The following is a 57671-nucleotide window of genomic DNA, read 5'->3' as shown; positions in this document are numbered from 1 at the left end:
GCGCTACCATTTTTTGGACAAATGAAATTCTCTAATCCGTTCAACAAAGATTTGGGCATTAAAGAAAAATTTCAATATGGGACGTATTTAATTTTTTATGTTTGTGTTGCTATTTCACTAATTACAGGTTTAATAATTGTTTTAGGTCCAAAAGATCTAAAGGAACCTATGGAAGAAATACATGTACTTTCGATTTACTATTTATTAGCGTTTATCGTGATTCACTTGTCAGGCGTTTTCTACTCAGAATTAACAACACAACAAGGATTAATTTCTAGAATAGTAAGCGGACCAAAAAAGACTTCAGAAAATTAGAAGCAAAAACTAAACTTTTTTTGATTTATAATTATTCGATTTTTTATGTAAAACAATTTCGAATAAACGATTGAGCCCTAAAATAATTAATGTGAAAAATTGATTTATGAAAATATATGTCAAAAACATGGCTTGTGAAAGTTGTAAAATCTTTGTAAAAGAGGCTTTAGAAGAACTCGAAATCACACCAATAAAAATAGATTTGGGCGAAATTGAAGTCAAAGAAGAACTCACCACCGCCGAAAAAAAGAAATTAAACAGTAAAATTAAAAAAGCAGGATTAGAATTATTAGAAAAAAAACAAGGCATCTTGATTGAAAAAATCAGAAGTGTGATAATTGATTATGTCTATAATTCTGATGAAAAGCCAGTTACCAAATTCTCTGTTTTACTGAGCGAAAAATTGAATCACAGTTACACCTACTTGGCCAACTTTTTCTCTGAAGTAGAAGCCAGTACAATCGAGCAATATGTGATTTCACTGAAAGTAGAACGCATAAAAGAACTCATCATTCTGGAAGAACACACCCTTTCAGCAATAGCTTTCAAGCTGCATTACAGTAGTGTTTCCCATTTGTCTAATCAGTTCAAAAAGGCAACTGGATTGACACCTTCCCATTTTAAAGCATTAAAAGAAAAAAGAAGAATAACCATACAAAATATCTAACAAAGAATTTCCGTTTTGTAAAACTCGAAACTATTCATTAGTTGTATTGCCCTTAACAAAAAGATTCAGAAAGATGAATCCAAATTCCGAAATAAAAGAGCTTGCTAAGCTATTTCTTAAGTTGGGACTAACTGCTTTTGGTGGTCCGGCTGCACATATTGCAATGATGTAGCAATAGGCATTTTTCAAACAATAATAGCTATCAGAACAATTCTAAATTCATATCAAAGCCTTAATATTACTTTTGGTTTCAAAAAAACAAACAGCGCATTAATAGTTTTGGGTGGTTCAATAATTGGATTTCTTTTGACTCTTATTTAAACATAAAAAAGTAATTCGTTCCTTTAGTAATTGACATCCTAAAAGTTACAATTTTTTTATACATTTATAGACATGTTCTAATATACCTTCTAACCCAAAAAACAAGAATGAAAATAACTAAACTATTGTTCGTATTACTGATTCTTTTTTCAATTACCAGTTTTAAAACAATCCACAATAATATTCTCGAAGAAAAACCTGTAGCGCAAGCAAGAGAATTTTACCAAATCAAAACCTACATTTTTAAAACCGAACAGCAAGTCCAAACCACTGAAAAATATTTGAAAGAAGCATTTCTTCCGGGTTTAAAAAAACTTGGGATTAAAAATATTGGTGTTTTCAAGCCAAAACCAAATGCTACTGACACTGTAAAAAGAGTGATTGTAGTAATTCCTTTTTCATCCATGAAGCAATTTCTGGGATTAGAGGATAAACTGGCAAAAGACAAAACCTATTTAACTGCCGGCTCCGATTATTTGACTGCTAACTACAAACAACCACCATATTTGCGTATCGAGTCTATTGTATTAAAAGCTTTTTCAGATCATCCTATCTTGTCAAGTCCTGTTTTGAATACCCCCAGAGCAAATAGAGTGTACGAATTAAGAAGTTACGAATCAGCTACCGAAGCGATTTACAAAAACAAAGTTGATATGTTTAATGCCGGTGGTGAAATAAAACTTTTTGACCGTCTTGCTTTTAATGCCGTTTTTTATGGCGAAGTAATTTCAGGAGCCAAAATGCCAAACTTGATGTACATGACCACTTTTGCAGATCAGCAAAGTAGAGATACGCATTGGAAATCCTTTGTAGAATCTCCAGAATGGAAAGGATTAATAGCCATGGAAAAGTATAAAAATAATATTTCGCATATAGATATTACTTTTTTATACCCTACAGATTACTCTGATTATTAGTTTTACAACTCCTAATTTCTATACTAAACTACAACCCTCAAAAAGTTGTAGTTTTTTTTACCCATTCAATTTTTACTTTTTTGGAATAAAAACAATCATAAATACCTCATTAGAAAAAAAAATTAAATCATTATTTTTTTCTGCATCATAAAAAAGAAACCGAAGAACTGTACCTGAAATTAAATATATTATTGAATACCGAAAAAAAATCGGATTTTGAAGAACTGAAAACTCTATTTGATACTACACAAAAAAATTACACTAAAGCGCTAAATACGTTTTACTCTGAAGCGCAACTTGCACATATTGAATATATTGACATCACGACGATAATTAACTTTAATAGAGAACTTTTTACATCTAATAAGGCAATGTTAATGGCTGTAAAAGATATTTTATTGGATGAGAAACAAGCTCAAGATTTTAATGAAATCCTTATATATAAAACTTAAAAAAAACACTTTGTATATTTGTGATACATTACAATAATTTTGCAACATTATTTTTAAATTATATAATGTATTTAGTTTTGAATTTTTAACCTTTGTACGAAATTCCGTTTGCAAGCAAGATTGCAAGTCTTATTAAAATTGGTTAATTTTAACCAAAAAATACACCTCATTTGAAAACATACGTAAAGAAAAGTTTAAAGATTTTCCTTTGGATAATAGGAATTATTGTCTTGTTGTTCTTGTTTCTTTTTGTTGCTATTCAAGTTCCATCTGTTCAGAATTTTGCCAAAGATAAAGCAGTAACGTATTTGGAAGAAAAGATTAAAACCAAAGTGAGCGTAGATAGTCTTGCTATTAAATTTCCAAAAAAAGTAATCCTACAAGGCGTATATTTTGAAGACCAAAAAAAAGACACTCTTTTTGCAGGTGAAAAATTAGCTGCTGACATCAGCCTATTTCAATTGATAAACAATAAGATTGAAATTAATTCATTGGAATTAGAAGGGATTACGGCACATTTAAATAGAGATTCTAAAGCTGTTTTTAATTTTGATTACATCATAAAAGCGTTTTCTGCTCCAGAGAAACAAAATAGCGATTCAGCACCCATGCAGTTTTCTGTAGAGGAAATTAAACTCGACCGCATAAAGTTTAACTATACCGATGCCGTTACAAAAAATGATATTTATACTAATCTAAAGCGTTTTGAAACGAAAATTAAAACTTTCGATTTAAATAAAATGAACTTTGAAATTCCAAAAGCTAAAATCAATGGATTGAAGTTCAAACTAAAACAAGGTTTGGTGCAAATATCCAATGCTACTAAAGTGGCAGCGATTAAGAACGAACCAGAATCTATCTTAAAATTAAAATTAGGAGAAATTGATTTAGGAAAGATTGATTTTGATTATGAAAGTGAAGAAACTAAGACATCACTAAATTTTTATTTAAAAAAATTACTCGCAAAAGTGGATAAAATTGACCTTAACAATCAATTTGCTATTATTGAAAGTCTTGATGTAACAGGAGTAGAAGGTGCTTTGGCTTTTGATAAAATAGCTGGAATAAAACCTAAAAAAGAAGCTACAAATGTCGAATCAAATAATTGGGATGTCAAAATAAATAAAACAGAATTCAAAAGGGTAAACTTCCGCTACGACAATAATACTAAAGTTGCAGTTCAAAAAGGAATGGACTACAACCATTTAGACATTACCAATTTAAATTTGCAAGTAGATTTTTTGAATTACAATCCGGAAAACATTTCAGGAATTGCCAATTCATTGACTGTTAAAGACAAAAGCGGTTTGAACATTCAATCCTTTAATGCAGAATTTTTCTACGGTAAAAAGAATGCATTTTTCAAAAAATTATATTTAAAAACTCCTCAAACGGAACTGAAAGATGAAATTAGAATTGGATATCCTTCCATTGCGTCTTTAGCCAATAATCCAGGAGAATTAGGGCTTATTGCTAATTTGAAAAAAAGTAAATTGGGAATTAAAGATATAATACTTTTTGCACCAACACTTGTCAATGTAAATCCGTTTATGAGCAATCCAAATGCAATATTGCTAGTTAATGGAACTATAAAAGGAAAATTAAAAAATATTGAATTTCCATCTATGGAGATTAGTGGTATAGGAACAACAAAGGTATTAGCAAACGGCAGAATTATTGGTTTGCCAGATGTCAACAAAGCCTATTTTGATTTGAATATTCAAGATTTACAATCCGGTTCAAAAGATATTGTTGGCTTTTTGCCAAAACAAACGATTCCTAATTCCATTCAGTTGCCATCAAAATTCAGTGCCAAAGGAACTTTTAGAGGGACAATAGCTAATTTTAATACTGATATGAATATTGCGAGTAGTTTTGGAAATGCAAAAATCAAAGCAACTTTTGACCAAAGCAGAAAAAACTACGAGAAATACGACGCTCAAACAGAACTTACTAATTTTGATTTAGGAAGATTTATCAAAAACGATTCCATTGGAAAAGTAACTTTAACAGCCAACATCAAGGGAACTGGATTTGACCCAAAAACAGCAACTACTTCATTAAACGGAAGTATCCTCAAGGCTTATTATAATAAATACACCTATCGAAATTTGAATGTAAAAGGTGCTATTCGCAATGGAAATTTCAATGTCAATGCTACTGCAAAAGATCCTAATCTGACTTTTGATTTAGTGAGCAGCGGAAGTTTCAGAGACAAATATCCTTCCGGGAAACTAAAACTGAATGTAGATATTGCCGATTTAGAAAAACTAAATCTACATGCTGGACCTCTGAAAATAAGAGGTGTTGTTGATGCTGATATTCAATCGGCTAATTTAGATTACCTCAACGGAACCGTAAATGCGCACAGCATAAATGTAACCAATGCCAAAGAACAATTTGTAATTGATTCGATAAATGTAGTGGCAACATCATCCACTGAAAAAAATACATTATTCATAAATTCTTCATTTTTAGACGCCGAAGTTAATGGGAAATATAAGCTGTCTAAAATAGCAAAAGCAATATCTAATTCTGTTGCTACATATTATGACAGCAATCCAAATTCAAGAAAAATAGCGGTTGAAAATCAACAATTCACATTTAAAATTGGTATCAAAGACAATCCAATTATATTGAAACTAATTCCTGAATTGAAAAGTCTCGAACCTATAAATGTAACAGGACGATACAATTCAATCAATGATACGATTGTTATAAATGGGGCTATTCCGAAATTAATTTATGGAGGAAATACGATTACAAATGCGACTTTAAAAATAGACACCCAAGACAAAGCGCTGCTGTACAGCTTTATTGTAGACGATATCCAAAACAGACAAATTCAGTTACCACATACTAGCATTACTGGAAAAGTGGATAATAATCTTGTGGATTACACGGTACAATTAAAAGATGCAAAGGATGTTGAACGCTTTTTAATAAACGGAACATTAAAAGCAATTAATGGAAATAATGAAGTGAGCCTTGGTCCGGATAATTTATTGCTGAACTACGAATCTTGGAAAATAGCTCAAAACAATCTGATTCGTTTTGGCAAAAAAGGAATTTATGCTGATAATTTCGAATTGAGTAAAGACGGAAGTAACATTCAAATTCAATCACAATCGAATAACCCAAATGCTCCTATTGCCATAAATTTCAAGGATTTTGACATTAATACTATTACAAGTTTTGTCGAGAAAAAAGATTTACAGCTTAGTGGTAAAATTAATGGAAACGCTTTGGTAAAGAATGTGAATACTACACCTCTATTTACTTCGGATTTAAATATTGAAAATTTCACTTTCAAGAAAGACACTGTTGGTACTATTAGTATCAAAGTAAACAATGCGATTGCCAATCAATTTGATGCTAAAGTAGGAATCACCGGTCAGGGAAATCAAGTAGATTTAGTAGGATATTACAAAACAAGCGAAAGCAGTTTTGATATGAACCTAGATATTGCAAAACTGAATTTAAAAAGTATTCAGGGTTTCACATTGGATAATATCGCTGAAAGTACCGGGTTTTTGACAGGGAATTTCAAGATTACTGGAAACACAACTCAACCAAAAGTCCTAGGAGAATTAAAATTTAATGAAATTGGATTTAAAGCGGTACCGTTAAACGCGACATTCAAGTCTTTGAATGATAAAATTACATTTACAAACAATGCCGTAGTCTTCGATAATTTCATAATAAAAGATGAAAAAGACAATGATTTAGCGATAAACGGAACCATCAACAGTGAAAATTTCAGCAATTTTGGATTTGATTTAGCCATTGATGCCGATAATTTTAAAGCCGTAAATTCTGAAGCCAAAGACAATGATTTGTATTATGGCGAATTGTATTTAGACAACCACTTAACGGTGAGAGGATCTATTGACAACCCAATCGTGGAGGGAAATATAAGAATCAATAAAGACACTAAATTTACTGTTGTATTGCCACAATCTGATCCATCAATTGCGGACAGAGAGGGAATCGTTGAGTTTATTGATCAAGATAATCCGCAAATACTGAAGACTGTTTCTGTTGATGAAATTACCAGTGAAATGGAATTAAAAGGAATAAATGCCTCCGTGAATATTGAAATTGATAAAGAAGCTGAATTATCGTTGAACATAGATAAAGCCAACGGTGATTTCTTGAAATTAAAAGGAGAAGCACAATTGAATGGTGGAATAGATCCTTCAGGAAAAACTACGCTTACGGGAAGATACGAACTGTCTGAGGGAAGTTATGAAATGAATTTTAATAGCATCAAAAGAAAATTCGACATCAAACCAGGAAGTTATATTTTGTGGACTGGAGAACCTACAAGTGCTGACATTAGTATCACAGCGATTTACAAAACAGAAGCGGCACCAATCGATTTAATAAACGACCAATTAGGAACCGTTACAGACGAAGTTAGAAATACATACAAACAAAAAATTCCTTTTGAAACCCGTCTGAAAATGACTGGGGAATTAATGAAACCAACTATTTCCTTTGACATCGTTTTACCTGAAGGAAATAATAGCGTAGCAACTGAAATCATTAATTCTACACAAGCTAAACTGACTCAATTGCGTCAGCAACCGGATGAAATGAACAAGCAGGTTTTTGCCTTGCTCCTACTAAATCGCTTCATTGGAGAAAATCCATTTGCCAGCGAAACAGGAGGAACAAATGTTTCGTCATTAGCAAGAGAAAGTGCCAGCAAAATTTTGTCACAACAACTTAATAATTTAGCAGGCGATTTAATCGAAGGTGTAGAGCTTAATTTTGATTTGAATACATCCGATGATTACACCACCGGTCAACGCGAAAATAAAACTGATTTGAATGTTGGAATTTCTAAGACATTGCTAAACGACAGATTGAAAGTTACTGTTGGAAGCAGCTTTGGAATTGAAGGACCACAACAAGTAAACCAAAACGCTAATAATATCGCAGGAGATGTCTCTCTGGATTACCAACTTTCTAAAGATGGAAGATACAAAATCAGAGTGTATCGTGTAAACAAATACCAAGTGGCTCTTCAAGGAGAGGTTGTTGAAACAGGAATTGCCTTCGTTATTACAATAAATTACAATAAGTTCAAAGAATTATATGCTAAAAGCGAAGCAAAAAAAGCAAAGCAAAAAGCAAAAAAAGAATTAAAAAATAAATCAGATGAATAAGAGTCCTTTATTATATTTTCTTTTTTTAGGATTGTTCGTCACTTCGTGCAGTAATACTAAGTATTTACCAGAAGGGGAACTGCTGTACACAGGCGCAAAAATCAAAGTGGAAGGAAAACATACTACTAAGAAGGAAAACAAAGCGCTAAAAAACCAGTTGGAAGATATTGTAAGACCTAAACCTAATTCTTCTTTTCTGGGTTTAAAACCAAAATTGCTCATTTATAATTTGGCTGGAACGCCAAAAAAAGAAAAAGGATGGCGTTACTGGTTGAGAACTAAAGTAGGCGAACCTCCCGTTTTGTATAGTCAAGTAGATTTAGAATACAACAAAAGCGTTCTGCAAAATTTTACTGAAAACAGTGGCTATTTCAACGCAAAAACTGCAGCAGATTCAACCAGAAAAGGAAAAAAAGCAAGTGCAGAATATCTTGTAAATACAGCACAACAATACAAAATCAGAGAAGTTAAATTCCCTACCGATTCCTCAGTTATTTCATCTACAGTACGCAATACCAGACGCCGAAGTTTATTAAAAAAAGATGACGGTTACAGCCTAGAGACTATCAAAGAAGAAAGGATTCGTATTGATGCCAGACTAAAGGAAAAAGGATACTTTTACTTTAACCCTGATTATCTAAAAGTCCAAGTAGACAGTACCGTTGCAGACCATCAGGTAGATTTAATTGTAAAAGTTAAGGAAGAAACACCAAGTCTGGCAGAGACACCGTATAAAATCAATAAAATCATTGTATATCCTAATTATTCGATTGGGATGGACAGTATAAAAACCAATATGGATTCTATCCAAAAATACAATGATTTGACTATTATTGACCCAGAGAATTTATTCAAACCACGTATTTTTGACCGCGCGCTGTATTTCAAAAAAGAAGATTTATACAACCGTAGTAATCACAATTTATCGCTGAATAGATTAGTGAATTTAGGAACTTTCAAATTTGTAAAAAATCAATTTACGATTTCGGATACAACAGGAAATTATTTAGATGCGTATTATTATTTAACGCCATTACCTAAAAAATCTATCCGATTGGAATTATTAGCTAAAACGAATTCAGCTAATTATACTGGAACCGAGCTTAATTTAAACTGGAGCAACAGAAACACTTTTAGAGGTGCTGAACTACTGACTATATCAGCATTTGGAGGTGTTGAAGTACAAGTTTCCGGACAAAATAATGGATTTAATGTTTATCGCTTCGGAACCGAGGCTAATTTAATTTGGCCAAGATTAGTGGCACCTTTCAAACTAAATTCTCCAAGTGGTTTTGTACCAAAAACAAAAGCAACATTAGGATATGAGTTTCAAAATAGAACCAAGTTATACTCGTTGCAAACATTCAAAGGCTCTTTTGGATATTTATGGAAACAGACTGAACAGAAAGAACATTTATTAAATATCACTGAAATTACATATGCAAGTCCGCAAAATGTAACGCCGTTGTATCAAGAACAAATCAATGTAAACCCATCGTTAGATAAAGTAATTGAGAAACAATTAATTTTTGGTCCAACCTACTCCTACACGTACACTAATACATTGCAAAAGCGAAAGAAAAATACTTTTTACTACAAAGGAACCGTCGACTTGGCAGGAAATATTGCCGGATTAGCTACGGGAGCAAACATTAAAAAAAAGGATCCTATTAAATTTTTTACTGTTCCTTTTAGCCAATTCATCAAAATAGAAAATGATTTTAGACATTATTATAAGTTAGGTCCAGATTCTCAACTAGCAACCCGCATTATTGCAGGAGCTGGTTTTGCCTATGGAAATTCTCGTGAAATGCCATTTATTAAGCAATTTTTTATTGGTGGGACAAATAGTTTAAGAGCTTTTAGAGCACGTTCTATTGGTCCTGGAAGTTTTGATGGGGCATCAACAAATACGAATACTTTTTTACCCGATCAATCCGGAGATTTAAAGTTAGAATTTAATACCGAATACCGTGCTAAAATATATGGGCTGGTAAAAGGTGCCTTGTTTTTAGATGCTGGAAATATCTGGTTGTTAAATGAGAATACAGAAAAACCTGGTGCTAAATTCTCCAAAAAGTTCATGAATGAAATCGCCGTTGGAGCTGGAGCTGGATTGCGTTTCGATTTCTCTTTTCTTATCTTGAGAACAGATCTTGCCTTTCCTTTACGAAAACCGTATTTAGCTGATGGCGACCGTTGGGTTTTAGATAAAATTGATTTTGGAAGCGCTCCTTGGCGCAGAGAAAATTTAATTTTTAATTTAGCAATTGGATATCCTTTTTAAGCACAAACCATTCAAATAAAACAAAAAAGAGCACGATAATTTCGAGCTCTTTTTGTTTCGATTTATCATGAGAAATTAGTCTACTAAGAACAAGGCATTGCTAAACAATAAATTTCCATTTTCCCAGAAACCTCTAAATAACGGATTGTCAATCATGTAAATTATTTCTCCATTTTCTTTTTTGTCAACTGCAAAACTAACGGTATTATTCAATTTCTTTTTGATTTCGTTACCCACAAATCCATAGCTTTTATAATCTTTAGGAACATAGACAACATTAGTTGCTTTCTTCAATAATGAATAATGCCTGTCATCTGTTTTTAAACTGAAATATTTATCCCCTAAACCAAAAGACATTGGATGTGTTTTATTTAGAAGATTTTCAATGATGGCTCCAGGAATTGATTTAGAAATATATCGTCTTTCTGAATCCTGAAAATCAAGAAAACGTTCTTTTAGTTCTTCTTCTTCGGCTTCTTTCTCAGAACTTAATTTGTCTTCTTCGGTTGCAAAAGGACTCAAAGCGTATCCTTCTTTTCCTTCAAATAAACTAAGGGCACTATTCATTGCAATTACTTTTCCACCATTTTTAATCCATTCACTTATTTTCTTTTGTTGGTCATCTGAAAAATCATAATATCCATCAGCCATAATAAGCGTGTTATAATTGAATAGATTTAATCTGTTAAAATTACTCACTTCAACCACACTCACAGGATATCCAATCGTTTCCTCCATATAATACCAAGTGGCTCCAAACTCAGTTGATCCAACTCCTTTTCCAGATAACAATACAACTTTTGGTGCTTTCAGTAAATTAAAATTTTCACCTCCAACATCTTTAGAATTTGATGAAAACCCTGTAGCTATATAATTGTAATCGGTTTTTACTTTTACCAGCTCACTTATCGTTTTTTCAAAATCTACTACTTTTGGATTATCAGCTTTAGTGACAATCAAACCACCCGGCTCCACTATTACATCTCCAAAAATGGCTTTCTTCATAGCAGATCGTACTTTGATATTATTTTGGTGTAACAAAGACAAAACCTGAGCGGAAATTCTGTTATTCCAAGGAATATGAAATGCATATACATTTTGTGGAATTCCTTTTTCTTGCACTTCAATGGATGCTTTTGTTTTGATAGCTAAACTGTTTTTCAACGCATAGCCTTCAACTCCATACGCCAATGGCAAAGCCCAAGACGTAATATCATAGGACAAACTATCGTTCAATTTTTGATTTGGTTCAAAAAGTACCTGAGCAAAAACAGCTTTTTGTTGGTCTACTTTAACGATTAAATCATTCGGTTCAATCGCAAAAGCTTTCTCTGACTTGCTGCTATAATTAAATCCAGATGCTTTTTGACTCGCATCTGCATAACTAAATTCTACATTATTCTTTTTCAACAAATCCGCCATTTGTATTAACTTCGGATTGTTTTTCATCACGTACATTTTATAATTTCCCTTTACTGTTTTTCGGGAATTATTCATAAAACCTCTGAATCCTTTCAGCAAAACATCCGCTTGTGCCGCCGCAGATTCAACCACGGTTAATACTGCTGTTGCGTGATGTGTCAATCGGTCTTGTATTGTCAAGGTGATTCCGTTACTCATTGTAACTGCCCTCCCCGCACCTATTCCTCCTTGTTCCATCGTCATTCCTACCGCACCATTGTAAGTAGGATACGTGTCGCCATAACTTGGATAAAACAAATCAAAACGCTCACCAGTATTGTACATCCAGTTTTGAGCATCAAATTTTTTAGAAATATTTTTTCCTAAAGTGTAATGAAAATCTTTCTGGTATTTCTCAATATATTCGTGCAAAGGTTCCGCTGATGGAGGAAAAAAATACGGAGAATCATATCCCATTTCGTGTACATCAGTATGAACTTGAGGCATCCACTGGTTGTATAGTGCGATTCTCTGTTGCGTTTCCTGTTGTGTTTGCCAAGCCCAATCTCTATTTAAATCAAAAATATAATGGTTGTATCTGCCGCCTGGCCATACTTCCATATGCTCTCTGTCTGATAATTCCGGATGTGTTTTTTTACCTGAAATTTCACGCAACCAATTCCCATATCTGGAATAACCATCAGGATTGATGCACGGATCAAGGATAACAATTGTATTCTCTAACCACTTTTTAGTTTCAGCATTCGAAGGATTTACTAACTCGTAAGCCACAGTCATCGCACTTTCGGTTCCGGCAAATTCATTTCCATGAACATTAAAACTCAACCAAACTATTAACTTATCCCCAATCATTTGCGATTTATTTTGGGATAAACCAATGGCTGCTAAATTGTTATTCCGAATTTGTTCTAAATTAGCTAGATTTTCAGGACTGGAAATAAAATACACATTTAAGTCTCTTTGTTCCGGAGTCACTCCATATTTTTGGTGTTTAATTAAATTTGACTTTTCCGTAAGATGCTTAAAATAATTTTCAGCTTGATGATAATAGGTTATTTGTTTTCCATAATTTGGCAAAAATTGGGACGGACTTTGCACTTGCGAATTAGCGTTTAGCACCAAAGTCAGCATTAGATAAAAAGAAAAAACAGTCTTATTCATATTGTTTTGGGTTAGTTATGCCTCAAAAATACCCATTTACGAACTATTGCACAAGCTAAATTCAGGATTAGTTAAATATTGATTTCCCTAAACCTCAAGTTTTTATTAATTCATTTTTATTGAAGAATACTAACAATACAGTACCTTTCATTATTAAAACAACAATAAAATACTGTTTTCAATTCGTATCATTGCAACATTCTATTATATTTGCATACAACAAAATTAACACTACAGATGGAAGAATGTATCTCTGTTTTTGATATGCTAAAAATTGGTGTTGGACCTTCGAGTTCACACACACTTGGACCTTGGAGAGCAGCCGAACGCTTTCTTAGTGAATTGAGAAATGAAAATTTACTTCCTGTTGTAAATCGGGTAAAAATAGATTTATACGGTTCCCTTTCCTTGACTGGAAAAGGTCATGCCACTGATTTAGCCGTAATGCTTGGTTTGAGTGGGCAAGATCCCGAATACATTCCTGTGGAAAATATTGACGCAATTATCAAATCCATTGAATCTAAAAGCGAAATCAATTTAGGAAACGAAAAAACAATTCCTTTTTATTTCCTTCAAGACATCGTTTTCAATAAAAACTTTCTTCCTTTTCATGCCAATGGAATGGCTTTTACAGCCTACATGACTGATGATAGCGAATACGTTTCGACCTTTTATTCAATTGGTGGTGGATTTGTGGTCAAAGAAGAACGCATTAACGCCAAGAAGAAAACAAAAATAAAATGTGCTTTTCCGTATCCAATTGACAAAGCAGCTGAGTTATTGGATTTTTGCAAAAAAGAGAATAAATCCATTTCAGAAATCGTTTATGAAAACGAAAAATCGATGCGTACCGAAGAGGTTATCAATCATGAATTGATGCGTATTTGGAAAACAATGCTCGAATGCATGTACATTGGTTGCCATTCCGAAGGGATTCTTCCCGGAGGATTAAACGTACGCCGCCGTGCTTTTGATATGCACCAAAACCTCATCGGTTTAGCTAATTATGATTCGCCACAAACTTGGCTCGAAGAAATTAGAAAAACGGAAGTGAAATTTCGTCAAATCTTGAAATGGGTTTCTTGTTTTGCCCTTGCGGTAAATGAGGTAAACGCCGCCTTAGGACGTGTGGTTACGGCACCTACAAACGGAAGTGCGGGTGTCATTCCAGCCGTTTTAATGTATTATTTAGTGATTGAAAACCACAATGCCGGAGAAAAAGAAATCAAACAATTCCTTATGGTTGCCGGAGAAATAGGCAGTGTTTTCAAGAAAGGTTCTACCATTTCCGCAGCAATGGGTGGTTGTCAAGCAGAAATAGGCGTTTCATCTTCGATGGCTGCAGCAGCTTTATGCGAATTGATGGGCGGAACTCCAGAGCAGGTTTTAATGGCTGCTGAAATTGCGATGGAACATCATTTAGGATTAACCTGTGATCCTATCGCTGGATTAGTTCAAATTCCATGCATCGAAAGAAATACGATGGGTGCCATAAAAGCCATTAATGCTGCAGAATTAGCAATGGAAACCGACCCTAAAAATGCAAAAGTACCTTTAGATAAAGTTGTAGATACGATGTGGCAAACAGCCAAAGACATGAATAATAAATACAAAGAAACTTCTGAAGGAGGATTAGCTATTGCTGTAAATATGGCTGATTGTTAAACTTGGTAACACAAATTTAAAATACAGACAACCTCAAATTCAATTATTTAAGGTAAATTTATTCATAAATAAAAATTTATGGAAATTAACTGGATAATAGTTGGAGTTGTAGTCATTTTTGTGCTCATTTTGATTGTATTTCTAATAAGAAAAAATCAAAAAGATAAAAAAGCATATACTCATTTTATGAATAATGATTTTAAAAAAGCAATAGAAGAGGAATCAGATTTGAATGACGATACTTATTAAATTATTGCATAATTTTATAAATTGATTTTATCTTTTCTTAAATTTTTATTTTTATTTTCACTAAAAATGAAATTATGTGATTTATTTCACTATTTTTGAAATAAAATACATAATTTCATTTTTTATGAAACACTTTATCCTAATGGCGGATATTATTAATAGTGGAAAAAAGGAGCAAAAACCACTAATGGAAGATTTTAAAAATCTAATAGAAGAAGTAAATAAAATCTATAAAACAGATATATTATCACCATTAACTATTACTTTAGGTGATGAATTTCAAGGCATAATAAAAAACTTAGCCGCATCGATACAAATTATTCTTACATTAGAAGAAAATTGTATTCACAAAAAATTAAATTTTAAATTACGGTATGTTTTGAATCAAGGCGAAATAGAAACGCCCATCAATGAAAAGATTGCCTATGAAATGTTGGGAAGCGGTTTAACGGATGCACGATTGAAACTGAATGATTCAAAATATAAAAAATTTAGATTTAACATTTCAATAGACAATCTCTTACAACAAAGTGTTTTGAATGATGCTTTCATAATTTTTGAAAAAATTACAGACAAATGGTCGTTTAAAAATGACTATGATTTGGCATCAAATTTCATACAATTCAAAGACTATAAAATCATTTCTGAAAAAATGAATAAAACCCGCTCTTTAATATGGAAAAGAGAAAAAACATTACAAATAGAATCTTATAATGCTACAAAAAATATAATGCATACAATTACCTCAATAAAATAAAAGCATGGATATACTTCGATTTATGGTTTTCATTCTTTCTACAGAAATACTTCTAAGTATATTTTACTATGTTATCACTCCAAAAACAATTCGAAAAAATAAAATTATAGACTATAAATCTATACTTAAAGGAATCGTTGAAAGAATTTTTCTATTCGTTTCATTGATTAATAATTATCCACATGCGCTTACTTTATTTGGCGCATTAAAATTGGCCACACGATTGAAGAGAGACGATGAGCAAGATAAAGTAAAGCAATCTTTGTACAATGATTTTTATTTAGTAGGCAATTTTATTTCGGTTATGATTGCCATTTTTTATGTTTTTCTCTATGAAAAATACATTAGATAAAACCATAAATGGTCTTTAGTATATATATAAACCAAGACCTATGAAAAACTACTTCCTTCGCGTATCAATAAGATGCACGATTTTCCAAGTATTATCTTTATTAAAAAGTGTAAAAGCATTCACCCCTTTGTGACTTAATTTTCCGTTTACATAAAACTCGTAAGGTGTCCAGGCGTGGGCCATACTTCCATCTACTTGGATGGAATAACTCAAAATCTTTTCCTGAAACTTTACTTCGGCAGGAATAGAAGCGATCGATTTAAAAAACACCTGTGGCTTTTCATTCGATAATTTGTTGCCTTCAACATTCTCTGCAATAGATTGTAGAATCATCGTGTCGTCACAAAGCACCTTTAATTTCGTAGTATCTTTGGCGTGAAAAGCCTCGAAAAAATTCTCAATTACTACCTGAATATCTTGATTTTGAGCATGAGAATTAGCGGATAGTAATAAAACAAGAATTAATAAAAATTTTTTCATCGTTTGTTGGTTTAATAAATTGGTGTTACAAATAACATTACTGTTACATTTTTGAGTTAAAAATATACATTTTATTACCTTTACAATCTTAAACCAAGAAATATGTCTGTCGCAAAAAAAGATTATAAAAGGATTACTACAAAATCATTGATTGAGATGAAAGCTAATGGAGAGAAAATCTCCATGCTTACAGCATACGATTTCACGATGGCAAAAATTGTTGATACCGCCGGAATTGATGTCATTTTAGTAGGTGACTCCGCCTCAAATGTGATGGCCGGTCATGAAACAACATTGCCAATTACATTAGACCAAATGATTTATCACGCTTCATCTGTAGTGAGAGCCATAGAAAGAGCATTGGTTGTTGTGGATTTACCTTTTGGAAGTTATCAATCAGACCCTAAAGAGGCGTTGCGTTCCGCTATCAGAATCATGAAAGAAAGCGGTGGCCATGCCGTAAAACTAGAGGGCGGAAAAGAAATAAAGGATTCTATCAAGAAAATATTAAACGCAGGAATTCCAGTAATGGGACATTTGGGTTTAACCCCACAATCTATATATAAATTTGGAACGTATACCGTTCGTGCAAAAGAAGAAGAAGAAGCAGATAAACTTATTGAAGATGCTAAATTGCTAGAAAGATTGGGTTGTTTTGCATTAGTGTTAGAAAAAATACCTGCACATTTAGCTGAAAAAGTAGCCCAAAGCATTTCGATTCCAGTAATTGGGATTGGTGCTGGTGGTGGTGTTGACGGACAAGTTCTGGTCATTCACGACATGTTAGGAATGAACAATGAGTTTAGTCCGCGTTTCTTGAGAAGATATATGAATTTATATGAGGAAATGACAACAGCCATCGGTCAATATGTAGCCGATGTGAAATCTAGTGATTTTCCTAATTCCAGCGAACAATATTAAGCCCCCTAACCCCCGAAAGGGGGAATTGAAAAATGAAAATAGTTTCGAATAAAAATAACCTTCAAATTCTTCACGAAGACAATCATCTTATTGTGGTCAACAAGCGCGTAGGTGATATTGTGCAAGGTGATAAAACCGGTGATAAACCATTGTCTGATGTGGTGAAAGAATACATTAAAGATAAGTATAACAAACCTGGAGAAGTTTTTCTAGGCGTTGTACACCGTTTAGACCGACCAACAACCGGAATAGTCGTTTTTGCCCGTACAAGTAAAGCATTGACAAGAATGAATGAATTGTTCAGCAACCGTGAAACTCAAAAAACATATTGGTGTATTGTCAAAAATAAACCTGCAAATTCAGCGGATAAATTGGTTCATTATATTAAAAGAAACGAAAAAAACAACACTTCAAAAGCGCATTTAAAAGAAGTCCCTGAAAGTAAACTTGCCAGTTTAGATTATAAAATCATTCAGGAACTCAATAATTATTTTGCACTGGAAATTAATCTTCATACAGGCAGACATCATCAAATCAGGGCACAGCTATCGGCTATTGGATCACCTATAAAAGGTGATTTGAAATATGGTTTTGACCGAAGCAATCCGGATGGAGGAATTCATTTGCACGCCCGAAAATTAGTTTTTGTACATCCTGTTACCAAAGAAAATATAGAAATCATCGCACCAACACCCGATGATGTGATTTGGAATGCAGTGTAATACGTTCCTGATTTTTAATTAAATAATAACAAAAACAATACTTACAGACTTATATCATACAAAACAGGAATAAAATCCTGTTTTTTTTATCCATTAACTTAAATACAAACTTGGATTAAATATTAATTATGTAATTTTAATTCAAAATAATCTTATGAATTACAAAACCGATATAAAATCACGAAAAGAATCCCTTAAAAAATTATTACATGTCATCACAAAATATGAAGATGAAATAATCAAGGCTTTGTACGATGATTTCAAAAAACCTGCTTTTGAAGCCGTTTTAACAGAAACTAATTATGTGATTAGTGACTTGAAAGAAACCATAAAAAATATCGATTCTTGGGCTAAGCCAAAGAAAGTTATGGCCTCCTTTCTAAATTTTCCTTCCTCAGATTATATATACAGTGAACCTTACGGAAATGTTTTGATTCTGTCTCCGTGGAATTATCCGTTTCAACTGGCTTTATGCCCGCTAGTAGCTGCCATTGCTGCCGGAAATAAAGTAACTTTAAAACCATCTGAACTGACTCCAAATACTTCGAATATTATAGTAAAAATTATAAGCGAAACATTTGCTGTCAAAGATGTGGTGGTCGTCACGGGAGACGCCACCGTAGCTGCCAATTTATTGAGCAAACGTTGGGATTATATTTTCTTTACAGGAAGTGTTGCTGTTGGTAAAATTGTGGCAAAAGCTGCTGCTGAAAACCTCACGCCCGTAACACTAGAATTAGGCGGGAAAAGTCCCTGTATCGTTGATGAAACAGCTAATTTAGAATTAAGTGCCAGACGCATAGTTTGGGGAAAAATAATCAATGCAGGTCAAACGTGTGTGGCTCCTGATTATATTTTGGTACATCATAAAATGAAAGCTGTATTCGTGAAATTCCTAATTCAGGAAATCGAAAAAGCAGTTGGAACAAATCCTGAAGAATCTCCAGATTTTGCCAGAATCATCAACTTGAAAAACTGGCAACGTCAATTGAGTTTACTAGAAAATCAGAAAATACTTTTTGGAGGACAATCTAACAGCGATTCGCTATACCTCGCTCCTACTTTGCTAGACGAACCAAAAATGGATAGTTTAGTGATGAAAGAAGAAATTTTTGGACCAATACTTCCTATTCTCTCTTATCAATCAAAAGCTGATATTGACAAAATAATTTCAAGCTTCGAAAAACCGTTATCACTGTATTTATTTTCCCAGAACAAAACATTTATCGATGAGGTGCTACAAAAATATTCTTTTGGAGGTGGTTGCATCAATGACACAGTAATTCACTTGGTTAACAATCGCTTGCCTTTTGGCGGTGTTGGAAATTCCGGAATGGGAGCATATCATGGGAAATTAAGTTTTGATATTTTTTCGCATAAAAAATCAATCGTAAAAAGAGGAACTTGGCTTGATTTACCACTGCGATATGCACCGTATAAAGACAAATTAAAAACCATTCAAAAAGTATTAAAATGGTTGTAACCAATGAAAAATCAGTAAGCGAAGCCATAAAATACCGGCGCTCTGTTCGGGTTTTTAAAAATGAAGCTATTGATACAGAAAAAGTAAAAGAATGCATTCATTTAGCGACGCTGGCACCCACGAGTAGCAATATGCAACTTTGGGAATTTTATCACGTAGTATCCCCGGAAATCATACAAGAAATAGCCAAAGCCAGTTTTGACCAGAATGCTGCAAAAACTGCACAACAATTAGTAGTTATTGTAGCTAGGAAAGATTTGTGGCGCAAAAGAGTGCAATCAAATATTGATTATCTGAAAACTCAATATGGTAATAAACCAGCAACAGAATATTCAAAAAGAGAAAAATTTGCGTTGAATTATTACCAAAAAATAATTCCAACACTTTATTTTGATTTTCTAGGAATTATTGGAATGCTAAAATTCCTAATCTTTCAAGTTATTGGGATATTTAAGCCCATTTACAGACAGGCGCGACAAAGCGACATGCGCATTGTAGCCCACAAAAGTGCGGGACTTGCTGCACAGAATTTTATGTTAAGCATGGCAGCCGTAAATTACGATACGTGTCCTATGGAAGGATTTGATTCGCTGAGAGTTAAAAAAATATTACATTTGTCCGCTTCCGCAGAAATTAATATGATTTTAGGCTGTGGAATCAGAGACGAAAAAGGTGTTTATGGAGAACGATTCCGAATCCCTTTTGAAGAAACCTATATTAAAATATAACCAACCAATTATTAAATCAAATGAATAAAATTACGCAAGACCGTATTGAGCAAATAAAAAAGAATGGCTACGAACTTGATTTTGGTAATGTTTTTAACCATGCATTCGAGAATTACAAAAAAATTGCACTTTATGCTGGTTTGATCATTTTTGTCTTTTTTGTTTTGCTTAGTATTTTGGCATTTGGAACACTAATTGCAATTTTTGGAGCTCCTGCGATTGTTGATTTTGTAAAACCAGAAAATCTACAAACCGAAAACATCAGTATCAATACTTTACTAATTATTACTGGAGCATCAGCCTTAAGTTCTTGTTTGCTGAGTCCATTTCCAGCTGGACTGATAAAAATGGCATATTGTGCAGAAAGAGACGAAGAATTTCATGTCTCTACCATGTTTGAGTTTTATAAAGCTCCTTATTTTAAGGAACTTTTTGTAGCAACATTTCTTGTTTCCATTAGCAGTTCCATCATTTCCACGATAATAAATTATGCACAAATACCTGTACTTGGTTTTATAGTTACTGTAACCATATCGTTATTCACCGTTATATTGATTCCGCTAATCATATTTGGAAAATTAAAAGCCGTAGAAGCTATACAAACCAGTATCCTTGTAGTTGCTAAGCAACCATTGGTTTTGTTAGGATTAATAGTTATTGGGTCTATTGGAGTTATGGTAGGCTTTATAGGATGCTGTATTGGGATATTTTTTACCTTTCCTTTTATGTACTCCTTATACTACGCGATTTACAGTGAGATCATTGGTTTTGAAACTGAGGTTGAAAATAGAAATTAAATATATTTTTGATTTGAAAGCCAAAATTTAAATTTTAATGAATTTTGGCTTTTATTTAAATTAAATCCTTACATTGAGACCATTACAAAATAGCCCCAAAATCTATTTTTTCAAATCTAATTAAAATACATCTATGGTTTCATACTGTAGCATTATGACTATTTTCAACTCAAAACTCGTTTTATTTTGGGCTAATATCTTTTTTACTATAAATGCTCTTTTATGGTTGTTAATTTTTGTTTTGATTGTCTTTCTGGCATATAAAATTTATACCATAAAATATACTTTACGAAGCAAGCTTTTAAAAGAAGGAGTTGAAACTACTACTAAAAGTAAAGAATACCAACTCTATTTACTTTTTTTAGGAATCACTCTTCCTACGATAGAAGTCATTTTTGAGATTTTTAAAGTTAGGCCTGTAAGTTTATTAATTCCCAATTGTACAATTGGCTTTTCTTTAATTTTATTACATTTTATAAGCACCAGGGTTTCTGTTGTATTTAAAAAAATTAAACAATTTTTTATTACGCTATTCATCATCTATTTTTGTTTTATAGTTCGAAATCTAATTTATTCTCCAACTGATTTTATACCCATAACTGCTTTCTTAATTTCATTTTTCTTTGCTTATAATGTTTTAAAACCCATAAAGGTATATTGGTGTTTTGTTATATCCGTTTTTATATTTTTAGGTATTGCACACTTTTTAGAAATAATACCGCTAAAAACTAACATTGCACTATTTATATATTCTTTTATAATTCTGATTATAAATTACATTCATCACATATCATTCCTAAATATTAGTGTTGAATCTCGTTTCAATAATCTAATCATTAATAAAGGTAATTCACTAATATTAGCTACTAACAGAAAAGGAGAAATTGTTTTTTGCAGCGAAAATATAACTTCTATTTTAGGATATACCGTTGATGAGGTTATGGGATTAGGCTTTTGGAAAGTAACGGAAGATCCGGAGTTTATTGGAGAGGAATTTCATAATAACGATATTAAGGAAAGAACATTTACAAGAAAATTAAAATGCAATAATGGAGAGTACAAGTACATACAATGGAATGATAAACGATTTTCAGACGATTTAATAATCGGTATTGGCCAGGATGTAACTAATGAAATACATTTACAGAATCAATATAAAAATTTAATTCAAAATGCAATTGATCTTATTTTTGAAGTAGATGCAAACGGGAATTTTACATTTGTCAATGAATTTACAACAAAAACTTTAAGGTATAAAGTAAGTGATATGCTCACTAAACATTATCTAAAATTCATACGAGAGGATTATCGCAACACGATAATGGATTTTTATGAAAACTTGTTAAAAAATGAGCAAAACTTCCCTGCCATTGAATATCCATTATTAAATAAAAATGGTGATGAAGTATGGGTTTCCCAAAAGGTTATCATCAATAGAAATGAGACAGGAAAAATAATTGGATACTCTGGAATTGCAAGAGATATTACAAAATTAAAGAATATAGAATTTGAAAAAAAAATAAAACAGAAAAAAGTAGAAGAATACAATAAAACGATTAAAAAACTATCTACTACCAACTTTAGTAATTATAAAAACCTGGATCGTTGTGTAATGCAAATCATAGAATCAGCTGCAAAAGTCACTAAATGCAGCCGGGTTAGTTACTGGAAATATACAGCAGATACAATAACTTGTGAAAATTTATTTGAATTAGAAACCAAAAGTTTTAGCTGTGGATTTGTTTTAGAAAAAGAAAAATATCCCATTTACTTTGAATCCATAAAGAGTAAAAGACAAATTAGTGCACCTGATGTTTTTAATAAGTGGGAATTGTCTGAATTTGTAAAGGATTATTTTTTAAAACACAACATCAAATCACAACTAGACATTCCTATTTTTATCAATGGAGAGTTAACAGGAACTATTAGCTTTGAAACAGCCATAAACCAAAGAAATTGGGATAACGACGATATCGTTTTTGCACGAACAATTTCAGATATTTTATCGTTGACTATAATTTCCCACAGTCGCTATGAAACTGAAAAAAAATTGGAGTACAAGAGCGAACTTTTATCCGCTATGGCACTTTGTACAGAGAAATTCTTAAACAGTAATGATATAAACGATATTTTCTCAGATGTACTTATTATAATGGGACAAGCCACAAAATCCCATAGAGCCTATTATTATGAAAATGATGCAAGCACCAGATTAGTAAGTCAAAAATACCGATGGATAATCCACAATGAAAAATTATCCGAAAATAATGTAAACCTTCAAAATTTACCTTACGAGTATTTTGAAGAACTAATTACACCACTATTAAACAACAAAATTTACAAAGCCGTTATCCCAAATATTGAGAATATTTCATTACGAAATAAATTAATCAATGTAGATGTAGTGTCTTTGATTCTTTTTCCAATTTTCGTTAAAAACAAATTTCATGGCTTTTTAGGATTTGATGACACGCAAAATGAAAGATGTTGGTCAGAAGATGAGCTCAATATTTTACAAACATTAGCAAGTAATATTGCATCATCAATAGAACGAATTACAAATGAGACTGCTATTAACGAAAGCGAAGAAAAGTTTAGATTACTAGCAAATAATATTCCTGGAACCGTTTATTTGTCTAATTATGATGAAAATAATACGAAAATTTACATCAATGATGAAATTGAGAAACTGACTGGTTATCCTAAAATAGATTTTCTGAATAACCATTTATCATTTATTGATTTGATTCATCCTGATGATAAATTAAGTACAATTAATGCACAAAAAAATGCAATAGAAAATAAAATTCCAATACACTTAACGTACCGCATCATTCACAAAGACAATCGAATAGTGTGGGTAGAAGAATTTGGAGATACCATTTACAAAGATGGTAAAATTGCTTTTCTAGAAGGTATTTTTATCGATATTACTGAGAGAAAACAAGCTGAAAATGTAGTTCAGGAAAAGGAATTAGCCGAAGCTGCTAACAAAGCAAAATCAGAATTCCTGGCTAATATGAGCCATGAGATACGAACTCCTTTAAACGGGATTATCGGTTTTACAGATTTATTGATGAAGACCAATCTAGGTGTCACACAGGCAAAATATATGACAACCATCAGCCAATCTGCACACTCTTTGCTTGACATTATCAATGATATTCTTGATTTTTCAAAAATTGAAGCTGGAAAACTCGACTTGTACATTGAAAAACAAGATATTAATGAAATGCTGAGTCAAGTAATTGATTTAATTTTATACGAATCCAATCAAAAGAATTTGAAGTTAGAACTCAATATTGCACCAGATATGCAAAAATATTTTTGGCTGGACAGTGTTCGATTAAAACAAATTTTGATTAATCTTTTGGCAAATGCAGTTAAATTCACTGAAAAAGGTTCGATAAAATTAGAAGTTTCTGTAATAGAAAAAATAGATGATTCACATGATAAAATTCGTTTTGCAGTTATAGATAGCGGAATTGGAATATTAGAAGAGAATAAAAATAAAATATTTAGAGCTTTCTCGCAAGAAGACAGTTCAACGACCCGCAAATTTGGTGGTACTGGATTAGGTTTAACGATTTCAAACCAATTATTAGGTTTAATGGACAGTCATTTGCAATTAGAAAGCACAATAGACATAGGTAGTACTTTCTATTTTGATTTAGAATTAAAAACCAGCAATGAAGCTCCAGCTAAGACCAGCCTTTTTGATACTGATTTTGATTCTATAAAAAACATCGTTATTAAAACAAAAAACAAGGATAAAAAAGTTACTGTTTTGATTGTGGAGGACAACAAGGTAAATATGTTACTACTGAAAACAATCATAAAAAACCTAGGCGTACTTACTACTATATTTGAGGCGGTAAATGGTCAAGAAGCAGTGGAAAAATTTGAAACCATTCATCCTGATATTATTTTCATGGATATCCAAATGCCAATTATGAATGGATATGAAGCCACAAAATTAATTCGGGATTTACAATTTGGACAAAACCTACCTATTATTGCTATAACTGCGGGTACTGAAAAAGAAGAAAAAGAAAAATGCCTTATAGCAGGTATGAATGATTACATACCAAAGCCAATAATCAAAGGAATTATTGAAGAAACATTTTTAAAATGGGTAAATTAACCTATTTAAAAATGTTTATTCATAGTTTTAAATAATAAAGTAATTAACAACTAAAATAGTAGAATATGAAATGGAGTGGCAGACGTTCAAGTGAAAATTTTGAAGACCGAAGAGGAATGTCCTCTGGAGGAAAAACAATTGTTGGTGGTGGAATTATTGGGATTGTTATCCTGTTACTAAACACTTTTGGTGGAGAAAACGTTCAAATGCTAACGCCTATATTGGAACAAATGAATCAAGGTAACAGCGCTCCCACTGAACAAAGAGCCTTAACCGCTGACGAGGTAGCAGAAGGAAAGTTTATTGAAGCCATATTAGTAGACACAGAAGATGTTTGGGGAAAAATATTCCAGGAAAACAACATGCAGTATGAAAGGCCAAAATTAATATTGTTCTCCAAAGCTGTAGAAACAGAATGTGGTAGTGCTACCTCTGCTTCAGGGCCATTTTATTGCCCGGCTGACCAAAAAGTATATATGGATTTAACATTTTTTGAAGAACTGAAAACTAAATTTGGTGCGCAAGGAGGCGATTTTGCAACAGCATACGTAATCGCTCACGAAATTGGTCATCACGTACAAACGATTCTAGGAACTTCAGCTAAAATGCGACAAATGCAACAAGGTAAAAGCCAAGCCGAAGCCAATAAATTGTCAGTTGCACTAGAATTACAAGCTGATTTTTATGCAGGTGTTTGGACGCATTACAATCAAAAAATGAATAATTTCTTAGAGGAAGGTGATATTGAAGAAGCTTTAAGTGCAGCTCACGCAGTTGGTGATGATGCAATACAATCAAAAATTCAAGGACATATTGTTCCAGAATCATTTACACATGGAACTTCAGCACAGCGAAAAGCTTGGTTTATGAAAGGCTATAAATCAGGAGATATCAATCAAGGCGATACTTTTGCAGAAATAAGATAAATTACAAGTCAATAAGAATTTAAAAATCGGGATATTCTCCCGATTTTTTTTTTATGAAAATTATTCATTTAAATTAATATAGTTTTTAAATGCTAAAGTAAGACCTAAAAATTTCCATTCATCGACACAGTTTTTACATTTAACTTAATTAAAATTCCATCTATCTAAAATGATTTTGTGTCCACTTTTTTTTAAATAAATTTATATAAAATAAACAAATAAAAATGGGAAATAAAAATAAAATAGGAATATGGATGGACCATTCTATCGCTTATTTAATGGAATTTGAAACCAAGCCATTTGAAATCCAAATAATAGAATGTGATTTTACTTTGGACGAAAAAAATAGAAATCCACATAAAAAAGAAACAATAATCAGTGATGTCAAGAGAAAGTATAAATACTATAATCAGATTGGAAACGCAATAATGCACTATGATAAAATAATTTTATTTGGTCCTTCTGAAGCCAAAATTGATTTTTTTGATACTTTAAGTGAAGACGAACGTTTTTATAAATTGAAGATTGAAATTAAAGAAACTGATAAAATGAATGTAAATCAACAACGCGAGTTTATCAATAAATATTTCGTTCAGTAAATGCTACTTTATAAAAATCTAACACGTAATTAGGTCATTTAAATTTATATAAACACAGACTAGATTTCTTGCATGTTAAACCTAAAAATAAAGTTATGTTTAAACAAATTGAGGCAATCAAAAGTACATCGGAAAATTAACTGTACCTTTGCGCCCAATTAAAAAAGTAACCTAAATAATAGTGTTTACTTTATAAATACCATTTATGTCATTTAACTCATTAGGTTTATCTGATGCTTTACTAAAAGCCATCAGCAAAAAAGGATATACAACTCCTTCTCCAATACAACAAAAAGCTATTCCCCCAATATTAGAAGGTAAAGATGTTTTAGCATCTGCGCAAACAGGAACAGGAAAAACAGCCGGTTTTACATTACCTATTTTACAACTTTTATCTCAGGGGCAACAATTGCGTCAAAGACCCATTCGTGCCTTAATATTAACGCCTACTAGAGAATTAGCCGCACAAATATTAGCCAATATCAAAGAATACAGTGTGTTTTTAGACCTAAAAAGCACCGTTATTTTTGGTGGTGTAAATCAGAATCCACAAGTAACACAACTGCGTCAGGGTGTCGATATTTTAGTTGCCACTCCAGGTCGATTAATCGATTTGCAAAACCAAGGTCTAATATCACTTGCCAAAGTTGAAATCTTAGTTTTAGATGAAGCTGACCGAATGTTAGACATGGGTTTCGTACGAGACATTGAGCGCATTATAAAAGTATTGCCAACAAAAAGACAAAACTTGATGTTTTCGGCAACTTTCTCAACGGACATCAAGAAATTGGCGATGGGCATTTTGCACCATCCCGTTCATGTAGAAGCAACCCCGGAAAACACAACTGTGGATGCTATTACTCAAATAATATATCCTGTTGCCAAAGAGAAAAAAACGGAACTGATCATTAAATTGATTACAGAAGGAAACTGGAAACAGATTTTGGTTTTCACCCGTACCAAACAAGGCGCCAATAAACTGACGGAAAGCATGATTAGTGCCGGAATCAAAGCAGCAGCCATTCACGGAAATAAAGGTCAGGGCGCACGAACCAAAGCCTTGGCGGGTTTCAAAGACGGAAGCCTGACCGCTTTAGTCGCTACCGATATTGCGGCCAGAGGTCTGGATATTCCATTGTTACCGCACGTGATCAATTTTGAATTGCCTAACATTCCTGAAGATTACGTTCACCGAATTGGTCGTACAGGAAGAGCTGGTGCCAATGGTGAAGCTATTTCGTTATTCAGCCCGGATGAAACGGTATTTTTGCGTGATATCGAAAAATTAGTGGGTTTGAAATTGCCTAAAGAAAACATCAAAGGTTTCGAACCCGATCCTAACGCTTCCAAAGAACCAATCAAACAAGGGCAAGGAAGACAGCAACGCGATTCAACTCCGCGTAAACCAAAAACTGACACTACAAATCGAAGCAGCAATAACAGTTTTGGTCCAAGACGTCCAAGTCAAAATAATGACAGACGTTCTAATAGATAATTAATTTTTATTATTTTTTAGGAGCAGAATATTTTTGTTTTTTAAGAACTTATTTCCTACTCCCGAGGCTTCGGGACATTACAAACCTTCTTAGGGCTGAACACCAGCCCTAAGAAGGTTTTTCATTTCAAACGTAGTTCACTGAACTCCTCTTAAATAGAAGCTAAGTGAAGTAATCGTGGCTATTTAGAGCGTTTTTACTTTAATAATATCATTTAGCAAATTGATTTTATAAATTTACAATTGCCAAATGATTTGTAAGAAAAAATTAATATATTTGAGGTAACTAGTATGACCGTTGTTATACCTATCTACCCTAAATTGGAGGGCTTTGTATGGTTTTATCATACATATAAACTAGTTAATGACACCCTCCGAAAAGATAATGCTTCTCTAGAATCAAACCTTTAAAAAAAAAAAAACAAATGTGTAATAACTGTTTTGATAAAGGATATAAAAATTTTGAAACTCAAACAGAGTTTGAAAACTTTGACGTATTACTGACACAGAAATTAGGCAAAGGACAATTGAAATATATTAAAGATGACGGAGTATATCTAAAATTTGGTTATAGTATTTACCAGTGTTTTGAATGCAGAACTAATTGGTGGTTATCGGTACCTGATGTTGCTTGGCGTGGTTTCTTTCTTGAACAAAAAAATGCCATAAAATTACTTGACGAATTGGGTCTCGAAAAACGTAGCCGTAAAATTGGATGTCTTTTATTATTTCTAATTATTGTTTGTGTGACAATATATTTAATCATTAAATAATAGACGTAATGGGCAGTCTCTAAAATCCACTTCAACGGATTTGGGCAATTGGTTAATGGAAGGTTGATTTTGTATTTGGGATGATTTGGCAAATCCCCGCTCGTGAACACTAACAAAAGTAAATCACTATAAATCTGCAATAGGCACGAGCGAGACGCTCGCGCAAGCAATCACATTATCGATTTTGTATAAGTTAAATATCTGCAATCAAAATCGTTAATCAAAAATCTGAAATCTGTTACTATCCCCAGCTAAAGCAAGTGCAATGTCATTAAGTTAAGGAATAACCCCCATGATTTTGTCATTCTGACGAAGTAGGAATCTCAACAAACGTGAGCAACAAACTGAGATTCCTCCTTCGTCGGAATGACAAATAAACTCTTAACTTAATTACATTCAGCGCGAGCAACCACATTATCGATTTTGCAGAGATTAAATATCTGGCACCCGCTACGCAAAGTCTCTGACTTTGAGTTTTTAATTTAAATATTCTTAAAAATCGAAAACGATATAAAAGTCTCCTGACTTTTTCCCTAAATGTCTCAAGAATTAATCAAAAATCTGAAATCGGCTTCTCTTTATACTGAAACTGTTATTTCAAAATACAACAATGATTTAAAGCATTACTTAACAAATTAGACCAATACTTTTTATAAATTAGTACGATTTGTCAGTTCGAGCGCAGTCGAGAATCCGATATACATCTCGACTGCGCTCGATGTGACAAAAAAAATTGGACTAAAATATAGTAAAGAATGGTATCAGTATACTATTCATACGTATTCAAATCTAGATTAAGAATAGTACCTACTCTGCTAAACTCTTCATTGATCTTTGCATTCAAGATAAGTGGTTCATTAGTTATAGGATGATTAAAAATTAACTGATGTGCATGAAGCATCATTCCTTTCAGTTCAAAATGCTCCAGCCATAATTTATTTTGTTTGTTACAACCATGTGGCCGACTTCCTAAAATGGGATGAAAAATATGTTTGAAATGTTTTCGTAATTGATGCATGCGTCCCGTTTCAGGAATCGCTTCTACCAAACAATATCGTGAAGAAGGTTTATTGTTAAATTCTAACTCAATTTCGGTAGTTTGCAATCGATGAAAGTAGGTTATTGCATTTTGTATAATGCCATCATCATTGGTTAAATCGTAATCAATCGTTAGCTCTTCGGGTGACCAACCACGTAAAATTGCTAAATATTTTTTTTCGACTTCGCGTGTGGCAAAACGATCATTCATAATTTTTAAAACTTCCTTATCCAACGCAAATAACAAAACACCAGATGTTTTGCGATCTAACCGATGAATAGGATAAACATGTTGCCCTCCTATTTGATTTCTTAATTCTTGAATCGCATAAACTTTTGCATCGCGCGCATAAAACGATTTGTGGACTAACAATCCACTTGGTTTATTAATTGCAATAATATATTCGTCTTGGTACAGAATTTCTAACATTTGGCAAAAATAAAGGAGATTCCTCCCGAAATCTCTTTTTTGACGTATTTATTTCTATACTTTTCTTTTTTCTCGCTCTAATACAATCCTATTCTCAATTTAGCAGCTTTTAAACATCTGAAATCTGTTTTAGCCCAAACCTTGTAGTGTGATTTGCAATCCGTGTCCATTCCAATTAAAGCGTAATTGTCCTTCTCATTCCTGCAAGGTCTATTTTTGACCTTGTAGGTATTCTAAATATTTCAAATATACCTACAAGGTTTTGAAAATCTTGCAGGATAATACCGTTAGCCACTAGCCCAGCCAACCATCACGATCCAAACTTCTATATTGAATCGCTTCAGCAATATGGCTTGAAACTACTACAGGAGCTGCATCCAAATCAGCGATTGTTCTGGCTACTTTAAGAATCCTGTCATAGGCACGCGCCGAAAGATTCAATCTTTCCATAGCCGTTTTTAATAATTGCTTGGAAACATCGTCCAAAGCACAATATTCCCGAATATGTTTGGTATTCATTTGTGCGTTGTAATGGATGTTTTCCATTAGCTCAAAGCGTTGGGTTTGAATTTCTCTTGCCGCAGTCACTCTTTTCCGAATGTCAACACTGCTTTCCGCTTTTTGATCTTCAGATAATTTGTCGAAAGGAACCGGAGTCACTTCGATATGAATATCAATTCTATCTAATAAAGGTCCTGAAATCTTACTCAAATACCGTTGCATTTCATGAGGCGAAGACGTTTGTGGCGAATCTGGATCGTTAAAGAAACCACTCGGACTTGGATTCATACTCGCCACTAGCATAAACGAGGACGGATAAGTAACCGTAAACTTAGCTCTGGAAATGGTCACTTCTCGATCTTCTAAAGGTTGTCGCATCACTTCCAAAACGTCTCTCTTAAATTCTGGCAATTCATCCAGAAATAAAACTCCGTTATGTGCCATCGAAATTTCGCCCGGTTGCGGATAACTTCCTCCGCCCACCAAAGCGACGTTCGAAATTGTGTGGTGTGGACTGCGAAACGGACGTTGATTCATTAAACCGACTTCTTTTAATTTTCCGGCAACACTATGAATTTTTGTAGTTTCTAATGCTTCACGCAACGCCATCGGAGGCAAAATACTCGGTAAACGTTTGGCAAGCATCGTCTTCCCTGCTCCCGGCGGTCCAATCAAAATAATATTATGTCCTCCGGCAGCCGCAATTTCCATGCAACGCTTGATGCTTTCTTGTCCCTTGACATCCGAGAAATCGAATTCAGGAAAATCTAATGTTTTATAAAATTCGGCTCGCGTGTCTATTGTTGTTGGTTCCAGAGTTCCTTTTCCTTCAAGGAAATCGATTACTTCTTGCACATTTTCAATTCCATACACATCTAATCCAGCAACAATCGCGGCTTCTTTTACATTTTGCTTTGGAAGAAAAAAACCTTTAAAACCTTCTTCTTTAGCTTTAATGGCAATGGGTAGAGCGCCTCTTATTGGTTGTAGGCTTCCATCAAGGGAAAGTTCCCCCATAATGATGTACTTATCAATGTCTTCGGCATTTATTTGTCCAGAAGCTACCAGAATTCCAATGGTTAAAGTCAAGTCATAGGCAGAACCTTCTTTGCGCAAATCGGCGGGAGCCATATTGATGGTGATTTTTTTTCCAGGCATGGCGTACCCATTATTTTTGAGTGCAGCAGCTATACGGTAACTGCTTTCTTTGATGGCATTGTCTGGCAAGCCAACTAGATGATAACCAATTCCTTTATCAATATTAACTTCCACGGTAATTGTTGTGGCTTCGACTCCAAAAACTGCACTTCCAAAAACTTTAACTAGCATCTGTATATATTTGAATCTAAATTTAGAAAAAACTTTTCTTATTATTATTACAAATCCTACATAAATTCTAATAAAATAGTGAATAATCAAAATTCCATCAAAAAAAACTTCAAATACTACACTTTGTAGCCCAATATGATACATTTTTCGCAAAAACTAAATGTTAAAATTAAAAAAATTGAAGGTATACTATTAACATTTTTCTACTTTTAGAGAATAATTAGAAACTACGCTATGAAAAAAATCTTACTCCTATTCTTTTTTAGTTTTTTACTACCAAAAACCTACGCACAGGAATACTTTCCAAATAATGAAAGTGTTCAAAACAAAAACAGCAATTTTACTGCATTTACAAATGCAAAAATCTATGTAACGCCAACTCAAGTTATTGAAAAAGGTACGCTACTGATTCAAAACGGAAAAGTAATTGGTGTTGGAACTAACATTTCAATTCCTAAAAATTGTACTACAATCAACTTAGAAGGAAGATCCGTTTACCCTTCTTTTATTGATATTTACACTAGTTTTGGAGTCGAAAAACCTAAAGCAACTACAGAAAGAAATCCTTTGTACGATACGAAAAGATCGGGATTTTATTGGAATGAAAGCATTCGTTCCGAGGTAAATGCCTATCAAGCATTTAAATACGACCAAACTAAAGCCGAAGAATTATTGAAAGCTGGTTTTGGTGTTGTAGGAACTCATATCCCAGACGGGATTGCCCGCGGTTCAGGAACTTTAATCGCTTTGAATAATTTTGAAAAAAAGAATCAATTGCTTTCTGATAAAGTGACCAATCATTTTGCTTTTACTAGAAGTGTAACTACTAATCAATCATACCCTGGTTCATTAATGGGAATGATGGCACTGTTGCGCCAAATGTATTATGATTTAGACTGGTACAAAAAAGGAAATTCAACCACTAAAGATTTGTCATTAGAAGCCTTAGCTAATAATGAAAAATTAGTACAAATATTTGCTTCTGAAGACAAATTAAACAGTTTAAGAGCAGCCAAAATTGGAAAGGAATTTGGTTTAAATTATGTTTTAAAAGGAATCGGAAATGAATTTGAACGCATTGAGGAAATCAAAAAAACAAATTCGAAATTTATTATTCCAATTAATTTTCCTGAGGCATACGATGTTTCTGACCCGAACCAAGCGAACCAAATGGAATTGAAAGATTTACGTTTTTGGAACCAAGCACCTACCAACCTTAAAGTTTTATCGGATAATGGAATTGTTTTCGCATTGACGACAGACAAATTAAAGAAGATGGAAGATTTCAGACCTAATCTTTTGAGAGCCATCAAATATGGTTTTGATAAAACTAAAGCATTAGAAGCATTGACAACAATTCCTGCTGCACTTTTAGGAAAAAGCAATGAAATGGGAAGTTTAAAAATAGGAAGTTTAGCCAACTTTGTGATTACTTCTGGAGAAATTTTTGAAGAAAAAACAGTACTGTACGAAAACTGGGTACAAGGAAATAAATATGTTATCAATGACATTGCATCTAAGGATATTCGCGGAAACTATGATTTAACAATTAATTCCGAAAAATACAAATGGAAAATTGATGGAGAAATTAATGCTCCAAAATCAGAAATCACAACTTTGGATTCCAAAAAAATCAAATCAAAACTGACAATAACTAATAATTGGATTTCTACAGTTATTAAACCAAATGATTCTACTAAAACTAGTTTCACCAGATTAATTGGATATATAGAAGACACCCAAAATTTATCAGGAAAAGCAGTTTTATTCAATGGAAATGAAGTAAAATGGTCAGCGGTAAAAACGGCTCCATTTGTAAAAGTGATAGATTCCTCTAAAATTGAAAAAAACAATATGATTATCCCAACAACATTCCCAAATGTTGCTTATGGAAATTTGAAGAAACCATCAACTGAGACAATACTTTTTAAAAATGCTACAGTTTGGACTAATGAAAAAGATGGTATTTTAGTAGAAACAGATGTATTGGTCAAAAATGGGAAAATAGCCTCTGTTGGGAAAAATATTGCTGATGCATCCGCAACCATCGTTGATGCCAAAGGAAAACATTTAACCAGCGGAATTATTGATGAGCATTCACATATCGCGATTTCTAATGGTGTAAATGAAGGAGGACACAACTCTAGTGCAGAAGTTACTATTGAAGATGTAGTGAATTCTGAAGATATTAATATCTACCGCGAATTAGCCGGTGGAGTTACAACATCACAATTATTGCATGGTTCAGCCAATCCTATTGGTGGACGTTCTGCAATTGTAAAATGGAAATGGGGAGCACCGGCAGATGAAATGCTATACAAAAACCAACCTGGATTCATCAAATTTGCTTTAGGTGAAAATGTAAAACAATCTAACTGGGGTAACGTAAACCCTACTCGTTTTCCACAAACTAGAATGGGTGTTGAACAAGTTTTTATAGATTATTTCCAACGTGCCAAAGAATATGATTTAGCTTGGAAAGGATACAATTCTAGTAATAAAAAAGGGAAAGCTCCAAGAGTTGACTTAGAATTACAAACATTAGCCGAGATATTAAACAAAGAACGTTTCATTTCTTGTCACTCCTATGTACAATCTGAAATTTTGATGTTGATGAATGTAGCAGAAAAATTTAATTTTAAAGTCAATACTTACACTCACATCCTTGAGGGTTATAAAGTTGCCGATAAAATGAAAGAACACGGTGTTGGAGCCTCTACTTTCTCAGATTGGTGGGCTTACAAATTTGAAGTGAATGACGCCATTCCTTACAACGGACCTATAATGCACAATGCCGGAATCGTAGTAGCTTACAACTCAGATGATGCTGAAATGTCTAGAAGATTGAATCAAGAAGCAGCAAAAGCAGTGAAATACGGAAATATTTCTGAAGAAGATGCATGGAAATTTGTAACATTGAATCCTGCTAAATTATTGCATATAGATGATAAAGTAGGAAGTATTAAAGTAGGTAAAGACGCGGACATTGTGTTATGGAATGACAATCCATTATCTATTTATGCCAAAGCTGAAAAAACCTTAATTGAAGGTGTTGTGTATTACGATGCTAAAAAAGATGAAGCACAAAGAGCAGCTATTGCAAAAGAAAGAAGTGAACTAATAGGTCAATTACTGCAAGAAAAAAATAAAGGAATGACCACGCAAGAACCTAAAAAAACGGAGAAGAAAGAATATCATTGCGATAGTTTAGAAGAATAATCCAATGCATCAAAATTTCAAAAAACCGTGCTTTTATCACAAAGCAATTCTAAAAAAACCTATAATTATGAATAGTAAAAAAATATATCTTTTAATATTGACCTTTAGTATTTCAATACTATCACAGGCACAACAAACACCAGCCGCTAAGCAATCAAAATCTGTTTTGATTCTTAATGCCACAGCACACTTAGGTAATGGCGAAGTGATTGAGAACAGCGCCATCGGATTTGTGGATGGGAAAATCAATTTGGTTGCAGATGCTAGAGTGATTAGATTAGCCGCAGGTGCATACGATGTTACAATTGATGCCAGTGGAAAACACGTATATCCCGGCTTTATAGCCCCCAATTCTACGTTAGGTTTAGTTGAGATTGATGCCATAAAATCTTCTGATGATGAAGATGAAATTGGTGCGATGAAACCTCACGTAAGAAGTATTGTTGCTTACACCGCCGATTCAAAAGTAATCGAAACCGTAAGACCTAATGGTATTTTGATGGCACAAATAACACCAAGAGGCGGTGTGATTTCTGGGTCCTCATCAGTTGTTCAACTTGACGCATGGCATTGGAAAGATGCACTAATAAAAGAAAATGACGGAATTCATATCAACTTTCCATCTACCTTTAAAAGAAGTGGATGGTGGGCAGAACCCGGAAATATAGAAGCTAATAAGGACTATGCTAAACAAGTTTTAGAATTATCTGGATTTTTATCTAATGCCAAAGCGTATTTAGGCGAAAGTTCAAAAGAGAGAAATATAGTTTTAGAATCTACAAAAGGTTTATATGACGGAAGCCAAACGCTGTTTGTTCATGCCAATGAAGAAAAACAAATTATAGATGCGGTGCAATTCGCCAAAGAAAATGGTATTAAAAAAATGGTGATTGTAGGCGGATATGAAGCTTACAAAACTGCTGAATTATTGCAGAAAAATAATATTGGTGTACTGCTTAAACGCGTTCATGAAATGCCTGAAAATGATGATCATGACATTGATTTGCCATATAAAGCAGCCCGATTATTAACGGAGAAAGGTGTTTTAGTTGGTTTAGAGAATAGCGGTGCCCATGAAAGAATGAATACAAGAAATTTACCATTTTTAGCAGGAACATGTGCTGCTTATGGACTGGATAAAGAAAAAGCTTTACAATTAATTACATCAAATACTGCTAAAATACTTGGAATTGATGCACAATGTGGTACCTTAGAGCAAGGAAAAGACGCTACACTATTTGTTTCTGAAGGTGATGCATTAGATATGAGAACTAATAAATTAACTAATGCTTTTATCCAAGGAAGGATGATTAGTTTGGATACACATCAAACTAAGCTTAACGACCGATATAAAACAAAATACAATCAAAAATAAAACAATGGGAATATTTAATGCCATTTTAGGCAATGCATCTGAAGTAAACATTGAAAATGTTTCTAATGAATTTGAGCCTATCTTAATTGATGGAGAAAAAATTGAAAAAGCGTATAAGCTAATTCGTGATATGTTTATTTTTACTAACAAAAGGCTTATTTTGGTCGAAAAACAATTGGTTGGAAGCAAAGTTGATTATATGTCTATTCCCTATTCTAGTATTAAAAAATTTTCTAAAGAAAGCGCTGGTATATTAGACTTAGATGCAGAATTAAAAATCTGGTTAAACAACGATAACAATCCAATTGTGAAACAATTTGGCAAAGGTGGAAATAATATCAATGAGGTTTATAAAATTTTAAGCATGCATACATTAAAATAAAATATCATTCATCATTTGAAGGCACTAATTGAAATCCATACAATTAGTGCCTTTTTTTATTTACTACCATATTTATTGCAAAAAGCTTCAGACAATTAGAATATACTTTAAATGTTTTTGAACATTATGGAGATTAAGACATTTAAACAAAATATCCCTTTTCCTAGTTTTAATAAATTGTAAATTTTAAGTTGTTATAATATAGTACCCTCAATAAAAAGGGGGTCGTATTGTTATAATCATAAAAATCACATATTATACTATTTTTATAAAGGGGTTGTTTAGTATTTTTATATTTTTATCGAAATTTAAAACTAAAAAACAATGAGAAAAATTATTTTAAGTGTGATATTAATCACAATCTTGGCATTAACCCTTTTTTCAAATTATTTCCTAACAGATAGCCCTGCGCCTGCAGAAGCTGTAAAATTTGACACTGGCGATACCGCTTGGATGATTGTTGCTACAGCACTTGTTTTAATCATGACTCCTGGTTTAGGTTTCTTTTATGGTGGAATGGTAGGTAAAAAAAATGTTATCAGTACGATGCTTCAAAGCTTTATGGCAATGATAATTGTAACTGTTTTATGGGTTGTAATTGCTTTTGGATTATCCTTTGGTCCTACAATTGGAGGAGTAATAGGAAATCCTATCCCAAATTTATTCTTTCAAGGAGTAGGAACTAATACAGCTTGGAGTCTAGCACCAACAATACCTTTTATGTTATTTGCTTTATTTCAAGCGAAATTTGCAATAATCACTCCAGCATTAATTACAGGTGCTTTTGCTGAAAGAATTCGTTTTTGGGCATATTTATTATTTATGGTTTTATTCATATTACTTGTTTATACACCACTAGCACACATGACATGGCACCCAGAGGGTATTTTCTTTAAAATGGGAGTATTGGATTTCGCTGGAGGAACAGTAGTTCACATGAGTGCTGGATGGGCTGCATTAGCCGGAGCTATTTTCTTAGGAAAAAGAAAAGCACAAAAACCTAATCCTGCCCGTATCACTTATGTATTATTAGGAACTGGTTTATTATGGTTTGGATGGTTTGGTTTTAATGCTGGATCTGCATTAGGATCTAACGGCTTAGCAGTTCAAGCACTAGGAACTACTACTGTAGCAGCAGCAGCTGCGGGAATGGCTTGGGTATTTCTTGACAAAATTCTTGGACAAAAACTTTCAGCAATGGGAGCATGTATAGGTGTAGTTGTAGGTCTAGTAGCTATTACTCCTGCCGCAGGATTTGTGAGTATTCCTCACGGAATGTTCATAGGAGCTTTTGCCAGTATCGTAAGTAATTTAGTGGTTAGAAGTTTCCACAAGGGAAAAATTGATGATGCTTTAGACGTATTTGCTTGTCACGGTGTTGGCGGAATGGTTGGAATGCTTCTAACTGGAGTTTTTGCTTCAAAATCAATCAACTCCGTTGTTGGTGATAATCAAGGACTAATTTTTGGAGACGCTACATTATTTATCAATCAATTAACTGCTTTAGTTATAGTCTCTATCTTCGCATTTTCAGCATCTTATTTCCTTTTCTTTATTGTAAACAAAATTACTCCACTAAGAGTAAGTGAAGAAAAAGAAGAATTAGGTTTAGATATTTCTCAACATGGTGAGTTTTTGTAAATGTTTTTTTTAAATATTAAGTTAAAAACACTCTGGTAAGTCAGAGTGTTTTTTTTGCTTAAAATCTAAGTAATAAGTGGTGTTTAACTACAAATCAAACTTCATCATCATTTAAAAACAAATGTCCATACTAAAACAGAACTTCTTATTTATTTAAATTTAAATAAACCCAATATTCTACTATAAAATTATACTACAAACTAATCTGAGGTTGCTCATAATTATTCTATTTTTCAATATTCAAATTACTTCATTAAAAAATTAAATTAAAATCATTCGATTGAAAACCCATGCCTATTCAATAAAACTGTAAACAAACCTTTGCAGAAAAATTAATATGTTAAAACAATAAAAACTCCATCCCAATTAAGATTGAAATGGAGTTTATTTAACCTTACAAATAAATTATATTCTACTGCTTTATCAGTCTAACGGTTTTTTGGTTCGTTCCTTGAGTGATTATTGCAATATAAGTTCCAGACGGCAGGTCGTCCCCAAATCTAACAGGCTGACCGTTAATACTTTCTACGTGCTTTATTGTTCTTCCCAGAACATCGTACACCTTAATATCAACTTTTTCAGTGCTGACGCCTTTCAACTCTACATTAAAGTATTGGTTTGACGGATTGGGGTATGCTATAACATTGAAAGTTATCGCATCAGTTGGTAATTCAATTTCTTGCTTTACTGTAACTGGCTCTAAATCTGTACGAGCTGTTGGAATTCCTAAATTAAATCCGCTTTGGACTTTCAGATTTCCACCTGCCAATTTCATTTGTTGCGTTTTAAATGACACCCAATTACTAGAGAAAATAATATTTGCTGGAACTGTTGGATCTACAGTACCTTCAACTAATACAAAAGATATCATATCATTTAAACCAGGCTCTCCATTATCTGTCATCTTAACATATAGATATTTATTACCTCCCTTTGAAACTGGAGAAAGTGGATTAGTTATATCAGTTAAGTTAGTTTTTGAAACATACTCAGCTGTCTGACTCGCTTGATTAGTTGCATTCACTCCTAATGATAACATTGCATTCGCTTTAATTTGATATGAATGTACAATACCATCACTTTCTAACCTGCGGAAAATAATATTCATATTCCCATTCAGATTTTTTCCTGTTTTATTAAACTTCACATTAAATCCAAAGTTCACTTTTTTACCTGATGTTGAAGCCATTGTACCAATTGATTGTGTAGGTACGATGTAACCACCTCCAGTTATAAAATCTCCTACAGGTAAATAAACTGTAACAACTGTATTATCGTCTTGATTATTACGAATATAATAACCATTATCTACAATAACACCTACGTTAAGAAATATATAATCAGCATTACTTGGTAAATTTACTGTATGGTTATATGATACGGTTCCCACTTTCGTATCTGTTGGATTTAGTAAAGTAGTTACAGGAATCCAACCAGATATATCTGCACCAGACTCTCTATTTACAAACTTCACTTTAGCATTTCGAATATCCCCAGGGAAAACATCATAAGCAGGATTTCCAGGCACTGAAATGTCAAAGATATTAGCTTTCAATGCAACTGTTGCTGATCTTGTAGATGAACTAGCTGTTGCTTTCATTATATCACCAGTATAATCAACCCACGCATCTTCTTTATTAATAGTTAAAGTATTTGTTGGAGCTAAGTTACTGATGCCAAAATTACTATCCGCACCATTAATAACTGCTGTTACTGTTCTACTTCCAGGAGACATTTGACCCACTACACTTTCTACTAATTCGTAGGTTGCTGTTGCCACTAAGTCTAAACCACTTACAGCAAAGGTAGCTGTACCCATTGTTTGAGTTCCAACTCTAAAGGTAGCAGAAACCGCAGCCTGTGGACCACCAGTAACCAATGGTGCACCACCAACAATTCTTGCTGTAAACGTAACCTGATCACTGTATTGAACAGTAGTTGGATTAACAGATACTGATGAATTTACTGGAGCTGGAGTTATAGTTAATACTCCATTTGGATTAGTTACAGTATAGTTCGCTAATCTACCATTAGGATCTGCCAACGTTCCAATAATTGGATATGTTGGACCCGGCGCTACTACTGTTGCATTGGCAACACCACCTGTACTGGCGCGAGTAATAGTAATATTATCACCCGCTTGTATACCTGTAATACTTCCTGTATAATCTGCATTAGTTAGTACAGTTCCATATACTTTCGAACGACTTGTGTTAACCACTGTTAAGTCTGCTTTAGTTACTGTCAAGGCGCCATCAGGATTGCTTACTGTATAGTTCGCTAATCTATTATCGGGATCTACTAACGTTCCTACGATTGGATAAGTAGAACCTGCTACTGTTGCATTGGCAACACCACCTGTACTGGCGCGAGTAATAGTAATATTATCACCCGCTTGGATACCTGTAATACTTCCTGTATAATCTGCATTAGTTAGTACAGTTCCATATACTTTCGAACGACTTGTGTTAACCACTGTTAAGTCTGCTTTAGTTACTGTCAAGGCGCCATCAGGATTGCTTATTGTATAGTTCGCTAATCTATTATCGGGATCTACTAACGTTCCTACGATTGGATAAGTAGAACCGGCAACTGTTGCATTTGCAACACCTCCTGTACTTGCTCTAGTAACCGTGATATTATCATTTGCTTGGATACCTGTTATACTTCCTGCATAATCTGCATTCATTAATACAGCTCCATATACTTTTGAACGATCTGTATTAACTACCGTTAATGGTGCTTTCTCTACTGTTAAAACTCCATCTAGATTAGTTACAGTATAGTTAACTAATCTGCTACCTGGATCTACTAAAGTTCCAATAATAGCATAAGGTGAACCTGCTGCCGTTGCATTAGCTGCATCTCCAACACTTGCTCTTGTTACAGTAATAACATCTCCTGCTACTACTCCAGTAATACTTCCACTGTAGTTCGCATTTGTTAATGTTTCACCATAAACTTTAGAACGATCTGTATTGATAATTACTAAATCAACTGCCTTAACCTCTAATTCGCCATCAACATAACTGATGTTGTAATTATCTAAACCTGTACCAACGGCAGCACTTGCAACGATATCATAGTTTCCTACGATCGCTGTTAATCCTGAACCTGTACTGGTTAAACTTACGCTGCTTACTGTATCACTGTTCAATAATCCTACTGATGTGAACGCTGTTCCTAAGAACGTTTTAAGTGTTCCGTAATCTTTAGTGTCATCATTTGCAGTAATGGTTAAAGCTACTTTGCCTACAACCAATTCGCCATCAACATAACTGATGTTGTAATTATCTAAACCTGTACCAACGGCAGCACTTGCAACGATATCATAGTTTCCTACGATCGCTGTTAATCCTGAACCTGTACTGGTTAAACCTACGCTGCTTACTGCATCACTGTTCAATAATCCTACTGATGTGAACGCTGTTCCTAAGAACGTTTTAAGTGTTCCGTAATCTTTAGTGTCATCATTTGCAGTAATGGTTAACAAAGCTCTATCTATCGTAAATAAATAAGCTTCTGAAGAACCTGAATTATAATTAGTACCTGCTGTTGCGCTGGCTACTACCTGATAACTACCTGCATTGGTAGGTGCGGTGGCTGATGAATAAGTAGCTCCGCTTGTATTAGTATATAATAAGGAAGTGGTGCCATCTCCATTGTATGAAATGGTGGAAGGACCTTGAGCGGAACCATTATAGGTAAAAGTTTGAGTTCCTGACACACTTATTGTTGGAGTTGCTTTTTCAATTACAAAATTACCTACTGATAATCCGGTTAAGGTATTATAGTTAGTATTATCTGTAGGAACAAAATTGGCTGTTACGGCATAAGTAGCTGCAGCAGTTTGATTGGCCGCTCCTCCAGTTAGGATGTTGGAAACTACTCCTAGTACTGAACTTGCAGAAATAGTAACTGTTGCTGCCTGGCCAATACCTGTATACGTTTGTGGTGTATTTGATACCGCCAAAGTAGCTGTTGGTGTTGCTTTATTGACGGCTAAATTATTTGACCCCGTGCTACCCGAATAAGCTGCATCAGCAGTAAAACTTGCACTGACACCAGTTGGGTAACTCCCAGCATTAATCCCACTTAAACTGACATTATTTAAAGTAGCTATTCCCGACGCATTTGTAACTCCTGTTCCTACAGAAGTTCCATTAAGGCTAAAAGTTATTGTTTTACTACTTACGCCTATTGCTGGACTGCCGCTAGTTAAAGTTGCAGTCAAGTTTGTTGTTCCGTTATAAGTTCCAGAGGCATTAGAAACTGTCAAAGTTGTAGTAGAGGCGCCAGTATAAGTAAAGCTAGCACCAGCTGTAACAGGATCGGTAATTTGATTACTTGGGTAAACAGTTATGCTTACGGGACCTGCTGGATGTGGTGGAGAAATTACAGTTAAGGAATTACTGCTATTCCTAACAGCTGAGACAGCAGGTAAAGAACCGAACTTTACCATCCAAGTTCCTGCTTGAGTAGCAGGTCCAAAGCCACTACCGTTAATATTAATGCTAGTGCCGCCTGAAGTTGGACCAGAAGTAGGAGTAAATGAGTCAACAATATGACTGTCAGTAAAAACATACACCGCAGTCCCTCCAGTCTGTTTTCCTTCTGCGGTCAAGGTAAACGTGACTCCTAAGTGTCTATCAAGAATAGGGAATTCCACTCTAAAAGTACCATCTGGATTAACAGGAATATCATGATATTCATGAATATGGTCGACAAATGGATCTTCCTCGAAGTGTAAATCTACCAATGTATCTCCTGTCCAACCTGAGCCGGTAACAATTGCTATCTCCCCAGGAGCGTAGTCCAGCTTATCAGTAGTTACCGTAGCCTGCCCAAAAGCCACACTAACACAAAACAAATTGGCAATTAGAAAAAAAGAAATTAAAAATCTTGATTTGAGTAGAAATGTTTTCATATTTATTGAATTTAAATAATAAAATAACGGATTCTAAATGTCTAACCATAAAAGGCTGAAAAAATAGACTGTGGTCTCTATTGGCTTAAGTTTCTCTAATAAAAAAATACTCTCAATCGCCTAATTTTCATTAACTTAAATACTAAGTTATATAATATTAGAATACTTTAATATTATTTTTAATACATTTTCGATTAAAGGAATAAAATAAACTATCAACTACATGTTTTATATTTTTTTGAAGAAATAAAAAAAATTTACACTTTAATCTCTACACATTTTTTCAATAATTATAAGTCTATGAACAAACTACAGCAAATCACTTTAGAATTATAAATAAAAAAAAGGCTGCCTTTACAGACAGCCTCAAATGAATTTTAATATTTATTTTGCTTTTAGTTTTATTTCAAAACTGTAAACTCAATTTTTGAATCATTATAAATTCTATGTGTTTGTTTTTGAAAATCTTCTGGTTTAGCATAAAAAATGTTATCAACAAACGTCTGTGGATTCAAATCAATAAAGGGAAACCACGTACTTTGAACTTGAATCTGGATTTTATGCCCTTTTTTGAAGGTATGAAAAACATCTTGTAATTTAATATTTACTGCCGTTTTCTCATTAGCAACAAAAGGTTCAGGTTTTGAAAAACTGTTTCTGAAACGCCCTCTCATAACCTCACTTCGCACCATCATGTGGTAATTACTCATCTTTAAATAAGGAGCTACATCTTTAGTTTCTGGTTCATCATTTGGAAAAACATCAATTACCTTAACTATCCAGTCCGCATCAGTACCAGTTGTAGAAACCTGCAATTGAGCCAAAATCTCTCCTGCCAATGTAGTATCATCTGTCAAAACCTCTGTTTCAAAAACAATCACATCTGGGCGTCTGGCTGCAAAACGCTGGTCATCCGTCATATATTTCCTAGGTGTAAGACCAGCTTGTTTAATATCTTCAGAATGGGGAACCGGTTTTTTAGGATCACTGATGAATTCTTCAAAAGAAATATTTCTCTTCGCAATTTTTGTCAATTGATTTCCTTGCAAAAAGAAATCTTGTTTCGTAGTATTTTGAGGAGGCCAAGTTTCATAAGTTTTCCATTCTTTTCTTCCAGTATCAAAAACATAGGCTTCCGGTAATTTATTTTCACCTTTACCATTATTTTTTAGAAAATGACGGAAGAAGTTAGCTTCGATATTTTTTTGATAATAACCCGAAATACTGTCGCCAAAATTAATATTTCCAATCACTTGCTTTGCAGAATTTCTAGCCCAATCTCCATGACTCCAAGGTCCCATAACTATTGTATTATAGTTTTTACTACTCTTTTCAATGGTAGAATAAGTGTTTAATGGACCATATAAATCTTCTGCATCAAACCAACCTCCTACTGTCATTACTGCGGGTTTAATATTGTTCAAATGTTGAAGAATACCGCGCTTTTGCCAAAAATCATCATAACTAGAATGATCTTTCAGCTGTTGCCAAAACTCATTTTCTTTACCATAATACTTGTCTAAATTAGATAAAGGACCAGCATCTAGAAAAAACTGGTAATCATCATTTGTACCTGTATTTGTGAATTTATACCAAGGTTCTGTAGTACGTTTTGTTTTTTGAGGCCCAAATAATGGTGTTACTTTCCAATAACTCAACAAATAAGCTCCATTGTGATGAAAGTCGTCAAAAAAGAAATCAGCAATACACGCCTGAGGTGAAACTGCTTTTAATGCAGGATGGTTACTCAACAAAGAATAAGTAGCATAAAAACCTGGATAAGATATACCCCAAGTTCCAACATTTCCATTATTATTAGACACATTTTTAACCAACCAATCAATCGTATCATACGTATCCGATGCTTCATCGGTATCTTTTTTTCCTTTCTTATTTGGAATAAATCCACGCATGTTATCGTATAATCCATCACTCATGAACCTGCCGCGAACATCCTGATAGACTACAATATACCCTTCTTTCATCATCGTTTCGCTGGGAGAAATACTTTTTTTAAACAGTCCTTCTCCATAAGGAGCTGAATTATAAGGTGTTCTTTGCATGATTATAGGATACTTTTTTGAAGTATCTTTAGGACTGTAGATAACTGTAAACAATTCGGACCCATCGCGCATTTTTATATGCACTTCTTTTTTGGTGTAATTTTCTGCTACATAATTTAGTCTATTATCCTGAGCCGAGGATAATAAGACTCCAAATATCAATAATACAATACTTAGTAGTTTTTTCATGTGTTTTTTAAATTTAATAGGGTTTAAAGATAAAAAATATGAGGAAATAAAAATGATTTAAACAACTAAAATACATTCATAGCAAAAAATAAGCATAAAAAAAGGCCTATTCAGCCTTTTTAAATTTATCAATTCCAGCTCTTAACCAACCTCTATAAGCATTGATATCTGAATTATAACTTTCTGGTTTTTCAGATAACATGTTCTCTTCTGTATCTAAAACAATGTAATACGGCTGCGCATTTGCTTTGTATCTCGTGATTTGGAAATCACTCCATTTATTCCCCACACTTACAATTTCCTTACCCGTTTCTTTAGAGACATATTGCTCATTTTTGGGCAACTCTCTTTTATCATCAACATACAAAGAGATTAATACCACTTCGTCTTGTAATATTTTTAAAACAGCAGGGTCTGACCATACATAATCTTCCATTTTTCTACAATTGACACAAGCATAGCCTGTAAAATCTAGTAAAATAGGTTTGTTTACTGATTTGGCATAGGCCAATCCTTTTTCATAATCTTCAAAAGCGATAAGATCATGCGGCCCTAAATGTGCACCTTCCGGCAAAATTTGAGCTGATGCGTTTGAACCCCCTTTTGAGTTTCCTACTCCGTACGGACTTTCGCTATACGTCATTGGAGGTGGGAAACCAGAAATTAATTTTAACGGTGCTCCCCAAATCCCGGGAATCAAATAGATGGTAAAAGCCAAAACTACTAATCCAAAAGACAATCTTCCTACAGATATGTGACTCATTGGGCTATCATGCGGGAGCGTAATTTTTCCAAATAAATAAAAGGCTAATGTTCCAAAAATAGCAATCCAAATCGCCAAGAAAACTTCCCTTTCCAAGAAATGCAATTGTAATACCAAATCAGCATTCGACAAAAATTTGAATGCCAAAGCCAATTCTAAAAACCCTAAAACTACTTTAACGGTATTCAACCAGCCACCGGATTTTGGTAATGAATTCAACCAACCTGGGAACATCGCAAATAACATAAATGGTAAGGCTAAAGCCAATGAGAATCCGAACATTCCAACGATTGGTGCAATTCCACCTTTAGAAGCAGCTTCGACTAAAAGTGTTCCTACAATAGGTCCCGTACATGAAAAAGATACAATCGCTAACGCCAAAGCCATAAATAAAATTCCAATTATTCCGCCTCTATCGGCTTGATTATCGACTTTATTAGCCCAGGAATTAGGTAACATGATTTCAAAAGCTCCCAAAAATGAAGCTGCAAATGTTACTAATAAAATGAAGAAAATTATATTGAACCATACATTAGTAGACAAAGCATTCAGTGCATCGGCACCAAAAATCCATGTCACTAAAAATCCTAAAACTACATAAATAAAGATGATGGCAATTCCATAAATAATGGCATTTCTAATTCCTTTTGCTTTTGTTTTGCTTTGTTTGGTAAAGAAACTTACGGTCATAGGAATCATCGGGAAGACACAAGGTGTAAGCAACGCCGCAAATCCAGATAAAAAAGCGATGAAGAAAATAGACCATAAACCTCTTTGTTTGTCTGACTTAGAATCTAATACCGGAACTTTTTCAGAAGTAACATTTTGTTCTTTATTTTCATCCAAATTTACAACTGCAGTATCAACTTTTGAAGAATCAATTGTAGTCAAATCAGTTGCTACAGTAGCTATTTCTGTTGTTTTTAAAGCCGCAGGAATCGTAAATGTAAAACTCTTCTCGATATTGATACACGCTTCTTTGCAAATCTGATAATTCAAATTGACTTCAATTTTAGTAATCTTTCGGTTTGTAATCGAAATCTCTTGCTGTATTTGAGCTTTTTTCTCAAAATAAGTTTCGTTTACTTCAAAAACATCATTAAAAGCAGTTGTGGTTTTGCTTTCTTTGGCTTTGCCAACTAAATTAAAGTTGCCTTTTTGATTTTTGAAAATAATTTCCAATGGCAAAGATCCGCCGTCAGCAGTAAATTGAGAATATAAATGCCAATCTTTTTCTATGACAGCATCAAAAATTAGGATGTAATTAGTTTCTGATTTTTTTTCTATTTTAGTAGTCCATTTTGCAGGATCCAGAATTTGTGCGTCACCATTGGCAAAAGCCAAAAAAGCAATAAGTATAAATAGTAGTTTCTTCATTATTCTAATTGTATTTTAAGTATATTATTTGTTGTGTCATTTATTCTAAAACGGTCATCCTGACGAAGACCAATAATCCAAACTATATCTTCATTCGAACATAAAAGCCAAGTGTTTTCTTTTTCTATCAAGGATAATTTTTCATCTTTAAAAAGCTTACTTACTTTCTTAGATTTGCCATTCATCCCAAAAGGTTGAAAACTATCGCCCTCATTCCAGTGGCGCAAAACTAAAGGATATTTTAATTTATCAGCGTCCACAAAGATAGCTTTATTTGAAACGTTACTAATGTCAGCTACTTTGCAAAAAGTAATATTTAAGGGAATATTAACTTCTTTTTGATTTTCATTTATAAAATATTCCTCCCTTTCATCTACGAAATTTATTGGACTTAGGATTAGTGAGTCTCTATCTTTTAGTAATCTATACTCTGCCGAATAAATGTATTTACCAGATTGGCTTTCGACCAAATCATAAATATCATCCCAAGCTGAAAACTCAAATTCATTTAGCCATTGGTACAAATACGATTTATAATTGGGTAATTTTCTTAATTGCTGTAAATCAAAATATATAATATCTTCCTCTTGGCGGGCTACTTGCTGATAAATCATAATCGAAGCATCTTCAACCATAACTTGTGCTTCCTGCAAATAGGTTTGCGTTTTATGAAACGAAGAAAGAAAATTTGGATTCAGTTCCTTTAACATCGGAACCAGATGATGGCGAATTTTATTCCGAAGGTATTTATCCGATGCATTGCTGCTATCTTCTCGCCATTGAATATTATTTAATTTAGCATATACTTCCATTTCCTCTTGGCTAAATGCCAAAAGCGGACGAACTACTTTTTCATTCTGTTCTGGAATTCCTAACAAACCTTCTAATCCTGTACCTCGACCCAAATTGATTAGGAACGTTTCCAGATTATCGTCAGCATGATGTGCTGTGAGAATATAATCGAATTTTTCAGTTTCTAATAATTCATAAAACCAATTGTAACGCAACTCACGTGCTGCAACTTGCGTAGAAACTTTATAATCTTCTGCGAAAGCTTTAGTATCAAATTGCGTTATAAATACTGGAATTCCATTTGCAGCTGCATAATCTTGAACAAAATTTTGATCTTCAAAACTTTCCATTCCGCGCAATTGGAAATTACAATGTGCAATTCCTATTTTATAATCCAATTGCTGGAATAAATGCAACATTACCATACTGTCTTTCCCGCCACTTGTAGCAAGAAGTATTTTTTTTCCGTTCAAGAAATGGAAATTATGAAGAAGATGGTTTTGGAATTTTTGTAGCATTTTGTAAGTAATTTTAAGAGAGCTAAAGTAAAAAATAAAACTGAATATGACAGTATAAGAGTTTGGTATACTTAACTAATGCTAAATATACCAAATTCATAAAGCTATTTGCTACTTCAAACTATTTGCAAATGCTTCTTTAATTTTCTCAGAGGATTCTGCTACAGAAATACTTGATAGTATCTTCTTAGACGAAGCATCTATAAAGGTAATTACTCCCGTTGACTTAAAGTTTGCTTGTTTTAAACCAAATTTTTTAAAACTTTCAGCTGATGCATTTTTTGTTTGTTTATCTGAAAGGTCATTAATAAGAAGTGTGATCTTTGTTGTGTCAACACTTGGAATTACCTCTTGCCCCACTCGATTTTCATTTTTAATACAAGTACTGCACCATTTTGCTTTTGAAACAACAGCAATTATTTTAGGACTTGCTTGAGCAAAAATCGTATTTGTAACAAGTACCAAAGTGAATGACAGTAATATTAATTTTAATTTTTTCATGATATTTTATTTTTTTATTAAATTGAGTTTGTTTTTAAAGTACAGTTGCCAAGGGAAAGTCTACCGGAAAATCAGCCAAATTATGAATATAATTACTGATGATTTTATCTCCTACTACAAAAACAACATCTATCATGTTTGCCTCCGAAAAACCCGCTTGAAAAAATAAATCTTTTGATTCCTGAGCAACTTTACCCTTATTTAGCACCACTGATTTTGTAAATTGCGCTAGAGCATCTAGCTTATTATCAAAAGTTATGTCGGCTTTACGAATCTCAATAATTTGTTCATCTGTAAAACCATTCATTTTACCTATAACTGTATGGGCTGATTGGCAATAATGACAATTATTAATTTGACTCGTCACTAAATTAATAATCTCTTTTTCTTTTGCTTTCAAGGTACTCTTTCTACCTTGAAAAGCGAGGTAATCACCTAAAGCTGTTTCATTTTTTGCAAAGTAAGCATACAAGTTAGGTACGAAACCTAGTCCTTTTTTAAGGTTTTTGAATATAACCTGATTCTCTGCTGAAACTTCATCTTTTGTTGGAACTAAAAAATTTTGCATAGCGTTTTAATTTTAAATTATTTATAACACTGCAAAGATGCTACGGAAAACATCCTAATAACTAGTCTGGATTTCCTGTTGGATTATCAATTCTTCCCAATCGATAATTTATTCGGAATTCAGTAGGGGAAATTCCTTCTTTAGTCTTAAAAAAACGACTAAACGATTGAATGTCTTCGAAACCTAACTCAAAAGATATTTCTTTAACAGGTCTTTCTGTATATGATAACAAACGTCGTGATTCTAAAATTAATCTATCTTGAATAAATTGCAATGGTGACTTTTTGTATGCTTTAGAAAATGAATTTGATAATGTTTTGGGAGACTTATTAAGCATGTCTGCGTACTGCGCAACAAAGTGTTTACTCCTGAAATGTAGCTCAACTAAATAATTAAATTCCCTAATCAAGTCTATCGAACCCTTTTCAAAATAAGAAATTTCATTTTGTTCTTTATGAATTCGAGTTGATAAAATCAAAAGACGTTTCAGCATCATTTGTAGCATCTCTATTTGCAGTTCATCATGTGAATCCATTTCCAATTCAAACATTCTCCAAAGCACCTCAAACTTTTCCAGTTCTGTATCGGGAATTGTAAAAAGAGGTATTGAAGAAGCTCCAAAAAACAATAACCCTTTACAACCTACTTCACTATCATTATGTAAAATACAATAAAAAGAACGATTAAACCTAACCACTGAGACTGTTGATATAGATTTTATAATTAAAGTATTAAAATCTGTTAGACAAACAATTTGATTTTTTAAAAAATGATAATCAATCCCGTCTATGGTAATAGTAGTACCATTAGAAGTAATCCATAATAGAGATAAGCTGCCTTCCACATCATTTTGCAGGATGCTCGTATTATCAGAGCTTATCTTTTCTAGCAATAAATATTCTTTATTTCTTCCTTGAAATATCATAATCAAATCATTTATGTGGATTCTAAAACTTCCCGCATCGCTTTTGCTTTAAGCAAACACTCCTCATATTCCTTTTCAGGAACGGATTGCGAAGTGATGGCACTTCCAACCGAGAAAGAAATATATTTCTTCTCTTGATTGTACAAAATGCTTCGGATAACCACATTGAAATCAAAATCTCCGTTTGGTGTAAAATAACCAACGGCACCGCTATACAATCCGCGTTTTGTTTCCTCCAATTGTTCAATAATTTTCATTACAGAAATCTTTGGTGCTCCAGTCATACTTCCCATTGGGAAAGTGGTTTTTAAAACATCAACAACAGAATATTGCTCATCTAATTTTGAGGTTACTGTAGAAATCATTTGATGCACTTGCATAAAAGAATAAATTTTGCATAACTCTTGTACTTCAACTGATCCTTTTTGTGCCGTTCGAGACAAATCATTCCGCACTAAATCCGTTATCATAATATTTTCGGCTCGTTCTTTTGGGTCTAAAGCCAATTGCATTTTTGATTTTTCATCTTCGATTGGGTCTGAAAATCGTTTCGCAGTTCCTTTAATGGGTTGCGAAATAATACGTTCTCCTTCTTTCCTTAAATAACGTTCCGGCGTCGCCGAAAGTAAAAAGTGTTTATTATTTTTAAAAAAAACGGCAAATGGAGGCTGAGAAATTTCGTTGAGCTTTAAAAATTTTTCTATTGGATTAATCGTTGCATTTTCAGCAAAAAATTCCATACAAAAATTAGCTTCATAAATATCGCCTTGATGAATGTGCTCCAAAACTTTAGAAACTTTTTCGAGATAACTCACTTTCGGAATCCGTTGTTGAATCGTGACTAATCCTTTTATTTCGACATTTGACTTTCGAATTTTGACAATTTCTTCAAAATCTAACTCCACTTCATCGTCACACATATTTAGATATTGAATTTCAAGCTGATTCCCTTTCAATAAAAATAACTTCTTGGGCTGAAAGAAAAATAAATCGGGAAATTCTAATCCGTCAAAATTGGCAGATTGTAACTGCTCTATATTATTTTTTAAATCATACGATAAATAGCCAAAAAGCCAGTCATTAGTAATTTGCTGGTATTGTTTTAAATCTTCAAAAGCATTGTGACAATCCGTTTTTATTGAAGTAAATGCATCTACAGCAAGGACGCAATCATAACTTGTATAATTTTGTGGGTAATCATTGCTGTCCAAATAAATGATTTCTCGAAACTGTTGAGACCAAAATAAAAGCTGTTCTTTAAACAGTTTTGGATCAGAAATAGACTTGTAAATAAAAGTTCTCAAAAAGTGTTGGTATTTAAAATTCAAAATTACAACAAAAAATAAACCTTCAATAACCGATTTTACTAAAATTAGCTTATTTTTTTGTAAATTTGATAGTGCGTGAACCGTTTTAGTTTTTTAAAATCATTAAACTACTTGCGTTATGGCTTCAAAAATTTTCTTCAATTTAGCTGTTAAAGACCTAAAAAAATCGATTGATTTTTTTACTACACTTGGTTTTTCTTTCAACACTCAATTTACTGATGCGAGTGCCACGTGCATAATTATAAGAGAAAATATTTTTGCGATGCTATTAACTAAGAACGTTTTAAAGATTTTACCAAAAAATAAATTTGTAACGCCCATAAAAATACCGAAGTATTAATTGCCATTGATGCTGAGAATAGAGAAAAAGTAGATGAAATGGTCAAAAATGCAGTTGATGACGGTGGTTCAATTTATATAAAGCCACAAGATCATGGGTGGATGTACGGACATAGTTTTGCTGATTTAAACGGGCATCAGTGAGAAATTATGTATATGGATGAAAATGCAATTCAACTATAATAATTTTCAATTATGTAACCTCTAAAAACCATATACTATGAAAATCGCAATTATTATTATCCGAACTTTAATTGGACTTATTTTACTTTATGCTTCTGTTAGCTTTTTTCTAAAACTAGCACCAGAACCTGAAGTTACAGGAAATTTCAAAGCTTTCAATATAGGTTTAGTCGCCTCTACCTACATCTTGCCACTAGCAAAATCAATAGAATTCCTTTGTGGACTATCTTTTCTTACAGGACGCTATGTTACATTAGCGAATCTGATAATCCTACCAATAACATTAAACATATTATTTATTAATTTTTTCTTGTCCCCTGAAGGAATACCAATCGCTGTGTTCTTATTTTTTGGAAATCTATTTTTGATTTACAGCCATTGGGAAAATTACAAAGGCTTATTTGTAGCAAAAGGCTAAAAAAATCTACAAATAAGGAAACCCGCTCTATTGAACGGGTTTCCTTATAGTATAGAAAAATGCAATTACCTAATTACACATGTAAAGCTCTATTGTCAGTTGCTGCTAATGCTGCTTCTTTTATTGCTTCCGCAAAAGTTGGATGCGCATGAGACATTCTTGAAATATCTTCCGCAGATGCTTTGAATTCCATTGCGGTAACCGCTTCAGCAATTAAATCAGCACAACGAGCACCTATCATGTGCACTCCAAGAACTTCATCTGTTTTTGCATCAGCAAGAATTTTTACAAATCCATCTAAATCACCACCAGCACGAGCACGACCTAAAGCTTTGAAAGGAAAACTTCCTGATTTAAAATCAACTCCGGCAGCTTTCAACTGCTCTTCAGTTTGTCCTACAGCAGCCACTTCTGGCCAAGTGTAAACAACACCTGGTATCAAATTATAATCGATATGTGGTTTTTGTCCCGCTAAAATTTCAGCAACCATAACGCCTTCTTCTTCAGCTTTGTGCGCTAACATCGCTCCACGCACTACATCTCCAATTGCATAAATATTAGGAACATTTGTTTGTAAATGATCGTTTACTTCAACCATTCCTCTTTCGGTTAGTTTAACACCAGCTTTATCAGCGTTCAAGCCATCAGTATAAGGACGACGACCTACTGAAACTAATGAATAATCTCCTTCTAATGTAATTGTTTCTCCTTTTGCATTTTCAGCTTGAATTACAACTCCTTCGCCATTTCTTTCCACTGATTTCACTTTGTGCGAAACATAGAATTTCATGCCTTGTTTTTTCAATACTTTAGTCAATTCTTTAGACAAGGATGCATCCATTCCAGGAATGATTCGGTCTAAATATTCTACTACAGAAACTTGCGCTCCTAATCGTAAATATACTTGACCTAATTCGATTCCGATAACTCCACCACCAATGATTACAAGGTGTTTTGGCACTTCTTTAAGTTTTAACGCCTCAGTAGAAGTAATAATTCTTTCTTTATCAATATTGATAAAAGGCAAAGAAGATGGTTTAGAACCCGTTGCAATAATAATATTTTTTGCTTCGATTGTTTCAGAAGTTCCATCAGCTTTTGCTACCGCAACATGTGTAGCATCTACAAAAGAACCTAAACCTTCAAAAACAGTAACTTTATTTTTATCCATTAAGAATTTAACACCTCCTGAAGTTTGATCTACAACAGCTTGCTTGCGTGCAATCATTTTTTCAAGATTTACTTTTACTTCACCAGAAAGTTCAATACCATGATCTGCAAAATGTGCAATTTCACTATAATGATGAGAAGAAGCAAGCAATGCCTTAGATGGAATACATCCTACATTTAAGCAAGTTCCTCCTAGAGTTGAATATTTTTCAATAATTGCTGTCTTAAATCCCAATTGTGCACAACGAATAGCAGATACATATCCGCCTGGGCCTGAACCTATAATGACTACGTCAAATGAACTCATAGTATGTTTTTTTTATTGTGTTTTTATAAAATGTTGCACAAAATTAAGGAATTAAGTTTTGTTTAAAGTTTAATTGCAAAGGTTTTTTGTTACGAATTATGAGCAATTAACATTTACTTACCATTGAATACCGATTTAAATCCAAGTTTGTTTTAAATATCAACAATCGTGGTGTTCTTAACTTCACTAATCATAAATGTACTGTGCGTACTACCAATATGCTGAAGTGTGGTGAGTTTTGTGACCAAAAATTCCCTGTAGGCTTCCATATCTTTGACGACTATTTTTAAAATATAGTCATAATCCCCACTCACATGATGGCATTCAATGACTTCTTTAAGTTGTATTACTTCACTTTCGAATTTAGCAATAAACTCTTTAGTGTGCTGAATTAATTTAAGATGACAGAAAACCACAAAACCTTTTTCGACTTTCGAACGATTTATTAAGACTACATACTTATCGATGATACCTTCTCTTTCCAGTTTTTTGATTCGTTCGTAAACGGCAGTAACTGAAAGATTCAGTTTTAAAGAAAGTTCTTTAGTTGTTTTCTTGCTATCGGATTGTAATATAAAAAGTAGTTTCTTGTCTGTGGCGTCTAAAGTCATATATGATAAAAATTTGAATTGAAATAAAATCTAAATAAATCCTGTATTTGATGCTAATTTAGAAAAATTAATTCTAATTTATATAATTCATAGTTTAAAAATCTAAAATCAATCTATAACATTGATTATTAATCTAAAACTCTGTTATTTTGGAATTGATTAATCTTAAAACCGAAATCCACTAGCCCTGATAGAAGCGACATCCTTTTATGCGCCGCAGCGAATAAAAGATATAGCGAATAGCAGGAATAGCTTCAAAAAAAAACTCATAATTATGAAAAATTTCAATCCCGCAGATAACATTCAAGATTTGCAGTACTTTGGTGAATTTGGTGGTGTAAACCCCTCTATTTCTGACTCTTCCACCTATACTTTTCTTTCAGCAAAAACCATGTTTGATACCTTTGAAGGCAATATGGAAGGTTGCTACTTGTATTCACGCCATTCATCACCAAGTAATTTATACTTAGACAAAGCCTTAGCCGCTATGGAGGGAACAGAATCAGCAAATGTTTCCGCTTCTGGAATGGGTGCCATTACGCCTACTTTGTTACAACTTTGCGGAACAGGTGATCACATCGTTTCGAGCAGAACTATATATGGTGGAACGTATGCTTTCTTGAAGAATTTTACTCCAAGACTAGGCATTAAAACAACATTTGTCGATATCACAAAACTCGATGTGGTAGAAGCAGCCATAACGCCAGATACTAAAGTTTTATATTGTGAAACAGTAAGTAACCCGCTACTAGAAGTGGCAGATATTAATGGACTTTCTTTGATTGCAAAAAAACACAATTTGACACTAGTAGTTGATAATACTTTTTCGCCATTATCTGTTTCTCCTGCAAAATTAGGAGCTGATATTGTGATTCACAGTTTAACAAAATATATAAACGGAAGCAGTGATACTGTGGGTGGTGTAACATGTGCATCACAGGATTTTATCAATAGTTTAAAAAATGTAAATAGTGGAGCCAGTATGTTATTAGGACCAACAATGGATAGTTTGCGTTCGGCTAGTGTGATGAAAAACTTACGTACATTACATATTAGAATGAAACAACACAGTCATAATGCGATGTACCTTGCGGAACGTTTTGAAAAAGAAGGTTTAAAAACGGTTTATCCAGGACTAAAAAGTCATCCTAGTCATGAGATATATTCAGCGATGATTAATCCTGAATATGGTTTTGGAGGGATGATGACACTAGATGTTGGTTCATTAGAAAAGGCAAATGAACTAATGGAATTAATGCAAGCAAAAAACTTGGGTTACCTTGCTGTTAGTTTAGGATTTTATAAAACTTTATTTAGCGCACCTGGAACATCTACATCTAGTGAAATTCCAATGGATGAACAAATAGAAATGGGATTGACAGATGGTTTAATTCGTTTTTCCATTGGTTTAGATAATGATATTGAAAGAACATTTCAAATGATGAAAGAATGTATGATGGAGTTAAATATACTATCTTCAGAAGCAGTTTTAGCATAATAGTGTACTTATTACACAATTTGAAAAAGGCAACAAATAACATTGTTGCCTTTTTTGTGTTTTAGAAAATAAATCATTGATAAACAATATTAAACTATAGTGATAACAGAAGTACTAAAGTTCAAGTTAAAATGATATTCAAGTAATTTTTAAAAAAAAATAAATGATAGTAATCTTTAAATGCTAAAAAAAGGTATTTATAACACAATAGGAGGTGTGAGAAACGTTGATTTTCCCATTACAGGCTAACTAATATTTATGCCTAATTTTTACTAGTCCACAGGTTTTAGGATTGATCGGGATTGATCCTTTATAATGGCAACAAGTCAGATATTGTAAAAACAAAAAAATCCTCATCAAATGAATGATGAGGATTCTTCAAAGAAAGGCGACGACATACTCTCCCACATAACTGCAGTACCATCTGCGCAGGCGGGCTTAACTACTCTGTTCGGGATGGGAAGAGGTGAGC

General features: G+C 33.3%; 41 protein-coding genes and 1 rRNA gene (1 of these 42 running past the window's edge). 27 read left to right on the top strand and 15 right to left on the bottom strand.

Going from position 1 to position 57671, the window contains the following annotated elements; translation table 11 throughout:
• The 6 genes from DFR66_RS06055 to tamL form a co-directional block, all read left to right on the top strand.
• A protein-coding gene (locus DFR66_RS06055; RefSeq protein ID WP_242008636.1) for a cytochrome b/b6 domain-containing protein crosses the window boundary here: on the top strand, positions 1-315 show its 3' portion. 273 nt of this gene lie to the left of the window's left edge; only the last 315 of its 588 coding nucleotides appear in the window; the start codon falls outside the window, past its left edge; its stop codon occupies positions 313-315.
• Between the two features lie 106 nt (positions 316-421).
• The gene (locus DFR66_RS06050; RefSeq protein WP_114753952.1) at positions 422-982 is read left to right on the top strand and encodes a helix-turn-helix domain-containing protein; all 561 of its coding nucleotides are present in this window, start codon (positions 422-424) and stop codon (positions 980-982) included.
• A gap of 428 nt (positions 983-1410) precedes the next feature.
• Entirely contained in the window at positions 1411-2220 is an 810-nt protein-coding gene (locus DFR66_RS06045) for an NIPSNAP family protein (protein ID WP_114753951.1), read from the top strand.
• A gap of 191 nt (positions 2221-2411) precedes the next feature.
• Positions 2412-2672: a hypothetical protein gene (locus DFR66_RS06040; RefSeq protein ID WP_114753950.1), complete on the top strand. Its 261-nt coding sequence runs from the start codon at positions 2412-2414 to the stop codon at positions 2670-2672.
• 170 nt (positions 2673-2842) lie between these two features.
• Positions 2843-7846, top strand: coding sequence for a translocation/assembly module TamB (locus DFR66_RS06035; protein WP_114753949.1), 5004 nt, complete (start codon positions 2843-2845; stop codon positions 7844-7846).
• Complete coding sequence (gene tamL, locus DFR66_RS06030; protein WP_114753948.1) at positions 7839-10133, top strand: translocation and assembly module lipoprotein TamL; 2295 nt, start codon at positions 7839-7841, stop codon at positions 10131-10133. Before DFR66_RS06035 ends, tamL begins: the two co-directional genes overlap by 8 nt.
• 75 nt (positions 10134-10208) lie before the next feature.
• On the opposite strand, the gene DFR66_RS06025 is transcribed toward tamL, so the two are convergent.
• Positions 10209-12716, bottom strand: a complete 2508-nt coding sequence (locus tag DFR66_RS06025; protein WP_114753947.1) for a M14 family zinc carboxypeptidase — start codon at positions 12714-12716, stop codon at positions 10209-10211.
• A 237-nt stretch (positions 12717-12953) separates the two neighbouring features.
• Here DFR66_RS06025 and DFR66_RS06020 point away from each other — a divergent pair, with 237 nt between their 5' ends.
• The 4 genes from DFR66_RS06020 to DFR66_RS06010 all read left to right on the top strand — a co-directional run bounded on the left by DFR66_RS06020 (position 12954) and on the right by DFR66_RS06010 (position 15739).
• Positions 12954-14381: an L-serine ammonia-lyase gene (locus DFR66_RS06020; protein WP_114753946.1), complete on the top strand. Its 1428-nt coding sequence runs from the start codon at positions 12954-12956 to the stop codon at positions 14379-14381.
• 78 nt (positions 14382-14459) lie between these two features.
• Entirely contained in the window at positions 14460-14630 is a 171-nt protein-coding gene (locus DFR66_RS13870) for a hypothetical protein (RefSeq protein WP_167400491.1), read from the top strand.
• A 124-nt stretch (positions 14631-14754) separates the two neighbouring features.
• Complete coding sequence (locus DFR66_RS06015; RefSeq protein WP_114753945.1) at positions 14755-15387, top strand: SatD family protein; 633 nt, start codon at positions 14755-14757, stop codon at positions 15385-15387.
• 4 nt (positions 15388-15391) lie between these two features.
• Positions 15392-15739 (top strand): hypothetical protein, encoded by a 348-nt coding sequence (locus tag DFR66_RS06010; protein WP_146841115.1) that lies wholly within the window; start codon positions 15392-15394, stop codon positions 15737-15739.
• 48 nt (positions 15740-15787) lie between these two features.
• On the opposite strand, the gene DFR66_RS06005 is transcribed toward DFR66_RS06010, so the two are convergent.
• On the bottom strand, positions 15788-16219 hold the full coding sequence (locus DFR66_RS06005; RefSeq protein ID WP_114753943.1) for a Cif family virulence factor: 432 nt from the start codon (positions 16217-16219) through the stop codon (positions 15788-15790).
• A gap of 102 nt (positions 16220-16321) precedes the next feature.
• On the opposite strand from DFR66_RS06005, the gene panB reads away from it, so the two are divergent.
• The 10 genes from panB to DFR66_RS05955 all read left to right on the top strand — a co-directional run bounded on the left by panB (position 16322) and on the right by DFR66_RS05955 (position 28807).
• Positions 16322-17140 (top strand): 3-methyl-2-oxobutanoate hydroxymethyltransferase, encoded by an 819-nt coding sequence (panB, locus tag DFR66_RS06000; RefSeq protein WP_114753942.1) that lies wholly within the window; start codon positions 16322-16324, stop codon positions 17138-17140.
• 32 nt (positions 17141-17172) lie between these two features.
• Positions 17173-17862, top strand: a complete 690-nt coding sequence (locus DFR66_RS05995) for an RluA family pseudouridine synthase (protein ID WP_114753941.1) — start codon at positions 17173-17175, stop codon at positions 17860-17862.
• A 154-nt stretch (positions 17863-18016) separates the two neighbouring features.
• The gene (locus tag DFR66_RS05990) at positions 18017-19345 is read left to right on the top strand and encodes an aldehyde dehydrogenase (protein WP_114753940.1); all 1329 of its coding nucleotides are present in this window, start codon (positions 18017-18019) and stop codon (positions 19343-19345) included.
• Positions 19336-20073 (top strand): nitroreductase family protein, encoded by a 738-nt coding sequence (locus DFR66_RS05985; RefSeq protein WP_114753939.1) that lies wholly within the window; start codon positions 19336-19338, stop codon positions 20071-20073. The genes DFR66_RS05990 and DFR66_RS05985 overlap by 10 nt, the downstream gene beginning before the upstream one ends.
• A gap of 20 nt (positions 20074-20093) precedes the next feature.
• Positions 20094-20870 carry a DUF2189 domain-containing protein gene (locus tag DFR66_RS05980; RefSeq protein WP_114753938.1) on the top strand — a complete coding sequence of 259 codons (777 nt, stop codon included), beginning with the start codon at positions 20094-20096 and terminating at the stop codon, positions 20868-20870.
• Positions 20871-21003: 133 nt separating this feature from the next.
• Complete coding sequence (locus DFR66_RS05975) at positions 21004-25014, top strand: PAS domain S-box protein (protein ID WP_114753937.1); 4011 nt, start codon at positions 21004-21006, stop codon at positions 25012-25014.
• Between the two features lie 65 nt (positions 25015-25079).
• Complete coding sequence (gene ypfJ, locus DFR66_RS05970) at positions 25080-25940, top strand: KPN_02809 family neutral zinc metallopeptidase (RefSeq protein ID WP_114753936.1); 861 nt, start codon at positions 25080-25082, stop codon at positions 25938-25940.
• Positions 25941-26164: 224 nt separating this feature from the next.
• The gene (locus DFR66_RS05965; RefSeq protein WP_114753935.1) at positions 26165-26539 is read left to right on the top strand and encodes a hypothetical protein; all 375 of its coding nucleotides are present in this window, start codon (positions 26165-26167) and stop codon (positions 26537-26539) included.
• Between the two features lie 205 nt (positions 26540-26744).
• Positions 26745-28034: a DEAD/DEAH box helicase gene (locus DFR66_RS05960; protein ID WP_114753934.1), complete on the top strand. Its 1290-nt coding sequence runs from the start codon at positions 26745-26747 to the stop codon at positions 28032-28034.
• Positions 28035-28459: 425 nt separating this feature from the next.
• Positions 28460-28807 (top strand): hypothetical protein, encoded by a 348-nt coding sequence (locus DFR66_RS05955; RefSeq protein WP_114753933.1) that lies wholly within the window; start codon positions 28460-28462, stop codon positions 28805-28807.
• Between the two features lie 769 nt (positions 28808-29576).
• On the opposite strand, the gene DFR66_RS05950 is transcribed toward DFR66_RS05955, so the two are convergent.
• Both DFR66_RS05950 and DFR66_RS05945 read right to left on the bottom strand, forming a co-directional pair.
• Positions 29577-30275 (bottom strand): pseudouridine synthase, encoded by a 699-nt coding sequence (locus DFR66_RS05950; protein ID WP_114753932.1) that lies wholly within the window; start codon positions 30273-30275, stop codon positions 29577-29579.
• 294 nt (positions 30276-30569) lie between these two features.
• Positions 30570-32105: a YifB family Mg chelatase-like AAA ATPase gene (locus tag DFR66_RS05945; protein WP_114754072.1), complete on the bottom strand. Its 1536-nt coding sequence runs from the start codon at positions 32103-32105 to the stop codon at positions 30570-30572.
• Between the two features lie 234 nt (positions 32106-32339).
• Here DFR66_RS05945 and DFR66_RS05940 point away from each other — a divergent pair, with 234 nt between their 5' ends.
• The 4 genes from DFR66_RS05940 to DFR66_RS05925 all read left to right on the top strand — a co-directional run bounded on the left by DFR66_RS05940 (position 32340) and on the right by DFR66_RS05925 (position 38722).
• Positions 32340-35324, top strand: coding sequence for an amidohydrolase family protein (locus DFR66_RS05940; RefSeq protein WP_114753931.1), 2985 nt, complete (start codon positions 32340-32342; stop codon positions 35322-35324).
• 67 nt (positions 35325-35391) lie between these two features.
• Positions 35392-36699: an amidohydrolase family protein gene (locus DFR66_RS05935; protein ID WP_114754071.1), complete on the top strand. Its 1308-nt coding sequence runs from the start codon at positions 35392-35394 to the stop codon at positions 36697-36699.
• A 4-nt stretch (positions 36700-36703) separates the two neighbouring features.
• Entirely contained in the window at positions 36704-37081 is a 378-nt protein-coding gene (locus DFR66_RS05930) for a PH domain-containing protein (RefSeq protein ID WP_114753930.1), read from the top strand.
• A 324-nt stretch (positions 37082-37405) separates the two neighbouring features.
• Positions 37406-38722: an ammonium transporter gene (locus tag DFR66_RS05925; protein WP_114753929.1), complete on the top strand. Its 1317-nt coding sequence runs from the start codon at positions 37406-37408 to the stop codon at positions 38720-38722.
• 412 nt (positions 38723-39134) lie between these two features.
• Here DFR66_RS05925 and DFR66_RS05920 read toward each other — a convergent pair whose 3' ends face one another.
• The 8 genes from DFR66_RS05920 to DFR66_RS05885 form a co-directional block, all read right to left on the bottom strand.
• Positions 39135-43649: an MBG domain-containing protein gene (locus DFR66_RS05920; RefSeq protein WP_114753928.1), complete on the bottom strand. Its 4515-nt coding sequence runs from the start codon at positions 43647-43649 to the stop codon at positions 39135-39137.
• Between the two features lie 401 nt (positions 43650-44050).
• A complete protein-coding gene (locus DFR66_RS05915) occupies positions 44051-45901 on the bottom strand; it encodes a CocE/NonD family hydrolase (protein ID WP_114753927.1) in 1851 nt (616 codons plus the stop codon).
• 106 nt (positions 45902-46007) lie between these two features.
• Positions 46008-48041 carry a protein-disulfide reductase DsbD family protein gene (locus tag DFR66_RS05910; RefSeq protein ID WP_114753926.1) on the bottom strand — a complete coding sequence of 678 codons (2034 nt, stop codon included), beginning with the start codon at positions 48039-48041 and terminating at the stop codon, positions 46008-46010.
• On the bottom strand, positions 48041-49351 hold the full coding sequence (tilS, locus tag DFR66_RS05905) for a tRNA lysidine(34) synthetase TilS (protein ID WP_114753925.1): 1311 nt from the start codon (positions 49349-49351) through the stop codon (positions 48041-48043). The genes DFR66_RS05910 and tilS overlap by 1 nt, the downstream gene beginning before the upstream one ends.
• A gap of 111 nt (positions 49352-49462) precedes the next feature.
• Positions 49463-49852 carry a hypothetical protein gene (locus DFR66_RS05900; protein ID WP_114753924.1) on the bottom strand — a complete coding sequence of 130 codons (390 nt, stop codon included), beginning with the start codon at positions 49850-49852 and terminating at the stop codon, positions 49463-49465.
• A 34-nt stretch (positions 49853-49886) separates the two neighbouring features.
• On the bottom strand, positions 49887-50420 hold the full coding sequence (locus tag DFR66_RS05895; RefSeq protein ID WP_114753923.1) for a carboxymuconolactone decarboxylase family protein: 534 nt from the start codon (positions 50418-50420) through the stop codon (positions 49887-49889).
• A 61-nt stretch (positions 50421-50481) separates the two neighbouring features.
• Entirely contained in the window at positions 50482-51345 is an 864-nt protein-coding gene (locus DFR66_RS05890) for an AraC family transcriptional regulator (protein WP_114753922.1), read from the bottom strand.
• A gap of 11 nt (positions 51346-51356) precedes the next feature.
• On the bottom strand, positions 51357-52649 hold the full coding sequence (locus DFR66_RS05885) for an anthranilate synthase component I family protein (protein WP_114753921.1): 1293 nt from the start codon (positions 52647-52649) through the stop codon (positions 51357-51359).
• Positions 52650-52791: 142 nt separating this feature from the next.
• Between DFR66_RS05885 and DFR66_RS14160 the strand changes: the two genes are divergently transcribed.
• Positions 52792-53013, top strand: coding sequence for a VOC family protein (locus tag DFR66_RS14160; protein WP_394336346.1), 222 nt, complete (start codon positions 52792-52794; stop codon positions 53011-53013).
• A 219-nt stretch (positions 53014-53232) separates the two neighbouring features.
• Positions 53233-53613, top strand: coding sequence for a DoxX family protein (locus DFR66_RS05875; RefSeq protein WP_114753920.1), 381 nt, complete (start codon positions 53233-53235; stop codon positions 53611-53613).
• Between the two features lie 73 nt (positions 53614-53686).
• On the opposite strand, the gene lpdA is transcribed toward DFR66_RS05875, so the two are convergent.
• Together lpdA and DFR66_RS05865 are read right to left on the bottom strand one after the other, a co-directional pair.
• Entirely contained in the window at positions 53687-55090 is a 1404-nt protein-coding gene (gene lpdA / locus DFR66_RS05870) for a dihydrolipoyl dehydrogenase (RefSeq protein ID WP_114753919.1), read from the bottom strand.
• Between the two features lie 152 nt (positions 55091-55242).
• Entirely contained in the window at positions 55243-55701 is a 459-nt protein-coding gene (locus DFR66_RS05865) for an Lrp/AsnC family transcriptional regulator (RefSeq protein ID WP_114753918.1), read from the bottom strand.
• A gap of 274 nt (positions 55702-55975) precedes the next feature.
• Here DFR66_RS05865 and DFR66_RS05860 point away from each other — a divergent pair, with 274 nt between their 5' ends.
• Positions 55976-57199, top strand: a complete 1224-nt coding sequence (locus tag DFR66_RS05860; RefSeq protein ID WP_114753917.1) for an aminotransferase class V-fold PLP-dependent enzyme — start codon at positions 55976-55978, stop codon at positions 57197-57199.
• A gap of 383 nt (positions 57200-57582) precedes the next feature.
• On the opposite strand, the gene rrf is transcribed toward DFR66_RS05860, so the two are convergent.
• Positions 57583-57671, bottom strand: a 5S ribosomal RNA gene (gene rrf, locus DFR66_RS05855); the annotation flags it as partial.

This window comes from Flavobacterium glaciei (assembly GCF_003350545.1).
Classification (GTDB): domain Bacteria; phylum Bacteroidota; class Bacteroidia; order Flavobacteriales; family Flavobacteriaceae; genus Flavobacterium; species Flavobacterium glaciei.
Note: the sequence above shows the minus strand (reverse complement) of the source record. Positions and strands in the feature narration are given on the sequence as shown.

Coding starts and splice junctions, on each gene's coding strand:
- panB (WP_114753942.1), top strand. CDS start 16,322: ATGTCTGTCGCAAAAAAAGATTATAAAAGGATTACTACAAAATCATTG.
- DFR66_RS05945 (WP_114754072.1), bottom strand. CDS start 32,105: ATGCTAGTTAAAGTTTTTGGAAGTGCAGTTTTTGGAGTCGAAGCCACA.
- DFR66_RS06015 (WP_114753945.1), top strand. CDS start 14,755: ATGAAACACTTTATCCTAATGGCGGATATTATTAATAGTGGAAAAAAG.
- DFR66_RS05925 (WP_114753929.1), top strand. CDS start 37,406: ATGAGAAAAATTATTTTAAGTGTGATATTAATCACAATCTTGGCATTA.
- DFR66_RS05915 (WP_114753927.1), bottom strand. CDS start 45,901: ATGAAAAAACTACTAAGTATTGTATTATTGATATTTGGAGTCTTATTA.
- DFR66_RS05930 (WP_114753930.1), top strand. CDS start 36,704: ATGGGAATATTTAATGCCATTTTAGGCAATGCATCTGAAGTAAACATT.
- DFR66_RS05900 (WP_114753924.1), bottom strand. CDS start 49,852: ATGAAAAAATTAAAATTAATATTACTGTCATTCACTTTGGTACTTGTT.
- DFR66_RS06050 (WP_114753952.1), top strand. CDS start 422: ATGAAAATATATGTCAAAAACATGGCTTGTGAAAGTTGTAAAATCTTT.
- DFR66_RS05955 (WP_114753933.1), top strand. CDS start 28,460: ATGTGTAATAACTGTTTTGATAAAGGATATAAAAATTTTGAAACTCAA.
- DFR66_RS05860 (WP_114753917.1), top strand. CDS start 55,976: ATGAAAAATTTCAATCCCGCAGATAACATTCAAGATTTGCAGTACTTT.
- DFR66_RS06025 (WP_114753947.1), bottom strand. CDS start 12,716: ATGAATAAGACTGTTTTTTCTTTTTATCTAATGCTGACTTTGGTGCTA.
- DFR66_RS06010 (WP_146841115.1), top strand. CDS start 15,392: ATGGATATACTTCGATTTATGGTTTTCATTCTTTCTACAGAAATACTT.
- DFR66_RS06005 (WP_114753943.1), bottom strand. CDS start 16,219: ATGAAAAAATTTTTATTAATTCTTGTTTTATTACTATCCGCTAATTCT.
- DFR66_RS13870 (WP_167400491.1), top strand. CDS start 14,460: ATGGAAATTAACTGGATAATAGTTGGAGTTGTAGTCATTTTTGTGCTC.
- tamL (WP_114753948.1), top strand. CDS start 7,839: ATGAATAAGAGTCCTTTATTATATTTTCTTTTTTTAGGATTGTTCGTC.
- DFR66_RS05990 (WP_114753940.1), top strand. CDS start 18,017: ATGAATTACAAAACCGATATAAAATCACGAAAAGAATCCCTTAAAAAA.
- DFR66_RS06020 (WP_114753946.1), top strand. CDS start 12,954: ATGGAAGAATGTATCTCTGTTTTTGATATGCTAAAAATTGGTGTTGGA.
- DFR66_RS14160 (WP_394336346.1), top strand. CDS start 52,792: ATGGCTTCAAAAATTTTCTTCAATTTAGCTGTTAAAGACCTAAAAAAA.
- DFR66_RS05940 (WP_114753931.1), top strand. CDS start 32,340: ATGAAAAAAATCTTACTCCTATTCTTTTTTAGTTTTTTACTACCAAAA.
- DFR66_RS05995 (WP_114753941.1), top strand. CDS start 17,173: ATGAAAATAGTTTCGAATAAAAATAACCTTCAAATTCTTCACGAAGAC.
- ypfJ (WP_114753936.1), top strand. CDS start 25,080: ATGAAATGGAGTGGCAGACGTTCAAGTGAAAATTTTGAAGACCGAAGA.
- DFR66_RS05865 (WP_114753918.1), bottom strand. CDS start 55,701: ATGACTTTAGACGCCACAGACAAGAAACTACTTTTTATATTACAATCC.
- lpdA (WP_114753919.1), bottom strand. CDS start 55,090: ATGAGTTCATTTGACGTAGTCATTATAGGTTCAGGCCCAGGCGGATAT.
- DFR66_RS05910 (WP_114753926.1), bottom strand. CDS start 48,041: ATGAAGAAACTACTATTTATACTTATTGCTTTTTTGGCTTTTGCCAAT.
- DFR66_RS05975 (WP_114753937.1), top strand. CDS start 21,004: ATGGTTTCATACTGTAGCATTATGACTATTTTCAACTCAAAACTCGTT.
- DFR66_RS06045 (WP_114753951.1), top strand. CDS start 1,411: ATGAAAATAACTAAACTATTGTTCGTATTACTGATTCTTTTTTCAATT.
- DFR66_RS05920 (WP_114753928.1), bottom strand. CDS start 43,649: ATGAAAACATTTCTACTCAAATCAAGATTTTTAATTTCTTTTTTTCTA.
- DFR66_RS05950 (WP_114753932.1), bottom strand. CDS start 30,275: ATGTTAGAAATTCTGTACCAAGACGAATATATTATTGCAATTAATAAA.
- DFR66_RS05890 (WP_114753922.1), bottom strand. CDS start 51,345: ATGATATTTCAAGGAAGAAATAAAGAATATTTATTGCTAGAAAAGATA.
- DFR66_RS05935 (WP_114754071.1), top strand. CDS start 35,392: ATGAATAGTAAAAAAATATATCTTTTAATATTGACCTTTAGTATTTCA.
- tilS (WP_114753925.1), bottom strand. CDS start 49,351: ATGCTACAAAAATTCCAAAACCATCTTCTTCATAATTTCCATTTCTTG.
- DFR66_RS05960 (WP_114753934.1), top strand. CDS start 26,745: ATGTCATTTAACTCATTAGGTTTATCTGATGCTTTACTAAAAGCCATC.
- DFR66_RS05965 (WP_114753935.1), top strand. CDS start 26,165: ATGGGAAATAAAAATAAAATAGGAATATGGATGGACCATTCTATCGCT.
- DFR66_RS05985 (WP_114753939.1), top strand. CDS start 19,336: ATGGTTGTAACCAATGAAAAATCAGTAAGCGAAGCCATAAAATACCGG.
- DFR66_RS05875 (WP_114753920.1), top strand. CDS start 53,233: ATGAAAATCGCAATTATTATTATCCGAACTTTAATTGGACTTATTTTA.
- DFR66_RS05980 (WP_114753938.1), top strand. CDS start 20,094: ATGAATAAAATTACGCAAGACCGTATTGAGCAAATAAAAAAGAATGGC.
- DFR66_RS05895 (WP_114753923.1), bottom strand. CDS start 50,420: ATGCAAAATTTTTTAGTTCCAACAAAAGATGAAGTTTCAGCAGAGAAT.